Below are 57,671 nucleotides of genomic sequence, written 5' to 3'. Positions count from 1 at the left end.
TAATTGCAATGTTTGTCGCTAATAAAAAAGATAGTCAGATAGTTAACTAATCAAATAAACTTTTAAAAAGAAGCATGATTTGATCTTGTATTTCATCATTAATCTTTTCAGGATGCCATTGCAATGCAATAATATTATCTTTTTCAATTGCTTCAATAATACCATCTTTACTATAAGCAGAAATAGTGAATCCTGGTGCAACTTGATCGATAGCTTGATGGTGAAAGGAATTAGTCATAAAACTAGAGCCAAGATATTTATTTACTAAAGTATTTTCTTTAGTTCTTACTAAATGATGATAACCAGGAAATTGTTCTTGTAAATGATTATCATATTTTTTGGTTTCTAGTATATCTTGAATCAAAGTACCACCAAAAGCAACATTTATACTTTGAAGACCACGACAGATACCGATAATTGGTTTGCCTGATTTGGCAAACTTTTTTATTAATCGCATTTCTAACTGTTCTAATTCTAAAACTTCTTTCTTTGTTTTAGGGTTTAATGACTGATTATAGAATGTGGGATCAAGATCCTTGCCACCGCTTAATAACAGTCCATCACAACAAGAACACAAAAAATCTAGTGTTTCATCACTAATATTACCAATAGCGATAACATCAAAATTATGTTTTTTAAACATGTGTAAATACTCTTTGTAAATATAATATACTCGCTCATTACTATAAGAACGAAGCGGCGTTAATATTTTTTTATTCATTTTATCCTCCGTTTAATATATCTATATTTATAATATGACAAAATTATTAAATCTTGTAAAGAAAATTTAAAATCAGTTAAGATATTACTTAGACAACATATAGCAGTTATGGTATACTTTATTAGTAAGAATAAAAAAGAGGGATGTATAATGGACTTTTTAGATAATATAATTGAACAATTTGGGGCCCAAAATATTATTATTGTTGGGGTAAGTTTACTAGTGATTATTCTGGTTTTACTAGTTTATTGGATCGTTAAATTAAAGTCATATCGCAAAGAAATAGTTGATTTAGAAAATGATATGAATGCTATTAAAACTTTACCGATTCAATATCGTTTAGGGCGTATTAAATCAATTGGTAAAAATATGCCTGATGTAATGGAAAAGTATGAAGAATTTGAACTTGAATTTAATGAATTGCTTGAATTACAAGGCAATGAAATAGCACCGTTGATGAATGATATTGATGAACGGTTATTTTATCGTAAAATAAGAGGAATTCGTAAAGATATAAATAAATTAAAAGAGTTAATCGTTGACTATGAAAAACGTTCTCAAAATCTTTTGAAAGAAATTGAAGTGATTACGGAAATTGAAAACGTTCAAAGAGTGGCAATAATTAAAGTAAAAGAAAAATATCGTAAAACAACTGACGACTATGCTGCTGTTAGATTTAAAATTGAGGATTTTGTTCCAGCAGTACCAGCAATGATCGAAGATATCGATCAACGTTTTGTAGAATTAGAAACGTTAATGAATACACAACGTTTTGATGATGCTAAAGTATCAACAAATGAAATTGATAAAGATATTGATTTGTTAAATACGTATATTAGAGATTTGCCTACTTATATTTCAATAGTTCGTAAATATATTCCTAAACGTTTAGATGAATTAAATAAAACGATCAAAGAGATGCGAGAAAGAAATTTTTCAGTTGAAAAATTAGATACAACTGTACGTTATAATATAATTCATACCGATTTAGAAAAAACAATTCAAGCGATTAAACATTTGGATCTAGAAAATGTTGGTAGTGCTATTGAAACAATGACTGATGATATAAATAGTTTAGCAGCTGATTTTGAAAAAGAAGAAAATGCTTATAATTTATATGAAGAAGCTCGTAATAATTGCTATAAGCATATTGGTCATCTAGATGAAGGATTACAAAAGACTATTAATTCATTTGAAGAATTACAAGAAAATTACTTATTGACAGATTATCAAATTACTGTAAAAGAAGATTATGAGAATTTCAAAGAAATTTTAGATGATTTAGAAAAAATAACTACAGTTATTGAAAGTGATGATTTTTCATATAGTGCTATGATTGAAAGCTTTGAAAAACTAATTGAACGTTGTAAACCATTTGATGATGAATTAAATAAATATATTGAATTAGAAAATTCATTACGTCTAGAAGAAAAAAGAGCTTTAGATGAATTAGAAAATATTAATATTGTTTTATTGGAAATTAAATCAGAAATAAAAAATAATCATTTACCAATGATTAATGAATCATATAAAGATTATATTAATGACTCTTATCAAAAAGCTGATGAAATCTTAAAGTTCATTCGTCATCGTCCAATTGATTTAAATCGTCTATCTGTTCAAGTAGACGCGGCTAGAGATGTTATCTATAAATTATATGATAATGTTCATAATTTGATTGTTACAGCAGAGATGGTTGAAGATGCCATTATTTATGGTAATCGTTATCGAACATCATTTTTAGAAGTAAATACAGAATTAACTAAAGCAGAATTATTATATCGAAATGGTGAGTATACTAAAGCTTTGACTACAGCCGTAGATATAATTGAAAAAATTAAACCAGGTTCTTATGAGATGTTAATTAATAAAAACGACACAAAGTTATAGACAAAAGTCATGACTTTGTGTTTTAATTGCATATAATAAAATAGGGGGTAAAAATGATATATTTAGACTATGTGGCAACAACACCATTAAATCAAGATGTTTTAAATACTTATCATAATTTATTATCTAAATATTTTTATAATGCTGATTCTATGTATGATAAAGGAATCGAAGTAAATCGTTTAATGGAACATTCACGTAAATTAATTAGTGATTATTTAAATGTTAAAGAAGATGAAGTTATTTTTACTAGTTGTGGTAGTGAAGCTAATAACATGGCTATTAAAGGTGTGGCTTTTCAATATCAAAATCGAGGTAAACATATTATAACGACCGCAATCGAACATTCTTCAGTATACGAAACTTGTAAAGAGTTAGAAGAAGTTTTTGGCTTTGAAGTAACTTATTTGCCAGTTGATAATCGTGGTTGTATTTCTTTAGAACAGTTAGAAAATAGTATTCGTGATGATACTATTTTAGTATCGATCATGTATGTTAATAATGAAATTGGGGTCATAAATCCAATTGAAAAAATAAAGAAAATTGTAAAAAAACACGATCGGGTTAAACTACATTTTGATATGGTCCAAGCCTTAGGTAAACTGCCAATTGATTTGAATGATGTTGATTTAGCTTCTTTTTCAGCTCATAAGATTTATGGTTTAAAGGGCAGTGGATTATTGTTTAAACGTCGTTCAACAACAATTGTTCCTTTAATTAGTGGTGGACAACAAGAATTTGGATTACGAGGTGGAACTTCTAATGGATGTACAAATATTGTATTTGCAAAAACACTGCGATTAGCGTTAGAAAACTTTGATAAAAAAAGTGCACATATAAAAAAAATAAACCAATATTGTCGTCAATGTTTAAAAGAAATTGATGGTGTTGTAATAAATAGTGATGAAAAAGTATGTATTGATACTATAATTAATTTTTCTTGTCTTGGCTATAAGCCAGAAGTTATTTTACATGATTTAGAAACTAAAGAAATATATCTATCAACTCGAAGTGCATGTTCTTCTAAAACAAGTAATATTTCAAGAATAATGAAACAATTAAATTTAGATGAAGCCATTAGTTCAAGTGCGCTTAGAATTAGTTTTAGTGAACATACTAGTAAAGAAGATATTGATAAATTTTGTTATTATTTACAAGATAGTATGGCTAGATTGAAGAAACAGAGGTAATATATGGAAGCAAATTATATTTTAGTTCGTTTTGGAGAACTAACAACAAAAGGTAAAAATCGAAAATTATTTACTAATCGTCTTTTAAAAAATACTAAAGAAATTTTAGCGGAATTTAAACAATTAACATATGATTTACAACACGATCGAATGTATATTATTTTAAATGGCGCTAATCATGATGCTGTTTGTGCTAAACTTAAAACAGTTTTTGGTATTTATTCTTTTTCAGTTGCTTATAAAATGGAAAAAGAATTGGAATTAGCTAAAAAAGCTGTATTACAGATTATTGAAAATAATAGTGGTAAAACATTTAAAATTAATACCAAACGAGCTGATAAAAATTTTCCTGGTAAATCACAAGATATTAATCGTGAAATAGCTACTTATGTTTTCCATCATACAAGTAAAGAATTAAAGGTTGATGTTCATCATCCTGATATTTTAGTTACTGTTGAAATTCGTCATGATGCGATTTATGTAATGGATAATATTATAAAAGGAGCTGGAGGTTATCCTGTTGGCGTTGGTGGAAAAGCCCTTTTGATGATGTCAGGAGGAATTGATTCACCAGTAGCTGGTTATTTGACATTAAAACGAGGTGTTGATATTGAATGTGTTCACTTTGCAGCACCGCCATATACAAATGAACTAGCTAGAGAAAAGGTATTAGATTTAGTTGATAAGTTAAGACATTTTACCCATGGTAAAATTAAAGTTCATATTGTAAATTTTACAAAATTACAATTAGCCGTATATGATCATTGTGATGAAAGTTATGCAATGACTGTTATGCGTAGAATGATGTATCGAATTAGTGAAAAAATAGCTTTAAAAAATCATTGTTTAGCTTTAGTCAATGGTGAAAGTATTGGACAGGTAGCGTCACAAACTTTAAATAGTATGCAAGTAATCAATGAAGTTGTTAAATTACCAGTTTTAAGACCAGTTTTATGTTTGGATAAACTAGAAATTATTGATATTGCAACTAAAATTGATACTTATGAAATTTCAATTCGACCTCACGAAGATTGTTGTACGATCTTTACACCTAAAGCACCAGCTACTAAACCAAAATCTTATAAAGCAGAAGCTTTTGAAGCTGAATTTGATTTTGAAACATTAGTAAATGAATGTGTAGATACAGTTGAAGAAATTATAATTGATGATAATTATAAAAAGAATGATGATATTTTTTAAATAATAAAATAAAATTGAAAAAATCAGGTATGTTTTTTAACTTTTGACACAAGATATAGTTGTCAGGAGGTGAAATACATGTCACAAAATTATTCAAGTAAAAATAAATTAGTTGTTCCTGGAGCACAAAATGCAATTGATCAAATGAAATATGAAATTGCAAATGAATTTGGCGTTAATTTAGGTCCTGATACAACTGCTCGTGCTAATGGTTCTGTTGGTGGCGAAATCACTAAAAGATTAGTGGAAATGGGCCAAAAACAAATGAGTTCATCAAATGGATATAATCGTTCTAAATAAGTATATTAACCCTAGAGTGTTTCTAGGGTTTTTATTTTTATAATTATTATTAAATAAAAAAAGATATTTGTTGTATATTTAAAAAAAACTGACACAAAATATAAGTGTCAGGAGGTGAAAGGAATGTCACAAAGTTACTCTAGTAAAAACAAATTAGTTGTTCCTGGAGCACAAAATGCAATTGATCAAATGAAATATGAAATTGCAAATGAATTTGGCGTTAATTTAGGTCCTGATACAACTGCTCGTGCTAATGGTTCTGTTGGTGGCGAAATCACTAAAAGATTAGTAGAAATGGGCCAAAAGCAAATGAGTTCATCTAATTTTAATCAATCAAAATAATCCAAGTACTTATAGAAAGCCCTGGAAAATCTTCTAGGGTTTTCTACTTTTTTGTTTAGTTATATTATTATATAGAAATATTTATTACATTAATTTTTCTTGTATTTATCGCAAAAAAATGGAAGTGCTTTCAAAATATATTGAGTTTACATAAAAATTTATGTAAAATAATAGTGATATGTATATACGAGGAGGAAAAATTAATGGTAAAAGTAATGGCAGTAAACGCTGGGAGTTCATCATTAAAATTCCAGTTGATCAATATGCCTAGTGAAGAAGTAATTACTTCAGGAATAGTAGAAAGAATTGGACAAGAAAAAGGAAATTTTGAAATGAAATATAATGGGCAAGAATATCAAAAAGAATGCCCAATTAAAGATCATAGTGTTGCTGTGCAACTATTACTAGATGCTTTAGTAGATTGTAAAGTAGTTGAAAAATTAAGTGATATTGATGCTTGTGGTCACCGAATTGTTCATGGTGGCGAATATTTTAATGATTCAATAAAAGTTGATGAGGATGTTGTTGCTAAAGTAGAAGAATTATCTGAGCTAGCACCATTACATAATCCAGCTCACATCATTGGATATAATGCTTTTAAAAAAGCTTTACCAGATGTTGAACATGTTTTTGTTTTTGATACAGCTTTCCATCAAACTTTAGATCAAGAACGCTATTTATATCCATTACCATATGAATATTATACTGATTTAAAAGTGCGTAAATATGGTGCCCATGGAACTAGTCATAAATATGTATCACAAACAGTAATTGAAATGCTAGGAAATCCAAAACATTCAAGAATTATTGTTTGTCATTTAGGAAATGGTGCAAGTATTTCAGCTGTTGAAGATGGTGTATGTATTGATACATCAATGGGATTTACACCATTAGCAGGAGTAATGATGGGTACTCGTACAGGTGACGTAGATCCTTCAGTTATGCCATATTTGTGTAAAAAATTAAATAAAACTGCTGATGAAGTATTAGAGATATATAATAAAAAATCAGGTATGCTTGGTGTGTCAGGAATTTCATCAGATTCAAGAGATATTGAAAATGCTTTATTTAAAAAAGGTGATGATAGAGCTTTATTGACAAGTCTTTTATATGCAAGAATTGTTTCTAAGTATATTGGAAGCTATTTTGTTGAACTTGGTGGTGTTGATGTAATTGCCTTTACAGCAGGTGTTGGTGAAAATGCTGCATATTTAAGAAGATTGATCATTGATGATTGTTCTCGTGCTTTAGGTGTTCATCTAGATGAAGAAAGAAATAATCAAAGATCAAAAGAAAATAGAGTTATTTCTTCAAAATATTCTCAAGTTGAAGTTATGGTAATTCCAACTAACGAAGAAGTAATGATTGCTCGAGATACTGTTAGAATTTTAGGTTTATAGAACTCTGATTAATAATCAGAGTTTTTTTGTTTATAAAGTTAGTTAAATATGATATAGTCTTTTTATGAAAAGAGGAATAAAAAATGTATGATAAAATTGTTAAAAAAATAGAAGAATATGATGATATTGCAATCTATCGTCATATAAATCCGGATTTTGATGCTTTTGGAAGCCAGTTTGGAATGTATGATTTAATCAAGACAACATATCCTGATAAAAATGTCTATGTCTGTGGTGAGTTTAGTTCTGAATTAGTGGCAAAATATGATGTTTTAGTAGATTATCGAGATGTTAATTATAGTAAGGATGTCCTTGGTATTGTTTTAGATACTGCTAATCAAGAAAGAATAGATGATCAAAATTATAAATTGTGTAAAGAAATAATTAAAATAGATCATCATATAGTTGTAGATAGTTATGGACAAATTAACTTTGAAGATAGTACAGCTAGTTCTGCAAGTCAGCTAGTAGTGGATCTGTATCAAAATACAAAGTTACAGATTTCAAAAGCTGGAGCAGGAGCTTTATATTTAGGTATTATTGGTGATACAGCTCGCTTTTTATATCGAAGTACTGATAAAAGAACCTTCAAGGCAGCAAGTGCTTTAATTGAAACTGGTATTGATATTGTATCTTTGTATGATCGAATGTATTTAAAAAAGGCAAAAGATTTAAATGTTAATAAATTTATTTTAAATAATTATCATGTTGATGGTAATATTGCATATTATATTTTAACTAATGAAGATTTAAAAATGTTAGAAATTAGTCGTGAACGCGGTTCGGATTATGTAAATATGTTATCTGGAATTGAAGAATATTATATCTGGATGGCAATTACTGAAAATACTGCTGATCAAAATTGGCGTGTTAGTTTACGTTCGCGCAAATATCCAGTTAATAAAGTAGCTGAAAAATATAACGGTGGTGGTCATTTATTAGCAAGTGGGGCTAAATTACAAAATATTGAACAGTTAGATGATTTGTTAAGGGATTTAAAGGAGTTAATCAATGAATAAAATAAAAGATTTATTTTCAAGCTTTGTTGAAAATTTTCATTTTAGAAGTCAGGTTGTAAAACAACCTAAAAAATTTGCTTTGTTGAAAGCATTAATAATTACTTTAGTAATTGGTATTTTTTTAGAGTATTTGTTATTATTACCAATTAATTTACGTTCACCGCAGTTTGTTGGCTTTTTTTGCTTTTTGCTTTTTCTATTTGTTTTGCTTTATCGTTTATTTAAAGGTTATATTGATAAATTATCAAAAGTACTGATAGCAATTATTCCAATTTTAATTGTGTATTTAGGAGTTGGTACTTTAATCAGTTCACCTATTTTTAATGCTAAAAAATATCAACAACAATTAAAGTTAGATGAAAATGCTGATTTTTATGAAGATAATAAAACAATTTCTTATCAATCGATTCCAGTTGTTGATCGTGAAAGTGCTATTAAGCTTGGAGATCGAAAAATGGGTGAGATGGTTGATTATGTATCACAGTTTGAAGTTGATGAATCTTATGAACAAATAAATTATCAAGATACCCCATATCGGGTAACACCTTTAGAATACAGCAATATTATTAAATGGTTTACAAACCGTAGTGATGGGTTACCAGCATATATTAGAGTTAATATGGTAACTCAAGAATCTGAGGTAGTTAAACTAGATGAAGGGATGAAATATTCTAAGTCAGAACATTTTGGACGTAAAATTCAACGTCATTTAAGAGCTAATTATCCAACATTTATGTTTGATAGTTTAGCTTTTGAAATTAATGATAAAGGAATCCCATATTGGATAGCACCAGTCTATAATTATGATATCGGATTATTTGGTGGAAAAGATATTACTGGTGCAGTATTAGTGAATGCTATAAATGGTGATCATCAATATTATGATATAAAAGATGTTCCTGAATGGGTCGACCGTGTTTATCCTTCAGAATTAATAATTTCTCAATTAGAAAATTATGGAAAGTATACAAATGGATTTTTTAATACAATATTTTCACAAAAAGGCGTATTACAGCCAACATCTGGTTATAATTACGTAGCTTTAAATGATGATGTATATTTATATACTGGATTAACTTCTGTATCTAATGATGCATCAAATGTTGGGTTTGCAATGATTAACTTGCGAACAAAAGAAGGAAAATTTTATGATATCCCTGGTGCTGAAGAATATTCAGCTATGTCATCAGCAGAAGGGCAAGTACAAAATTTAAAATATAAAGCTACTTTCCCGATTTTGATAAATGCAGGAGGCCAGCCAACTTACTTCTTGTCTTTAAAAGATGATGCTAACCTGGTAAAAAAATATGCATTTGTAAGTGTTGAAAACTATCAAATTGTAGCAACTGGCGATAGTGTTGTTGAAGCTGAACAAGCTTATTATGCATTGTTAGAGGCTAATGGTAAAACAACTGATTCAAATGAATATCAATCAACTGAGTTGACGGGAACAATTAGTGCTATTAGTGAAGCAGTAGTTGATGGCAATAGTACGTATTATTTCACCTTAGATGGTAATGATACAATATTTATTAGTGATATTAGTCTTTCAAATCGTCTTCCATTAGCTAAAGCTGGTGATACGGTAACTATTGAATATGTAAATAGTAAAGATGAAAGCGAAGTTATTACTAAAATTGAATTTAAATAAACTGGTGATTGCACCAGTTTTTTGTTATATTTCCCACCTTTAACTTAATCTTAACAAAAATCAAGGTAAAAATTAATGAAATTTATAGTTAAAATTGATAAACTATGACTTGTAAAATTAATTTTTATAAGGATGGACATACATAGATGAAAAAATTTGGAATAGTAATTGTTGTATTAGCAGTTTGCTTTGCAATGATTGGATTATCAGCTTCTGCTGATGTCGAAACACAAAAAATCAGTTTAAATGGTTCAACTTCAATGGAAAAAATGGTAAATGCTATTAAAGATGGTGTTGTTTATGATTATCCAGAGTTAAGTTTAGAACCCCAGTTTACTGGTTCAAGTGCTGGTATTGAAGCTGTAATCAATGGGAAAAGTGATATTGGTAATTCATCTCGTGAATTAAAAGAAAGTGAATTAGAACAAGGTCTAGTTTCAAATGTTGTTGCTATTGATGCGATTGCAATTGTAACTGATACTGATAATAAGACAGATAATCTTACAAAAGAACAATTAATTGATATTTATACTGGTAAGATTAGAAACTGGAAAGAAGTTGGTGGTGATGATTTACCAATTGTTGTCATTGGTCGTGAAGCTGGTTCGGGAACACGCAGTGCTTTTGAAGAAATATTAGGACTTGAAGAAAAATGTGAGTATGCAAATGAAGTAAACGAGTCAGGACCAATTGTAGCTAAAGTTAGATCTATTCCTGGAGCAATTGGTTATGTTTCTTTAGATGTAGTAGATGATTCTATCAAGACTTTAGCAATCGATGGTGTTTATGCAACAGATGAAGCTATCATAGATGGAAGCTACTCATTACAAAGACCATTTGTAATGGCAACAAAAGGAACTATCGAAGAGCAAAGTGAACAAGTACAAAATTTATTTAAATATATTTATAGTGAAGATGGTCGCAAGATCATTGAGTCAGTTGGATTAATTCCAGTTGATCCTGCAAGCTAAATATAAAAGCAGTTTGATGAGTAGTCATTAAACTGCTTTTTAGCGATAATATAATTTTTTAAATTCAGGACAAAGTTTTAAAAACTGTTCACTAGTACTGATTTTTTCTTGATAACATTTTTTCATTAATTCGATCATTTGACACTCACCAATAGTTTTTGCTAGTTCATCAAATAAACAAGGACCCTTATAGTAATGAATTGCAAAACGGTCAGTTACATTAGATTGAATACTTGCTAGAGAAGCCATTGTAGCACTCTTAGCTTGGAATTGATCAATTATTTGTTGATAAACTGATGATCCAAATTTTTCTTTTACTAATAATAAGGCACTATATTGGGCAAATGTTTCATCAATCCAAAGACTATTAAACAATAAATCAGAATTTTGCCACCACAAATGAGAGATTTCATGGGCTAAATGCAAAAATGTTTGCTGATCCAATCCTTCAATTTGATCAACTAAGCAAACCAGATTATCACGAACGTAGGCGCCGTTATCAAAACGTGGGTTTAAAACGATATTGACATGATCAAAAGCACATGGTGAAAATAATTTGGTGTATTTGTTATAAATATCATTGGCAATTTTTGCCATTTGTTTGATTTTTTCGATCGGATGATAATTATGAGCAACGATGTTTATAGAGTCTAACGAGTATTGATAAGTTACATCTTTATGATAAATAATCAAAGCAATGTCAAAAGTCTTTGTCAAATATCGATAATAGTAATTTTCTTTTTTGATAAAGCCAACAGCTCTAAAATCATCTGGTAAAGATAAAAATATTTCATAATCATTTTTTGATAGATTAGTTAATAAAGGAATAATAGCTGATTCAATATTAGCTTCTAGATAATTTTTAGTTTTAGTTTGACTGGTTTTTAAAGGCACATTTAATATACCTTTAAAATATATTGTTAGATTTTGCTCGTGTTCAATTGAAACATATTTAATATTGTTATTTACTTCTTGAATTTTTATAATCTTACCATTTTCACACGTTAAATTATAACCAGTATTACAATAATACTGGTCAACTCCCTTAGTTAACTCTTTATAAATGATTTTACCATCGATATCAAAGTTTTCATAAACTTTCAAATATATTGTTGCTTTCACTTTAAAACTCCTTTGTATAACTAGTTATATTATAACAAACAAAAATGATAAATAATATGATTTTAGTTTGTTAATAAAACTAAAACGGTTGTTTTCATTTAAAAGTTTAATAACATAATTATTAATTTAAAGAAAGTTTACTAATGATTTTTATAAACAATTATAATTTATCGATACATTATTTGAAATTAGGGTTTAGAAATAACAAATAACTTTAAATGATTATTTGTTTAGGTAATAAAATATGATATAATCTTACAATGAATTGAGGTGTTAAGATTGAAAGCAAAAGTTTTAGTAGTAGACGATGAAAAAGACATTCGTGAATTAATTAAATTTTATTTAAATAAAGAAGGCTTTGAAGTTTTAGAAGCTGGAGATGGCGAAGAAGCATTGGAAATATTTGAAAATGAATATATTGATTTAGGGATCATTGATGTAATGATGCCTGTAATGGATGGTTTTGAATTGGTTGAAAACTTAAAAGAGTTTAAGGATATTCCAGTAATCATGTTAACAGCTAAAGGTGAAAGTAAAGATAAGCTGCGTGGTTTTTCAGTAGGGGCTGATGATTATGTTGTTAAACCATTCGATCCAACTGAATTAATGGCACGAGTTCGAGCTGTATTAAAACGTTATAGCGTAAATACTTCTAATATTGTTAAGTTAAATGATGTTGAATTTGATGGTGATAAGTATGAGATTCGTTATCATGATGAAACGATTCATTTACCATTAAAACAATTTGAATTAGTTTTTGAACTTGCTAAACATCCTGATCAGATATTTAGTAGGGAACAGTTAATTGAAAAAATCTGGGGAATGGATTATGATGGCTTTGATCGAACAGTCGATGTTCATATTAAAAGAATCCGTGAAAATTTGGGGCATTTACCAGGCTTTAAAGTAGTAACGGTACGAGGGTTAGGTTATAAGGTCGAAGTAGAATGATGAAATCAATTTATGGAAAACTAATCTGTGGTTTTTTAATTACGATTATTTTTAGTTTTTCGGTTTCAGGGATTATTGCTTTAAAAAGCAATTATGACCAGATTGATGATATGGCGCAAACTGAATTATCAGCAACCAGTGATTTTATTGCTAGTGTGATAAATAGCACAGATAGAACTAAATTAAATGATGTATTAAGTAAATATTCAAACAGCACGCAAGTTAATACCACTATTTTTTCACCAGAAATTGGTTATTTTACTTTTGGTAAGACAACTATGCATGCTCCTGATGAAAAGCAGATGCAGTCATACTATTTTGATGAAAATAAAAATGGTGTTTATGGTGAAGAAAACAATTATCAAACTTATGGCAGTTTAATTGAAATTGGTGATAGCAATGCTTATGTATATATCCAAAAAGATACCAGTTATGAAAAAAGAATTTTTGCTAATTCAGCAGTGTTAATTCTTGGTTGTGTATTTTTATCAGGAAACCTGGTGTTTTTAGCGATAGCTGATATCATTGTTAAGCCAATTACGCGACTAACAAAAGCAACTAAAGAATTATCAAAAGGTAATTATAGTGTTCGCGTTAATTACGTTGGTGATGATGAAATATCGCAATTAAATCAGGGGTTTAACCAGATGGCCCAACAGCTTGCTAAACAAGAAGAAATTCGTCAGAAATTTATTTCGGATATATCTCATGAGTTTCAAACACCATTAACGGCTATCCAGGGATTTGCTAATATATTAAAAGAAGAGGATTTACCAAAGGAACAACGACAAAAATATGCTGACATTATTTTGTTTCAATCAAAGCGTTTATCAACGTTATCTAAAAATATGTTGCAGTTAACTTTGTTAGAGCGTGAAGATGTTGAATTGGAGTTTACCACATATTCTATTGTCGAACAGTTAGATCGTGTTATTTCTACTCAAGAAAATCAAGCAATTTTAAAGGATATTGAGATTCAATTTGAGCAGCCTCGTAAGGATATCATGATTTATGGTGATGAACAGCGATTAGAACAAGTATGGATCAATTTAATTTCAAATGCTATCAAATATACTGATAATGGTGGTTTAGTTACTGTCAGTGTAAAAAAGACTGCTCGTGATGTTGAAGTATCGATTGAAGATACCGGTCATGGAATGTCTAAAGAAGTTATTTCACATATTTTTGAGCGGTTCTACCGTGAGGAAAAAGCACGCTCTGTTGAAGGAAATGGTTTGGGATTATCAATAGTTAAATCAATTATTGATTTACATCATGGTAATATTGATGTAATATCTCAAGTGGACGTTGGTTCTACATTTATTGTAAGATTACCAAGTGAACGAAAATTTATTGATTTAAAGGATAAGTTATCTTTAAATAGAAAGGACTAGTAATGGAATTATTAAAAGAAAGAATTTTAAAAGACGGAATTGTTATTATGCCAGATATTTTACGTGTAGACAGCTTTTTGAATCATCAGATTGACTGTACACTATATCGTCAAATAGCAAAAGAATTTAAAGTAAGATTTAAAGATGTTAAGATCAATAAGATTCTTACAATTGAAGCATCAGGAATTGGTATTGCTTTAGCAACAGCTTTTGAATTTGATGATGTACCTGTTGTGTTTGCTAAAAAGGGAACAGCTAAAACAACAAGTACTCATTTATATACATCTAAAGTACATTCATTTACAAAAGGAATTGATTATGATGCAATTGTAAGTAAAAAATATTTAGATAAAGATGATCATATTTTAATTATTGATGACTTTTTGGCTAATGGACAAGCAGTATTAGGTTTGATTGATATTATTAATCAAGCTGGTGCAAGTGTAGCTGGAGTTGGAATAGTAATTGAAAAAGGGTTCCAAGATGGACGTAAATTAATTGAAGAAAAAGGATATCAAGTAGAATCATTAGCAATTGTTGATGCTTTTGAAGATGGTAAGGTGATTTTAAGATAGTGAAAAGAGGGTATAAATGTATTTAAAAAGAATCGAAATACACGGTTTTAAATCATTTGCTGATAAAGTTGATATTGAATTTCAACCAGGGATAACTGGAATAGTTGGACCTAATGGTTGTGGGAAATCAAATATTTCTGATGCAGTACGCTGGGTTTTAGGAGAGCAATCGGTAAAATCATTGCGAGGTGCTAATATGAGCGATGTAATTTTTGCTGGAAGTGAAGATCGCCGGGCTCAAAATCTTGCCGAAGTAACATTAGTATTTGATAATAGTGATAGATTTATGAAATATGACTACAATGAAGTAGAAATTACACGACGACTTTATCGACAAAATAATGAAGCGGAATATTTAATCAACAAGCAACAGTGTCGTTTAAAAGATATTGTTGATTTGATTATGGATACAGGGTTAGGTAAGGATTCACTTTCAATTATTTCACAAGGGAATATTTCTTCTTTTGCGGATAATAAGCCAGAGGAAAGACGTGGAATTTTTGAAGATGCTGCTGGAGTTTCTAAATATAAAAAAAGAAAGCTTGAGTCAATTCGTAAATTAGAGCGGACTAAAGAAAATTTAGAGCGAATTGGAGATATTGTAGCTGAATTAGAAAAACAGGTTGGTCCTTTAAAAAGGCAAAAAGATAAGGCTGAAAAATATCTTGAGCTTAAAGAAAAACTAACAGCAGTTGAGGTAAATGTTCTAGTAAAAGAAATTACTGAAGCTAAAAAGAGCCTTGATGTTTTAAGTAAAGAAATCAAGGATTTAAATGAGCAGCAGGCTTCATTAGATGCTGACATTTTAATGAAAGAAAATAGTAATGATGATATAAAAAAGAAAATGTATCAATTAGATCAAGAAGTAAATTCATTACAAAGTAAGTTATTAGAAGCAGTATCTAATGTATCAAAATTAGAAACTGCTAAAGTAGAAATCGATCAAAAAAGAAAACATGCTTTACAATCAGCAAGCAAAGAAAATTTACAAGAAAATATTGCTAATATGAAAGCAATTTTAAGTGATATTGTAAATGAATACAACGATCGAGTTGAGCGTTTAAATAGCACGGAACAAGATTTAAAACAATTAACTCGTGATCAGGAAAATCGAAACAAAAGATTAACAGAGTTAAAAAATGAATTAAATCAATTATCAAGTCAAATCAACAAAAACAGATCAAGAAAAGAAATACTGTTAGATGCTATTGAAAATAAATCTAATTATCATCAAAGTATTAAAACAGTATTAAATTTAGCGAAAAGTAATCGTAATATTATCGGTGTTTTAGGTGAATTGATTACAACCCAAAAGGGTTATGAACTGGCTATTTCTTCAGCTTTAGGAGGGGCCATTGAATTTGTTGTAACTAGCGATGATCAAACTGCTCGTGAAACAATTAAGTTTTTAAGAAATAACAAAGCAGGGAGAGCAACATTTTTACCAGTATCAACAATGAAACCACGACAAATTCGTTTAGAACATTTAGAAGTATGTAACACAATGGCTGGTTTTTTAGGAGTAGCTAGTGATTTCATTACTTATGATGATAAAATTGGTAATGTTGTCTTAAATCAGCTTGGAAACATAATTGTCGCTAAAGATTTAGAGACAGCTAACGCAATTAGTAAAGCAGTTTTTGCTCGTTATCGAGTTGTTACTCTTGAAGGAGATATTGTAAATGTAGGTGGTTCTTTAACGGGTGGAAGTATTAATCAGCAACGTTCTTCGTTAGTACAAAAACGAGAATTAGAACAATTAGCTATTACCTTGGAACAACAAGAAACAGAATTTGTTAAAAAGCGAAAATTGCACAACGCTTTAGATAATGAAATTAAAGATGTTTCACATATCTTACTTCAAAAACAAATGGCTTATGCTAAACTTGAAGTAGTAGTTCAAAGTAAAAAAGAAGAGTTGATTAAAACTAAAACCGAATATGAATCATTGACAGAACAAAGTATTGAATTAGATGATTTTAAATCCGGTAAAACCGAAAACAAATTAATTGATCAGCTAAATGAAGCGATTAAATATCGCGATATGTTAACTGAAGAAATTAAAAGTAAACGTGAGATGCGTATGGCTTACGCTAATGAAAATGAAGCTTTAGATGTTGAGCTTAGAACAATTCGTAAAGATCAAAAAGATATTCAAAATGCAATTAACGAAAACACTATTAAAGCTACTAAATTAGAAACAATGCTTAATAACTATTTAACACGATTAAATGATGAATATCATATGACTTATGAATATGCTGTTGAACAATATCAAGAAGAAATTAATGTTGAACAAGCTAAAGAGGAAGTTTATGATTTAAGAACACAAATAAAACGATTAGGAAACGTTAATCTTGATGCAATCGAGGAATACAAAGTAATTAGTGAACGTTATGAAAATATGAATACTCAAAGAATTGATTTACTTGAAGCTCAAGATCGTATTTTAGCAGCAATCAAAGAAATGGATGAAATAATGGTTACTCGTTTTTCAGAAACATTTGAGAAAATTAACGTTGAATTTAATCATGTTTTTAGAAGTTTATTTGGTGGTGGTAAGGCTAAAATAAAATATAGCGATCCAACTAATATTTTAGAAACAGGGATTGATATTGATGTACAGCCACCGGGTAAAGCGGTTCAAAACATTTCTTTATTTTCTGGTGGTGAAAAAGCTTTAATAGCTATTTCTTGTTTATTTGCAATTTTACGAGTTAAACCAATTCCAATGTGTATTCTTGATGAGGTTGAAGCAGCTTTAGATATTGCCAATGTTGAGCGTTTTGCTAAATATTTAAGAGAGTTTTCATCAACAACACAGTTTATAGTTGTAACACACCGTGAAGGAACAATGGAAGAATGCGATTTACTTTATGGTGCAACAATGCAACAAAAAGGGGTCACTAAATTAGTAAGTGTAAAATTAGAAGAAGCAATTGATTTATCTGATCCAAGTTAAGGAGGGTAATATGGGTTTTTTTAGTCAAATAAAAGAAAAGTTTGTTGGTAAATCAGCCAAACAAAATGAAAAATATGTTGCTGGTTTAGATCGTTCTAATACAACTTTATCTGATCGTATTAATGAATTAGCAGCACGTTTTAGAGAAATAAATGATGAATATTTTGAAGAATTAGAAAATGTTTTGATTATGTCTGATGTTGGTGTTTCAATGGTTTTAAAAATCGTTTCTGAAATAAAAAACGAAGTCAGATTACAAAATATTACTGATCCAAAAGAAATTAATGAAATTATCATTGATAAAATGTTTGTTATTTATGCTAATGATAGTGTAATGACAACAAAAATCAATTATGCTAAAGAAGGTTTAACAGTTATTTTGATGGTTGGAGTAAATGGAGCTGGAAAAACAACAACTATTGGAAAACTAGCTCATCGAATCATGAAAGATGAAGGAAAGTCAGTTATGGTTGCCGCTGGTGATACATTTAGAGCTGGGGCAATTGATCAATTAGCAGTATGGGCTGACCGGGTTGGTGTTGATATTGTTAAAGGTAAAGAAGGTGGCGATCCTTCAGCTGTTGTTTATGATGCTTTAAAACAAGCTAAAGAAAAAAATGTTGATGTTTTAATTTGTGATACTGCCGGACGGTTACAAAATAAAGTTAATTTAATGAAAGAATTAGAAAAAATGAATCGTATTATTAAACGAGAAATTCCTGATGCACCACAAGAAACATTACTAGTAATTGATGCAACAACAGGACAAAACGGTGTTTCTCAAGCAATCGAGTTTTCTAAGATTACTGATGTTACCGGAATCGTTTTAACTAAAATGGATGGTACTGCTAAAGGTGGTATTGTACTTTCAATCAAAGATCAGTTAAATATACCAGTAAAATTCATTGGTTTAGGTGAAAGTGTTGATGATTTACAAGAATTTGATCTTGAACAATATATTTATGGATTGTGTAAAAATTTAGTAGAGGCTTAAAAATGGAATCTAGTTTAGAAAAAACACAACGTGTAAATCTATTGATTGATTGTTATGGTGAATTATTAACACAAAAACAACAGCTATATCTAGAATATTATTATCAAGATGATTATTCACTATCAGAAATAGCTGAAATTTTAAATGTTAGTCGCAATGCAGTCTATGATAATTTAAAAAAAGCAGTTCATAGTTTAGAAAAATATGAAGAAAAATTGCAATTGATGAAAAAACATCAAGAAAGACTTGACTTAATTCAAAGAATTGAAGATGATATAGCTAGTGAACATAAAGATGTAGAAGAATACTTAGAGATGCTAAGGAAGATATAGAAAGGGGTATTTATGGCATTTGATTCGTTATCAGAACGTCTGCAGGGAACGATAAAGAAGTTTTCTGGACAAGGGCGTTTAACTGAAAAAAATATGGAAGATATGCTAAGCGAAATTCGTTTAGCTTTATTAGAGGCTGATGTTAACTATCAAGTAGTTAAAGAATTCATTGCAGCTACTAAAGAAAAGGCCTTAGGACAAGATGTTTTAGGTTCTTTGAAACCAGGACAGGTTGTTGTAAAAATTGTTCATGATGAATTAGTTACTTTACTTGGAACAACTGTTTCAGAAATTAATTATGATCGTAAACCAACTATCATTATGATGGTAGGGTTACAGGGGTCTGGTAAAACAACAACTTCTGGTAAAATTGCTAATTTAATTGCTAAAAAGCATGGTAAACGACCATTATTAGTTGCTGCTGATATTTATCGTCCAGCTGCCGTTGATCAGTTAAAGACTTTAGGTGAACAGTTAAATGTTCCCGTTTATGAAAAGGGAACAAGTCAATCTGCTGAATCAATTGTAGAAGAAGCTTTAGGATATGCTCGTGAAAATAATAATGATGTAATCATTATCGATACTGCTGGGCGTTTACATATCGATGAGCCTTTGATGCATGAGTTAGCTAATATCAAAGAAATTGCTCATCCTCATGAAATATTATTAGTTGTTGATGCTTTGACAGGACAGGATATTGTTAATGTTGCTAGCTCATTTAATGAACAACTAGGAATTACTGGGGCAGTTTTAACTAAATTAGATGGTGACTCTCGTGGTGGGGGTGCTTTATCAATTCGTCATATTACACATGTACCAATTAAATTCATCGGTACTGGTGAAAAACTTGATGCAATTGATTTATTCTATCCTGATCGAATGGCTGATCGTATCTTAGGAATGGGAGACGTTGTATCTTTAGTTGAAAAAGTACAAGATGTCTATGATGAAAAAGATACGATGAAAGCATTTAGAAAGATGCAAACTGGACAATTTGGTTTAGATGATATGTTGGCACAAATGCATCAGATTCAAAAATTAGGTCCATTATCTGGAATTATGAAAATGATTCCTGGAATGCCTAAAATGCCAAAAATTGACGACGATGAATCACAACGTCGTTTAAAAGTTACTGAATCAATAATTTATTCAATGACTAAAGAGGAACGTCGTGATCCTAGTATTATTACATTGTCAAGAAAACAACGTATTGCTAAAGGGTGCGGAAAAGATATTGCTGAAGTCAACCGTTTATTAAAACAATTTGAGGAATCTAAGAAAATGATGAAAAAACTAGGTAATTTAGATCCAAGTACTGGTATGCCAATGCCTGGTCGTTCAAGAAAAAATCCTCATGTTGGTAATGCTAATCGTAAAAAAATTCGTCATAAAAAGAAAAAAAGATAAAAAATTAAAGGTGTTAAGTAAAAATGCTTGACACCTTATTTTTTATATGCTAAATTGATTAAGTCAAATTAAAAAAAGTAATAAATAGGAGGAAATATAAATGGCAGTAAAATTAAGATTATTAAGAATGGGAGCAAAAAAAGCACCTTTCTATAGAATTGTAGCAGCTGATTCAAGAGCACCAAGAGATGGGCGTTTTATTGAATTATTAGGAACTTATGATCCACGCACTAACCCTGCAAAAGTTACAATCAAAGAAGAAGAAGTATTAAAATGGTTAAATAACGGAGCACAACCATCTGATACTGTTAAAAACTTATTATCTAAAGAAGGAATTATCAAAAAATTCGCTGATTCAAAATCTGGTAAATAATCATGGATTATGCAAAGATTCTAAAAGATATCGCAATTGAATTGGTAAATGACAAAGAACATTTAGAAGTTCGTCAGATGCCTTCGTTAGATGAAGACGTTGTAGTATTATATGTTTATTCAGCAAAAAGTGATATTGCACGATTAATCGGACGAAAGGGAGTAATGGCTAATTCAATTAGACAGTTAATGTCAGTAGCTGGTCGAATGACTGACAAAAAATTAGATATTAAGTTTGAATCGTATGACTAAATAGATGTGCTTAGCACATCTTTTATTTTGGAGGTAATATGGACAAAATTAAAGTTGGAAAGATCGTGGGGACTCATGGTCTTAAAGGTGAAGTGAAAATCCGCTCAAATAGTGATTTTGCTGATGAACGTTTTAAAGTCGGAAATGATTTAATAATAAAATCACAAAATCAAGAGATTGTTTTAAAAATCGCTACTGTAAGAATGCATAAAGGTAATTATTTGGTTTCTTTTGAAAATCATCAAAATATTAACTTGATTGAAAAATATATTGGTTCATTTGTTTATGGTGAAAAAGATCAAAGTTTATTAGATGAAGACGAATATTTTTATAGTGATTTAGTAGGTATGAAAGCAGTTAGTACAGAAGGTAAAGAAATTGGTATTGTTACTTCAGTATATGACAATACTGCTCATGATATTTTAAATATTGATAATCACGGTAAAAAAATTGCAATTCCTTATGTAGATGCTTTTATTCATGAAGTTGATTTAGAAAATAAAGTAATAACGATTAAATTAATAAAAGGGTTTATTGATGAAGATTGATATTTTAACACTGTTTCCTGAAATGTTCACTGGTTTTTTAACAACTTCAATTATTAAACGTTCGCTAGAAAAGGGATTAGTAACTGTAAATCTTCATGATTTTAGAGAATTTTCCAAAGATAAACATAAACATGTAGATGATTATCCTTATGGTGGTGGTCAAGGAATGGTTTTAATGTGCGAACCAATTGTTGAATGTTTAAAATCGATTGCTAGTGATGAAAGCTTTATTATTTTGATGTCACCACAAGGAGTTACTTTAAATCATGGGGTTGCTGTTGATTTATCTAAAAAGAAACATTTAATAATTATTTGTGGCCACTATGAAGGTTTTGATGAACGAATTCGTGATTATGTTGATATGGAACTTTCAATTGGTGACTATGTTTTAACAGGTGGTGAACTAGGTAGTATGGTGGTTAGTGATGCAGTTATTAGACTGTTAGATGGTGCGATAAGGCAAGCTAGTCATCAGGATGATTCATTTAGTCAGGGACTTCTTGAATATCCTCAATATACCCGTCCTGCTAGTTATGATGGCAATGATGTTCCAGAAGTGTTGATGAGCGGTCATCATGAAAATATTCGTAAATGGCGAAAATATCAAGCTTTAAAAAAGACCTATTTGCGGCGGCCAGATTTATTAGAAGATTACAAATTCGACCAGGAAAGTATAGAAATGTTGAAAAAAATCAAAGAAAATGATTGCAATTTAAAATAGTATAGTATATAATGGACAAGTCGTATGACGCAGGTGTTCCGCTGGTTAATCGAATGAACACTGAAGACAAAATTTTGATAAGGAGAAATAGAGATGAATTTACAATTAGTTGAACAAATTACAAAAAAACAAATGAGAAATGACATCCCTGATTTTAAACCTGGTGATACTTTAAAAGTATTCGTTAAAATCAAGGAAGGTGACAAATTCAGAGTCCAATTATTTGAAGGGGTATGTATTGCAAGAAAAGGTAAAGGTATTTCTGAAACATTTACTGTTAGAAAAATTTCATACCAAGTAGGTGTAGAAAGAACTTTCCCAATTCATAGTCCAATTATTGATCATATCGAAGTTGCTAAAATTGGTAAAGTACGTCGTGCTAAACTTCATTACTTACGTGGTTTATCAGGTAAAGCTGCAAGAATTAAAGAAATTAGAAAATAGAAATGGGACTTACCCATTTCTTTTTTTCTGTTTTTTTGTATAATAGAACTAACATCAGGAGGTTCGTATATGAAAAAAAAGAAACAGCTTATAAAATTTCTAATCCAGATTATTGTAATTGTATTAGTGACCACAATAATCTTTACTAGAGTAATTATTCCTGTTAGAGTAGATGGTCAAAGTATGTATCCAACATTAAATGATGGTGATTTTGCAGTAGTCAATGCAATGTATTTAAGTAAAGAAGATATCCAACGTTTTGATGTTGTTGTTTTAGAATGTGATGTTCTAGATAAAGATATTGTAAAAAGAATAATTGGCTTGCCTGGTGAAACAGTAACATATAGGGAAGATCGTTTGTATATTAATGGTGTTTATTATGCGGAACCATTTTTAGATCAAAATTATATTGAAGAAGCTAAAAGTAATTATCAGACTGATCGTTTTACTAACGATTTTGAAATAACTTTAAAGGATGATGAAATTTTTGTTTTGGGAGATAATCGTCTTCATTCTACTGATTCTAGAGCGCTAGGTAATTTTAGTTATGATGATATTGTTGGTAAAAAAGGATTGGTAGTTTTTCCTTTTAATAATATGAAATTTATAGATTAAGAAGGTGAGAATATGTCTAAACAGATCCAATGGTTTCCTGGTCATATGGCCAAAGCTAGACGGGAAATATCTGAAAAAATAAAGTTAATTGACATTATTATTGAACTAGTTGATGCTAGAGCACCAAAGTCATCAAAAAATCCTATGTTTGATGATATTTGTCAAAATAAGCCACGTCTAATCGTTATGACCAAAAAAGATTTGGCTGATGAAAAGTTAACTCAAAAATGGTTACAATATTATCAGTCAAAAGGTATGTATGCGTTAAGTGTAAACTTGAAAAATTTTAATGAATATCAATTAGTTATTAATACATGTAAAGAAATATTAAAAGAAAAAATGGAAAAAGAAGCTAAACGAGGGTTAAAACCACGAGCAATGAGAGCGATGGTTTTAGGAATTCCTAATGTTGGTAAATCAACTTTCATAAATCGTTTAGCTAAACGTAAAGCCACAGTAACTGGAAATCGTCCAGGGGTTACAAAAGCCCAGCAGATTATTCGCGTTGATAAAGATTTTGAATTATTTGATACTCCGGGTGTATTGTGGCCTAAGTTTGATGATTTGGATACAGCACGCAATATTGCTTTAATCGGTTCAATTAAACAAGACATTTTACCATTAGATGAATTGTTTATTTATGCAGTCGAATATTTACAAAAAAATTACGATAATGTTATCAGTAAACGCTATAATGTTGAAATTGATTTTGATAGTGATTGGGTTGAAAAAGTATATGATGATATTGCTAAAAATCGTAAAATTAAACCAATCCGTGGTTATACTGATTATGATCGTGTTATGGAAATCTTTTTCAATGATATTTTTAATGGCGAATTAGGAAAAATAACTTGGGAGTTACCTGATGAAACGTTATGAGTATGAAGAAAAATATTATCAGGCTGGTTATGATTATATAATCGGTTTAGATGAAGCTGGTCGGGGACCGATGGCTGGTGAATTAGTTGTTGCTGGTGTTATTTTTCCTAAAGGGTATTATGATGAACGAATAAATGATTCTAAGCAGTTAAGTAGTAAAAAAAGAGATTTTTTATATAATTTGATTATTGAAAATGCACTATTTTATAATATTGAAATCATTAGTGTAGAAGATGTCGATAGATTAAATGTTTATCAAGCCAGCAAAAAAGGAATGGAAAAGTGTGTGGAAGTGTTAAAACAGGAAAATATGTTTGCGCTTAGTGATGCAATGCCAATAAATTATCAAGATCATCTAGCTATTATTAAAGGTGATGCTAAAAGCATTTCAATAGCTGCTGCTAGTATACTTGCCAAAGTTACTCGTGATCGTTTAATGGTTAGTCATGCTTTACAATATCCAGAATATGGCTTTGAAAAACATAAGGGTTACGTTACAAAAGCACATAAAGAAGCTTTAGAAAAATTTGGGCCATGTCCAATTCATCGAAAATCATTTGCTCCAGTAGCTAAAGTATTGTCGAAACAAATGTCATTTGATCTTTAATGACATTTTTTTAATTGATTAAAAAGTAATTTTTTATTTAGCGGGATATATAATATAGAGGTGAATTCTATGGAAGAAATTTTGTTATATTTTTCTTTAAAGTATCAAGGCGATTTTGATAAAATATTTAAAGCTCTTGAACAAAAAGAAAAAGTAGATTTGAATTTAAAAGAACAATTATTTAAAACATTAAAATCCCGCTATACAACTTTAATATCTGATGATTATCCTGAATCATTAAAACAAATTGACTGTCCACCATTTGTATTGTACTATCATGGAAACTTACAATTAGTAAACAAAAAGTGTATTGGTATTATTGGAATGCGAAGACCAAGCAGTTATGGAGTTAAAATGGCTAAAAAGTTTGCCAATGAATTAAGTGATGAAAATTATGTTGTTGTAAGTGGGATGGCTTTAGGGATAGACGCGATTGTTCATCAAAGTGCAATTGAAAACCAGGGCCAAACTATTGCGGTATTAGGAAGCGGAATTGACTATTGTTATCCTAAATCTAATTTAAAACTATATCAAACATTAAAAAAAAATTATTTAGTTGTTAGTGAATATCCGGGTGATTTAGTACCTAGAAAGGAAAATTTTCCACGTCGCAATCGCATAATTTCTGGATTAAGTGAATCGATATTAGTAGTTGAAGCAAATCGTAAAAGTGGTACGATGATTACAGTAGGACATGCTTTAGAGCAAGGCAAAGATATTTTTGCGATACCTAGTAGGATTGATGATGCACCTGGTTGTAATTCATTGATACAGCAAGGTGCTAAATTAGTTTTAAATGTTGCGGATATTATTGATGGCTAAGGTAATTGTAAAAATTTTTATTGACAAATGTTTAAAAAAAAATAATAATTGAGTTAATCACGTGGAGGTAATGAGATGAGTAAAAAATTAGTCATTGTCGAATCGCCGTCTAAATCAAAAACTATTGAAAAGTATTTAGGAAGTGATTATGTTGTTACTTCATCTAAAGGTCATGTACGCGATTTGGCTACTTCAGGTAAAGAGGGTTTAGGGGTAGATATTGAAAATGATTTCGAACCTAAATATGTTATAAATAAAGACAAAAAAGATGTCGTAAAAGAGTTAAAACAATTAGTAAAAGAATCGGATGATGTATATTTAGCTACCGACCCTGATCGTGAAGGGGAAGCTATTTCTTGGCATTTAGCACAAGTGTTAAATGTTGATATGGATAAAGAAAATCGTGTGGTTTTTAATGAGGTTACTAAAGATGCTGTTGTAGATGCCTTAAAACATCCTCGTAAAATTGATCAGAATTTAGTTAAATCTCAAGAAACACGACGGGTATTAGATAGAATTATTGGTTTTAAGTTATCAAAATTATTACAAAAGAAAATCAAGTCTAAAAGTGCCGGGCGAGTACAATCGGTTGCTCTTAGATTAATTGTTGAAAGAGAACGGGAAATTGAAGCTTTTGTTCCTGAAGAATATTGGAAAATTAAAGCTGAGTTTGAAAAAAATCAAATTGAATTTTCTGGTGAATTAACAAAATACAATAACAAAAAAATTGAAATTAAAAATGGTGATGAAGCTAATGCGATTTATGAATCATTAAATAAAGAATTCGAAGTTGCTAATGTTAAAAAGACAACTAAAAAAAGAGAATCAAAACCACCATTTATTACTTCAACTTTACAACAGGAAGCTTCTTCAAAATTAGGTTTTAAAGCAAGAAGAACTATGTCAATTGCTCAAAAATTATATGAAGGGGTTGCCCTAGAAGACGAAACAGTCGGGTTGATTACTTACATGAGAACTGATTCAACACGATTATCAGATGTGTTTGTAAGTTCGGCTCAAGAGTATATTAGTGAAAAGTACGGAAAAGAGTATGTTGGAAAAGTTAAAGTTAGTAAGAAAAAAGAAAATGTTCAAGATGCCCACGAAGGTATTAGACCTACAAGTGCTCTTAGAACACCAGAAAGTGTAAAAAAATATTTAAAACCAGAAGAATATAAATTATATGCACTTATTTATGCGCGAGCTATGGCATCATTAATGGCTCCAGCTAAATTTGATGCTACTTCGGTTACGTTATTAAATAATGGTTATGAATTCAAGACAAATGGTTCAGTAATCAAATTTGATGGATATCTTCGAGTATATGGAGATTATGAAAAACAAACAAATGAAATTTTGCCAGAACTAAATGAAAAAGAAATGCTGGAAAGTAAAAAAGTTGAAAAGACACAACATTTTACTAAACCACCTGCAAGATATAGTGAAGCAAGATTGATTAGAGAAATGGAAGAATTAGGAATTGGACGTCCTAGTACTTATGCTTTGATCATAGATACTATTCAAACTCGTGGATATGTTGAATTGGTTGATAAAGCATTTAAACCAACTGAAACAGGAATCTTAACAAGTGATCGTTTGACACAGTATTTTAATGATATTATCAATGTTGAATATACTGCTAAAATGGAACACGAGCTAGATGATATTGCAGAAGGAAATGATGAATACGCTCACGCCCTAAGAACTTTCTTAGATAAATTCCAGCCATTATTGGATGAAGCATATGATAAAATGGAAGTCATTGCTCCTAAGAAAACTGGTGAAAAATGTCCAGAGTGTGGTCATGATCTAGTAGAGCGTAAAGGACGTTATGGTACATTTGTGGCTTGTGAAAACTATCCGGAATGTAAATATATAAAGAAAGATCCAGTTAAATTAGAATATACTGGAGAAACATGTCCAAAATGTGGTGGTAAGATGGTTTTTAAAAATGGCCGTTTTGGTAGATTTGAAGCATGTTCAAATTATCCAGATTGTAAATATATCAAAAATTCCAAGAAGAAAGAACCGGTTATGACAGATGAAGTATGTCCTAACTGTGGTTCACCAGTTGTAATTAAACAAGGACGCTGGGGTGAATTTAAAGCATGTTCAAATTATCCTAAGTGTAAGACGATTATAAAGTAGAACTTCGGTTCTGCTTTTGTTTTCGTTTAAGAAATGATAGAATAAATAAAGGTGATAGAATGGAAAAAGTTGTAAATGTAATTGGAGCAGGTCTTGCAGGTGTAGAGGCTTGTCATCAGTTAGTAAAAAGAGGATATCAGGTTCGTTTGTATGAAATGCGACCTAATCAAATGACTCCTGCTCATCATAGCGGGAATTTTGCAGAATTAGTTTGCTCTAATTCGCTTCGCGCTGATGGATTAAATAATGCTGTTGGTGTTTTAAAAAAGGAAATGGAAATGCTTGATAGTATTGTTATTAAATATGCTAGAGAGCATCAGGTTCCAGCTGGTGGTGCGTTGGCGGTTGATCGTGAGAATTTTTCTAAAGCAATTACTGAATATATTTCAAATCATCCATTAATTGAGGTGATTCATGAGGAAGTTAAATCTATTCCTGAGGGTCCAACTATTATTGCTTCTGGTCCTTTGACAAGTGATGCTTTAGCTTTAGCGATAAAAGAAAAACTTGGTGAAGAATACTTTTATTTTTTTGATGCCGCAGCACCGATCATAACTAAAGAAAGTATTAATTTTGATATTGCTTATTATAAATCGCGATATGATAAAGGGGATAATGAATATATTAATTGTCCAATGAATGAGGAACAATTTAATGCTTTTTATGATAATTTAATCAATGCTCAGGTTGTTAAACCTAAAGAATTTGAAGAAAAATTTTTTGAAGGGTGTATGCCTTTTGAAGAAATGGCTCGTCGCGGTAAACAAACACTTTTATTTGGACCAATGAAACCAGTCGGATTAAATACCCCAGATGGAAAAAGACCTTATGCAGTTGTTCAACTTCGTCAAGATAATGTTCAAGCAAGTTTGTATAATATCGTTGGTTTCCAAACTCATTTAACTTGGCCAGAGCAAAAAAGAATTATTCAAATGATCCCTGGTTTAGAAAATGCCCAGTTTGTTCGCTATGGTGTAATGCATCGTAATAGTTATATTTGTTCACCACGACATTTATTAAATACATATCAATTAAAAGAATCAATGGAAGTTTTTATGGCTGGACAAATTACCGGAGTAGAGGGATATGTTGAATCGGCTCAAAGTGGAATGGTAGCTGGAATAAATATGGCTAGATTGTTAGAAGGTAAAAATCCTTTGAAATTTCCGCAAGAAACAGTTATGGGAGCGCTAGTAAATTATATTACTAATGCAAGCGAAGAAGATTTCCAGCCAATGAAAGCTAATTTTGGAATCTTACCAGAACTTGAAACAAAGGTTAAGAAAAAGCAAAGAAAAGAAGCCTATGCTAATAGGGCGATTGCAACGATGGAGAAGTTTATTGATGAAAACGGACTTGGATAGATATGCTAGCCAGTTTTTAGATTTTTTACAATATCAACGACATTATTCTGATAAGACAATCGAGTCATATCATCGAGAAATCGAGCATTTTAAAAACTATTTAAAATCAGAGTTAATAGATAGTTATCAAGAAGTTAGTTATCAACTTTTACGGGGTTATTTAACAAAATTATATGATAAAAATTTAGCTAAATCTTCTATAAATCATAAATTAAGTGCCCTAAGAAGTTTTTATAATTATTTACTAAAAGAAGAATTAGTTGATGATAATCCGTTTTTATTAATTGAATCACAAAAAACAGCTAAAAGAAATCCTGATTTTCTGTTTGTAGAAGAAATGATGGGATTTTTAGATAGTATCGATACTAAAAATGATTTAGGAATTAGGAATAAAGCAATGTTAGAGCTGATGTATGCTTCAGGATTAAGATGCTTTGAGGTTGTTAATTTACAATTATCTAATCTTGATTTAGGTCAAATGTTATTGTTGATCCATGGAAAAGGTGGCAAAGATCGCTATGTTCCTTTTAATGAGTATACGCGAGATTGGTTAATTAAGTATCTAAGTGAAGCAAGAGTGAACCTAATGGCTAAAAATGAGGGACATAATTTTGTATTTGTAAATAAATTTGGCAATCCCTTAACTAATCGTGGGGTAGAAAACATTGTTGATCGATTGATGAAACAATATGATCCCACAAAAAAAATTCATCCTCATACGATCCGTCATTCTTTTGCAACCCATTTATTAAATGCTGGGGCGGATATTAGAACGGTTCAAGAATTGTTAGGGCATGAAAATTTATCTACAACGCAAATTTATACGCATATATCAAAGGAACATCTAAAACAAGTATACCAAGAAACTCATCCTAGAAATATTGAATAAATGCGATAAATTTTAGTAAAAATATGCTTGTATCATCTAAATTTTTATGTTAAAATATCACACGTATGAAAAATACACACATTATGGATTCATTTATCTAGTGCCAAAAGGTGATAAATGTTCGAAATAATGGAGGAAAAAACAAAAAGGAGGACGAAGTTACATGTCAGTAATTTCAATGAAAAAATTATTAGAAGTAGGTGTTCATTTCGGACATCAAACAAAAAGATGGAATCCTAAAATGGCTCCATACATTTTTACATCAAGAAATGGAATTTATATTATCGATTTACAAAAAACATCTAAAAAAATCGATGAAGCTTACAAAGCAATGAACGAAATCGTTGCTAAAGGTGGAAAAGTTTTATTTGTTGGTACTAAAAAACAAGCTCAAGAAGCAGTTAAAGAAGAAGCAATCCGTTCTGGAAGCTACTATGTTAACGCTCGTTGGTTAGGTGGTACTTTAACAAACTTCAAAACTATCCAAAAAAGAATTAGAAGATTAGTTGAATTAGAAAAAATGGAAGCAGATGGTACTTTCGATTTATTACCTAAAAAAGAAGTAATCTTACTTAAAAAAGAAGCTGCTAAGTTAGAAAAGAACTTAGGTGGAATCAAAGAAATGAGAAGATTACCAAACGCTATCTTTGTTGTTGATCCAAAAGCTGAACACAACGCAGTAGCTGAAGCTAGAATTTTAGGTATTCCAGTATTTGGTATCGTTGATACAAACTGTGATCCTGATGAAGTAGATTATGTTATCCCAGCTAATGATGATGCAATCAGAGCAGTAAAATTAATTGTTGCTGCAATGGCTGATGCAATTTGTGAAGCTAAAAATGAACCTTTAACTGTTGCATATGTTAAAGATGAAGATGATAAAGAAGTATCTATGAATGATGCTATTACTTCTGTTGAAAATAATCAAAGAAGAACTCCTAGAAATAAAGGTGGAAAACCTAATCCTAAGAGAAATAACGCTCCAAAAACAACTAATAAAGAAGAAACAGCTGGAACTCAAGAATAATTAAAATATAGGGAAAGCTAGTCTTTCCCTTTTTTAAATAAAAAATACATAAAGAGGAGAAAAGAAATGAAAATTACTGCAAGTTTAGTAAAAGAATTACGTGAAAAAACTGGTGCTGGAATGATGGATTGTAAAAAAGCTCTTGAAGCTTGTGATGGTGACATCGAAAAATCATTTGACTGGCTAAGAGAAAAAGGTATTGCTAAAGCTGCTAAAAAAGCAGATCGTATTGCTGCTGAAGGATTAACTGCATTTGTTGTAGAAGGTGATGTAGCTGCTATCGTCGAAGTAAACTCTGAAACAGATTTCGTAGCTAAAAACGCTGAATTCCAAGCTTTAGTAAACACAATTGCAAAAGCTGTTGTTGATAATCAACCTGCTGATTTAGAAGCTGCATTAGCAGTTAATGTTGAAGGAAAAGATTTAGCTACTGTAATTGCAGAAGCTAGTGGAAAAATCGGAGAAAAAATTAGCTTAAGAAGATTCCAAGTATTAACTAAAAATGCTGATGAAGAATTCGGTGCATATTCACACATGGGTGGAAAAATGACTTCAGTTGTAAAAGTTGCTAATACAACAGCTGAAAAAGCTCGTGATGTAGCTATGCATGTCGCTGCTTCAAATCCAACATATATTGATAGAACAGCTATTCCTCAAGAAGTTTTAGATCATGAATTATCTGTATTAAAAGCACAAGCTTTAGCTGAAAATGAACAAGCTGCTAAACCTAAACCAGAAAATATCGTTGAAAAAATGGTACAAGGAAGATTAAACAAAAACTTAAAAGAAATGTGTTTAGTTGATCAAGAATTTATTAAAAATCCTGATGAAACTGTAGGTAAATACTTAGGAGAAGGTAAAGTTCTTGAAATGGTAAGATTCCAAGTTGGTGAAGGAATGCAAAAAAGAGAAGAAAACTTCGCTGAAGAAGTTGCTGCTCAAATGAAAGCTTAAAAAGTCTAAAACGCCATCATTAGATGGTGTTTTTTTATGACTTAAGCCTACCTTGACTATTATTAGAAAATGTGATAAATTTTTTTAAGAAAAGAATCATTATAAAATTATAATGAGATGTTCATTGGGCATGAATCTTTTTATAAATTTAAAACAAGGAGACTAATATGAAGTATAATCGGGTATTATTGAAATTAAGTGGAGAAGCTTTAGCAGGAGATGATAAAACAGGTATTAATGCACATACTGTAGCTGACATTGCTCGTCAAATTAAAGATGCTAAAGAACTAGGTGTTGAAATCGCAATTGTTTGTGGTGGTGGTAACCTATGGCGTGGTAAAACTGGTGCCGATATGGGAATGGACCGCTCTAGTGCAGATTATATGGGAATGCTTGCAACAGTAATGAATGGTTTAGCGGTTCAAAATGCATTAGAAACAATTGGAGTTCCAACAAGATTATTATCAGCAATTGAAATGCGTCAAGTTGCAGAACCTTATATTCGCCGCCGTGCTATCCGTCATTTGGAAAAAGGACGAATTGTAATTTTTGGTGCGGGAACTGGAAGCCCATTTTTTACAACAGATACAACTGCAGCTTTAAGAGCAGCCGAAATCAATGCTGATGTAATTTTAATGGCTAAAAATGGTGTTGATGGTGTATATTCAGCTGATCCTAAAGTTGATCCTAATGCAAAACGTTTTGATTCAATTTCTTATTTTGATGTATTACAAAAAGATTTAAAGATTATGGATCAAACAGCAATTACATTATGTAAAGATAATAATATTGATTTATGTGTATTTAATATGCAAGAAGAAGGTAATATCGCTAAAGCATGTAATGGCGAAGTTATTGGAACAACAATTTCAGGAGGAAAATAAAATGATAGATTTAATCTTAGAAGATGCAAGTGAAAGAATGAAAAAAGCAATTGAAGCTTTTCAACGTGATTTATCAACAATTAGAACTGGACGTGCTAACCCTAATATGTTAGATCGTGTTATGGTAGATTATTATGGTTCACCAACACCAGTTAATCAAATTGCTGGTATTTCTGTTGTTGAAGGTCGTCAATTAGTAATCAAACCTTATGATAGATCTAGTATTAAAGATATTGAACATGCTATTTATGAAGCTGGATTAGGATTAACACCACAAAATGATGGTGAATTAATTAGAATTATGGTGCCAGCATTAACAGAAGAAAGACGTCGTGAGTTTGCTAAAAATGTATGGAAATTTGCAGAACATGCAAAAGTATCTATTCGTAACATTCGTCGTGATGCTAATGATGAAATAAAAAAGACTGATGCTCGTGAAGATGAAGTAAAAGATGGTCAAGAAAGAGTTCAAAAATTAACTGATAAATTTGTTAAAGAAATTGATGAAATTGCTAAAAACAAAGAAAAAGATATTATGACTGTATAATAAATAAATTAGGACGCTTAGCGTCCTTTTTATTTTGTTTTTGGTATTGTTTGTATTTTAAATTTTTATAATAATATAGTTTAAAATCAATTATATAAGATTGTTTGGTTGTATTCATGATTTAGCTTAGACTTTTTTTTACCCGCATTTTGTGGTATAATCTCGACGAGTCATACAGGAGGATTAGTAGATGTTTTTTAAAAAGAAGAATAATGAAATAAATTATCAAGATCTTGATATGAATAATATTCCTGGACACATTGCTTTTATCATGGATGGAAATGGGCGCTGGGCTAAGCAAAGAAAGATGCCTCGTACTTATGGTCATCATGAGGGAACTAAAACAATTAGAGATATTGCATTAAGCTGCAATAAATTAGGAGTTAAAGCAATGACTGTCTATGCTTTTTCGACTGAAAATTTTGCTCGTCCTAATCAGGAAGTGCAATATATATTTAAATTACCAAAAGATTTTTTCGAGTCTTATATGAAAGAATTGATGGAAAACAATGTCAAAATTACTACTATCGGTCATTTAGAAATGGCCCCTCAAGAAACCCAAGATATTATTAATAAGGCGATTGAAAAAACAAGTCATAATACTGGCCTTATTTTGTGTTTTGCGTTTATTTATGGTGGTAGAGATGAAATTGTATGGGCAGCTAAAAAAATAGCACAGAAGGTAAAAAATGATGAATTATCAATTGATAATATTGATGAAAATATCTTTAATCATGAATTAATGACTAAGGATTTACCAGATGTTGATTTAATGGTCAGAACAAGTGGAGAGCAAAGATTGTCTAATTTTTTACTATGGCAATTAGCTTATGCTGAATTTGTATTTACTGATGTTTATTGGCCTGATTTTAATGAAGAAGAATTGAAAAAAGCAATCTGGTTATATCAAAATCGAGATCGCCGTTTTGGAGGTTTAAAATAATGAAGCAGAGAATTATTACTGCGATAGTTTTAATGATTATCGCAATTCCTTGTGTGGTTTTAGGAGGATATTATTTTAAAGCTTTAATAGGAGTTGTTTTAGCTTTATCAGTATATGAAATGTTACATATTTGTACTCGACCACGGATAAAAATATATTTATATGTAATTGTTTTATTGTTTTTCTTATATGGATTTATTTTTGATTTAAATGATTTATTTATTGCATCGTATGGAATTTTAGTGTTTATGGTTGCTTTATTTGCAGCTACTATATTTGATGAAACATTAACAATTGAAAGAACTGGTTATATTTTTACTATGGGAGTATTAATTGCAGCTGGCTTACATGCAATGTTAGTAATTCGTAATCAATATGGTTTTCAATATGTTATTTTATTAGCTCTTGCAACGTATGGTAGTGATACAGGAGCTTATTTCACGGGAGTGCTTTTTGGTAAACATAAATTAATACCACGACTTTCACCTAAAAAAACTATTGAAGGATCAATTGGTGGCATTGTTTTGGGTACCTTATTATCTGTAGGATATGCAAGTTATTTAGGTTATCTAGATAGTAATATGATTTTAATTCCAGCATTCTTTGTTTTAACGATTACAGGACAAATTGGTGACTTAGTTTTTAGTGCTGTTAAGCGTCATTTTGGAGTAAAAGATTATTCTAATTTATTACCAGGACATGGTGGAATTTTAGATCGTATTGATAGTATAGTATTTAATTGTGTGGTTTTTAGTTTCTTTTTAGTTATGGTGAGGTTATAAAATGAAAAATATTACAGTTTTAGGAGTTACGGGATCAATAGGAATGCAAACTGTTGATGTAGTAAAAAATCACTTAGATAAATTTAAAATTGTTGCTATGTCCGCAGGCTATAATATTAAACAGGTAGAAGAAATTCTTGAAATGATCGATGTTGAGTATGTTTGCGTTGTTCAAAAAAAGGATGCTCAATATTTACAAGAAAAATATCCTGATTTAAAAGTAACTTATGGTCAAGAAGGTCTGATAAAAATAGCAACTTTACCACAAATTGATATTGTTTTAAATGCAATTGTTGGTTTTGCTGGACTAGTGCCAACTATTGAAGCAATTAAAGCAAAAAAAGATATTGCTCTTGCAAATAAGGAAACATTAGTAGTTGCTGGGCATATAATTACTAAACTGGTTAAAGAAAACAATGTTCGTTTATTACCAGTAGATAGCGAACATTCAGCAATTTTTCAATCTTTAAATGGTGAAAAGCACCAACAGATAAAAAGAATAATTTTAACGGCTAGTGGTGGCAGTTTCCGTGATAAATCACGTGATGAATTAATTGGTGTTACTGTTGAAGAAGCATTAAACCATCCTAATTGGTCAATGGGAGCGAAAATTACAATTGATAGTGCTACGTTATTCAATAAAGGTTTAGAGGTTATTGAAGCTAAATGGTTATTTGATGTATCATATGATCAAATTGATGTTTTAATTCATCCTGAAAGTATTATTCATTCAATGGTAGAATTTGTTGATACTTCAGTAATTGGACAACTAGGTAATCCTGATATGCGTTTACCAATTCAATACGCTTTGACATACCCTGATCGTGATGTTTTGGTTAATGGGGAAAGTTTAGATTTAGCTAAAATAGCTTCATTGACTTTTAAAAAGCCAGACTTAGATCGTTTTAAAGCTTTAGCGCTAGCTTACAAGGCTGGAAGAACAGGCGGGAGCATGCCATGTGTTTTAAATGGTGCTAATGAAATGGCTAACGAATTATTTAGAAATAACAAAATTGAGTTTTTACAAATTGAAGAACTTGTTGAAAAAGCTTTAAAAGCACATCAGGTAATTAGTGATCCTACATTAGAACAGTTAGTTGAGGTTGATAGCTGGGCTAGAAATTTTGTTTTAAAAGAGATAGGAGAAGATTAATGCAGACATTAATAAATATAATTGTATTTATTTTAATTTTAGGAATTGTCGTTTTAATTCACGAGTTTGGACATTTTATAACTGCTAAATCTTTTGGAGTTTATTGCAGTGAATTTTCTATTGGAATGGGGCCTAAATTATTTTCTAAAAAAATAGGGGAAACTGAATATGAAATTCGAGCTTTACCTATTGGTGGTTTTGTTTCAATGGCTGGTGAAGCTGATAATGAAATAGAAGAATTTAAGGATGTCCCTTTTGAAAGAACAATTAATGGAATCAGCTGCTGGAAAAAAGTTGTTGTTTTTTTAGCAGGAGTTTTTATGAATTTTATCTTATCAATTGTAATACTAATTGGGGTATATTCATTCATTGAAGTTCAAGACAATACACCTGTAATTGGTTCGGTTAGTGATAATGGTCCTGCGATGATGGCTGGAATTGAAGCGGGAGACCGTATTACTAAAATTGCTTATGATGGTGAAGAATATATTATTGGTTCTTATGACGATATTCGTGAGGTAATGGGAAAAATTGAATCTGATGATAAAACTGTAACTGTCGAGGTTGAATTAGTTCGTGATTCAAAAACATTAACAAAACAGGTTAATGCCCAATATAGTGAAGAAAGTGGAATGTTTATATTAGGAGTCATTTCAGGAACAAGACAACTTAGCTTTTTTGAAGCGGTAAATTATGCTTTTGATCAGTTTAAGACATTATCACTATTGATTTTTACTACTTTAGGACAATTATTTACTGATACAGCTAATACGATTGGACAATTATCGGGGCCAGCTGGTATTTATTCAACTACTGCTCAAATAACGGCGACCGGTTCGATAAGTCAGTTATTGATCTTTTTAGCATTGATTTCAACTAACGTTGGTATTTTTAACTTATTACCGATTCCAGGTCTTGATGGCTGCCAGGTGATTTTTGCTTTGGTTGAAAAAATGATAGGTCGTGAATTACCGCTAAAATTGCGCTATGCTTTACAGTTAGCTGGTTTAGCGTTAGTTTTTGCTTTATTAATATATGTAACAATTAATGATGTTTCGCGAATATTAGGATAATGGGAATTAATTTTCCCATTTTATTATGTTATAATGATTGCTATGAAAGAAAATAAGGGTGATTAAATGGAAGATAGATTTTTAATACTGTTAAAAAATTTAAAAATTGAACAAAGTACCGATGAATTAAAGAATGGGAAAATTGATAAAGTTGTCGTCGCTAAAGATAATAGTTATATTTTTTATTTATCATTTGAACATATGTTACCTTTTAGTGAATTTCAACTATTAATTACAAATAGAGAGCATTTTCCATATCCAGTTAGTTATCATCTTACTTATCAAGATGATAACTATGATCAAGAACAATTATCATTATACATTGGTTATGTTTTAGAACAATTAAAACAAGAATATCCTGTTTGTGCCACTTTAACAATCGATAGTATTAAAGTAGAAAATAAAATTAAAATTGAAACTTGTAATGAAATCCAATTAGAACAATTAAAACAATTAAATAGTCAAATAACAAAAATGTTTTCTAGAATTGGTATTAATAAAAACTGTGAATATTTTATTGATGAAAATAATAATACTTTTAAAAATATTCAGGCTGAAATGGAAAATCCAGAATTACCAGTAATTGAAAAACCTAAAGAGGTTAAAACAAAACCAGTTAGCCAGGATAATAATTATTATCGAAACAATTCAAGACAAAAAAATAATGCAATTTCTTTACGTATTGAAGAAATTACTAACCAGACAATGGAAAATAATATTGTTATTACTGGTTATGTTTTTAAAACTGATTTAATTAAAATTAAATCAGGAAAACATATACAAAGTTTATGGGTCACTGATTATACTGATTCAATTATTGTTAAAAGATTTGAAAATAACTCTAAAAATACTTTAGAAGAATTAAAATTAGTTGGTAAAGGCGGTATATGGGTTAAAGTTCGCGGTGAAGTTCGTTTTGATAGTTATTCTAAAGAAACTGTAATGATGGCTAGAGACTTAGAAATAATTAAAGGGCCTGCTTCTAGACAAGATAAAGCTGAAGTAAAAAGGGTAGAGTTACATACTCATTCTAAAATGTCAACTATGGATGGTATAAGCACTATTAGTCAGTATGTTCAAACTGCTGCTAAATGGGGACATCAAGCAATTGCTATTACTGATCACGAAAATGTTCAATCTTTTCCTGAAGCGCAAATCGCAGCAGGGAAAGCAGGTATAAAAATGATATATGGAATTGAATTTAATATGATCGATCCAGTATTAAATATTGTCTATAATCCTATTGATACTTCTATTGAACATGCTACTTATGTTTCTTTTGACTTAGAAACAACAGGACTTTCAGTTATCCATGATGGAATAACTGAATTTGGTGCAGTTAAAATAAAAAACGGTGAAGTAATTGATCGGATGCAAACATTTATCAATCCAGAAAAAACTATTTCTTCAAGAATCAGCAATTTAACTAATATTACAAATGATATGGTTAAAAATGAAAGAACAATTACTGAAGTATTACCAGAAATAATCGATTTTTTTGATGACTGTATTTTAGTTGCTCATAATGCAAGTTTTGATATTGGTTTTTTAAATGAAAATTTGCGTCGTAATAATATGCCTGAAATAAAAAATCCTGTAATTGATTCCTTAGCTTTAGCAAGAGCAATTTTAAAGCCATTAAAATCATATCGTTTAGGAAATGTATGTCGTTTATATCGTGTTAATTATGATGATGAAGTTGCTCACCGTGCTGATTATGATGCGCAGGTATTAGCTGATGTATTTACAATGATGTTACATCAGATAATGCAAGGTGGTAAATATAATTTATTAGACTTATGTGAACTAACAGGTGATGATATTTATAAAATAGTTTATCCATATCATATGACAGCATTGGCTCTAAATAAAAAAGGGTTAAAAAATATGTTTAAACTAGTTAGTGAATCAAATACGGTATATTTCCATGGAAGTTCTAGAATTCCTAAAGAACGTTTAGAGTTTTACCGTGAAGGTTTATTGTTTGGTACTAGCTGTTATAATAGCGATGTATTTGAAGCGGCTTTAAATCTATCTGATGATAAATTACAAAAAGCAATGGAATTTTATGACTATGTCGAAATTCAACCGCTTGATGATTATAACCATTTAATTGATCGAGGTAAATTACAAAGTAAAGATGAATTAATTAAATCGCTTTGTCGAATAGTTGATTGTGCTAAAAAGTTAAATAAAATAATTGTTGCAACTGGAGACGTGCATTTCTTGGATCCTAAAGACAAGATATTTAGAGATGTATTTATTTCTAATCCAACGATTGGAATCGGACATCGAGCTCATCCATTATGTAACCGTCATGATCCAAAAGCGCCTAATCCTTGTCAATATTTTAGAACAACAGATGAAATGATGGAATGTTATCCATATCTACCTCAAGATGAGGTTTATGAATATGTTGTTACTAATACTAATAAAATTGCAGATATGGTTGAAGAAATTAAACCGGTTCATGATAAACTGTTTACACCAAAAATTCCGGGTGCTGATGATAATTTAAAGAAAATCTGTTATGATACAGCCCATCAAATGTATGGTAATCCTTTACCATCAATAGTTGAAAAAAGGTTGGAAAAAGAATTAAGTAATATTATTAAACATGGATTCGGGGTTATTTATTATATTTCTCACTTACTAGTAAAAAAATCTAATGATGATGGCTATCTAGTAGGATCGAGGGGGTCTGTAGGTTCTTCGTTTGTAGCTACGATGGCTGGAATTACTGAGGTTAATCCCTTACCACCTCATTATATTTGTCCTAATTGCTGTCATAGTGAGTTTTTAGAAGAAGGTGTTGTCAGCGATGGTTACGACTTAGAGGATAAAGCCTGTCCAAAATGTGGAGCAATCATGAAAGGTGAAGGTCATAATATTCCTTTTGAAACTTTCTTAGGATTTAATGCTGATAAAGTACCGGATATTGATTTGAACTTCTCAGGTGAATATCAAGCTAAAGCTCATGCATTTACTAAAGAAATTTTTGGTGAAGATCATGTCTTTAGAGCTGGAACTATTTCTACGGTCGCTGAAAAAACGGCTTATGGTTATGCTAAGGGATATGCAGAGTTGATGGGTAAAGAAAATTCAATTCGATCAGCTGAATTAGAACGAATAGCAGCTGGCTGCGGTGGTGTTAAAAGAACAACGGGGCAACATCCCGGTGGGATAATTGTAATTCCAGGTGATATGGATGTTTTTGATTTTACACCTTATCAATATCCAGCTGATGATTTAACAGCAGCTTGGCGAACAACCCACTTTGACTTCCATGCTATTCATGATAATGTCTTAAAATTTGATATTTTAGGTCATGTTGATCCAACTGTAATTAGAATGCTTCAGGATTTAACTAGAGTTGATCCTAAATCAATTCCTACTAATGATAAAAAGGTCATGAGTTTATTTACAAGCAGTGAAGCATTAGGATGTAATTTGGATTTTATTGGTTGTAAAAATGGGGCCTTAGGCTTACCGGAATTTGGTACTACTTTTGTTCGTGGGATGCTTGATCAAACTAAACCAAAAACATTTAATGACTTGGTAATTATTTCAGGTCTATCTCATGGAACTGATGTTTACTTAGGAAATGCAGAAACTCTTATTAAATCAGGAACATGTACTCTTTCAGAAGTAATTGGATGTCGTGATGATATCATGGTATATTTAATTGAAAAAGGATTACCAAATAAAGATGCTTTTGATATCATGGAATGTGTTCGTAAAGGTAAGTCACCAGCTGTTTTCCCAGAAAAACAATATGAAGAGTTAATGAAAAAACATAATGTTCCTCAATGGTATATTGATTCTTGTAAAAAAATTAAATACATGTTCCCTAAAGCCCACGCTGTTGCTTATGTATTATCGGCAATTCGTGTTGCCTGGTGGAAAGTGTATTATCCGCGAGAATATTATGCTGTTTATTTTTCAACTCGTTGTGATTTCTTTGAAATTGAGACTTTAATTAAAGGTAAAGATGCGATCATGGCTCGTCGTAATGAAATTATGCAATTACGCCAGGAACACAGTGCTTCAAATAAAGATGAAGGTCTATGGGATGTTTTTGAAATTGCATTAGAAATGATCGAACGTGGCTATCATTTTAGTCCAATTAGTTTAGAGTATTCACAGGCTAACAAATTTATTCTTGATCCAAATGATGAAAAAGGATTGATTCCACCGTTTAGTGCTATTGATGCTTTAGGTGATGCTGTTGCTTCAACTGTTGTTGAAGCTAGAAAAAATGGTCCGTTTTTATCTAAAGAAGATGTGGTAAAAAGAACTAAATTAAACAACTCGCATATTAAAACATTATCAAAAATGGGTGTTTTTGATGGTATGCAGGAAAGAAACCAGCTTTCACTTTTTTAAATATTGCATTGATAAAAAAAGTGTGTTATTATAATTGTAGTTTCATAACGGAGCGGAGTGGGGCAACCCACTCTTTATTATTGAATAGAGGTGAGATGATGGAACTTTTACAAGAGATTAAAACAATAATTGAACCGATTTTACAAGAACATGATGTTTATTTAGATGATATGGAATATGTTCAAGAAAATGGTGAATGGTATTTACGTATTTTTGTCGAAAAAAACTTAGGATCATTAGACATGGATACTTGTGTTGCTGTTAGTGAGGCAATTAGTGAAAAATTAGATGAAACAGATCCAATTAAAGGTGAATATTATTTAGAAGTTTCTTCACCTGGAATTGAAAAACCATTAAAAACATTTGAACAAGTAACAGGAGCTATAGGTAAATATGTCTATGCAAAATTCTACAATCCAACGGCAGGAATGGATGAAGTAGAAGGTTACATTAAAGGAATTGAAGATAAAACGATTGAATTTGAATATTTAGTTAAGAATATTAAAAAGAGTATTAAAATTGACTATGGCAATATTAAATTTATAAGACTGGCTGTTAAATTTTAGGAGGAAATAAAAAGTGGCAGGAAAAAAATTCATGGATGCATTAAATTTATTAATTGAAGAAAAAGGAATTGAAAAAGAAGTCTTTTTAGATATGCTTAAAGAATCAATTGCAAAAGCATATAAAAAGAATTATTTAAGTTCTGATGCAAATGTCCGTGTAGAAATTAATGAAAAAACAGGTAAATTTAGATTGTTTGAATTAAGAACTGTTGTTGATGATTTAGAAGATGAAGATATTGAATTATCATTAGAAGAAGCACAAGCTATTAATCCTAAATATCAAATTGGAGATGTAGTAGAAACTGAAGCTGATGTTGAACATATTGGTCGTTTAGCAGCAATTCAAACAAAACAATTATTTAGACAAAGAATTCGTGAAACAGAAAAAGAAACATTATATAATGAATTTGCAGATAAAAAAGACGATATCATCACAGGAATTGTTGATCGTGTCGAACCAAATTTCGCAATTATTAATATTGGAAAAACTGGTGCTTTTTTAGCTGGAAATAAACAAATTCCTGGTGAAAAATTAGTAGAAGGACAACATTTAAAAGTATATGTAAGTGATGTTGACCGTGGAACTAAAGGTACTCAAATAGTTGTAAGTCGTACTGAACCAAACTTTGTTAAAAGACTATTTGAACTTGAAGTTCCTGAAGTTTATGATGGAACTGTAGAAATTAAAGCTGTTTCTAGGGAACCTGGTGAAAGAAGTAAAATGGCTGTATATACAAGCAATGAAAACATTGATCCAATTGGTTCATGTGTAGGTCCTAAAGGAAGTCGTGTTAAAAATGTTGTCGATGAATTAAATGGTGAAATGATCGATATTATTTTATGGAATAGCGATCCTGTTGTTTTTATCTCTAATGCACTAAGTCCTTCTGAAGTTAAACATGTGTCTATCGATGAAGAAAAACATAGTGCTTTAGTAATTGTACCTGATGATCAGCTTTCATTGGCAATTGGTAAACGTGGTCAAAATGCTCGCTTAGCAGTTAGACTAACAGGATGGAAAATTGATATTAAGTCACTTAGCGAAGCGAAAGAATTAGGTTTAATTGATCTTCCTGAAACAGTAGCTGAACCTGAAACTTTAGTAGATGATGATTTCGAAAAAGAATTTGCTCAAGAAATGATGGAAGAATCACATGAAGAAGAAATCGTTGAGCCTCAAGAAACTACAAATGAAGTCGTAACTGATTCATATGATGATGATTATGATGATTTTGATGACTACGATGATGAATACAGCAAGTATGATGAAGAAATTGATTATGATGAATACGATAAGTACTATGATGATAAATAAGGAGTGGTAGAATGCGTAAAATCCCATTAAGAAAATGTTTAGCGACAGGTGAACAATTACCAAAACAACAATTAATTAGAGTTGTTCGTAATAAAGAAGGGGAAGTATTTGTAGATCCAACTGGAAAAATGAATGGTCGTGGTGCTTATTTAAAACGTAGTCATGCTGCTTTTGAAAAAGCCAAACAAAAAAAACTACTTGCTCGAGCTTTGCAAGTAGAAATACCTGAAGAAATTTTTAGTGAATTGGAAAAATATGCCGATGAATAATGCTTTAAATATTTTAGGTTTGGCTTCAAGAGCTCGTAAAATTGTTACCGGTGAAATGCTGATAACGATGGTTAGAAATAATCGTGTTCATTTAGTAATTATTGCAACAGATGCTAGTGCTAATACTAAAAAGAAGCTAGTTGATAAATGTACTAGTTATAATGTGGAATATATTATTACTAGTAATATTCAAGAATTATCTAGAGTCATTGGTAAGTACAATCGTGTTGCTGTTGGGATTCAGGATGCTGGATTTGCAAAATTATTTAAAGAAAAGATAGGAGGGTGAATGTATGGCAAAACATAATAAACACAATAAAAATAAAAAGGGTGCGCCAAAAAAGAAACAATTACAATCAAATTTTCCAACTAAAAAAGATGAAAAAGAAGTAAAAGATGGTGTTATCGTTTATGAAGAAGGTATCACAGTTGGTGAATTAGCAGAAAAAATTGGACAAACCCCTGCAAATGTAATTAAAGTTTTATTTTTACTTGGAATGATGGTTACTATTAACTCTTCTTTAACAGATGAACAAGTCGAATTGATTTGTTTAGAATATGGCTTTGATACTGAAAAACATGTTGAAGTAAGTGAAGTAAATTTTGAAGAATTAGAAGTTCAAGATGATGAAAAAGATTTAGTGCCAAGATGTCCTGTAGTAACTATTATGGGACATGTTGACCATGGGAAAACAACTTTACTAGATACAATTAGAAAATCTGCAATTGTTGAAGGTGAATTTGGTGGTATTACCCAACATATTGGGGCTTATCAAGTTGATGTAAATGGTAAAAAAGTTACCTTCTTAGATACACCAGGGCACGAAGCGTTTACAGCAATGCGTGCTCGTGGAGCTCAAGTTACTGATATTGTAATTATTGTTGTAGCTGCTGATGATGGTGTTATGCCACAAACTAAAGAAGCAATTGACCATGCTAAGGCAGCAAATGTACCGATTGTTGTTGCAATCAACAAAATTGATAAAGAAGGTGCTGATCCAGAAAGAATTAAAGGAGAAATGGCTGAACAAGGTCTTTTACCTGAAGAATGGGGTGGAGATACAGTTTATTGCGAAATTTCTGCTAAAAAAGGAATCGGTATTGATGAGTTATTAGAAACATTAACAGTTGTAGCTGAATTAGCTGATTTAAAAGCTAATCCAAATCGTTATGCATATGGTAGTGTTGTTGAGGGAAAACTAGATAAAGGCCGTGGACCGGTTGCAACATTATTGGTTTCTAATGGTACTTTACGGGCTGGAGATCCAATTGTTGTTGGAACTTGTTATGGACGTGTTCGTCAAATGTTAGATGATCGTGGTAAAATCATTAAAGAAGCTTTACCAGCTACTCCAGTAGAAATTACTGGATTAAATGATGTTCCTGTTGCTGGTGATAAATTCATGGTTTTTGAAAGTGAAAAACAAGCTCGTAGTGTTGGTGAAGCGCGTTTACGTGCTAAACAGGATAAAGAACGTAGTACTGGAGCAGCTTTATCACTTGATGATTTATTCTCACAAATTAAAGAAGGAGAAATTATCGATTTAAATATTATTGTTAAAGCTGACGTTCAAGGTACTGCTGAAGCGGTTAAAGCTTCACTAGAAAAAATTGATGTTGAAGGGGTTAGAGTAAACGTTATCCGTTCAACTGCTGGTGGAATTTCAGAATCTGATGTTTTATTAGCGTCAGCATCTAATGCTATTATTTATGGTTTCAATGTTCGTCCTAATGCAAAAGTTCGACAAAAAGCCGAAGAAGAAGGTATTGAAATTAGACTTCATAACATTATTTATAAAATGGTTGAAGAAATTGAAACCGCAATGAAAGGTATGCTTGCCCCTGAAGTACAAGAAGTTATTACTGGACAAGCTGAAATTAGACAGGTAATTAGAATTTCTAAAATTGGTAATATCGCTGGATGTTATGTAACAGATGGTTATATTCGTCGTAATTGTGGTGTTCGTTTAATTCGTGATGGTGTTGTTGTTTATGAAGGTAAATTAGCATCATTAAAACGTTTCCAAGACGATGTTAAAGAAGTTCAATCAGGTTTTGAATGTGGATTAAGCATTGAAAACTACAATGATATCAAAGAAGGAGATATCGTTGAAGGATATATTATGGAAGAAGTAGAAAATAAGTAGGTGATATTTAATGGTCTTAAAAAAAGATAAGATGAATGGGATAATTCAACGTGAGTTATCACAGATCCTTCAGTTCGAAGTAAAAAATTCAAAAATTGGATTTTGTACTATTACAGCTGTTGAAACTACTAAAGATTTGTCTATTGCAAAAGTTTATGTTACTTTTTTAGGAAAAGATGATACTAATTATGATAAGAAAATGGAAGCTTTAGAACGTTCTAAGGGATTTATTCGTTCTTTGCTTGCAAAAAGACTAACAATTAGAAAAGTACCAGAATTAAAATTTGTTCTAGATACATCTTTAGAATATGGAAATAGAATTGAAAAAATTATTAATGATTTAAATCACCAGGATAAATCGGAATAGCATTTTTGCTATTCCTTTTTTCTTTATTATCATAGTTGTTTCATCTTGATGTTTTTGTGGTATAATATTTTATATGTAGGAGGATTATAATAATGAAATATTGTATTTTAAACGGGAAAGTTATTTTAAAAGATCAAGTAATTGATGCAAATGTTTTTGTTAGTGGAAGTAAAATAACAGAAATTTCTAAACGTCAGCCTGAAGATGAAACAGTAATTGATGCTAAAGGACGTTATGTTTCACCAGGATTTATTGATGTTCATAGTCATGGTCGTGGTGGTAGTGATACTATGTATCCTACTTTTGATGATATTAATACAATTACGACAGCTTCTATTAAAACAGGAGTTACTAGTATTTTGCCAACAACAATGACAATGTCGGTTGAAGATACTTATGCTGCAATTAAAAATGTTGCTGAAAATATTGATAAAGTAGATGGTAGCAAAATTTTAGGAGTACATATGGAAGGGCCTTTTTTCAATAAAAAATATAAAGGAGCTCAACCAGAAGAATTTATGATTGAACCTACTGTTGAAAATTATCATGCTTTAACTGGTGAATATGACTGGGCAGTAAAAAAATTAAGTTTAGCTCCTGAAAGAGAAGGGTGCATACCTCTAATTGAATATTTAGTTAAAGAAGGAGTAACTGTTAGTATTGGTCATACTGATGCAACTTACGACCAAGCAGTAGCTGGTATTAATGCTGGCGCTACTTCTGGTACACATACTTATAATGCAATGACACCATTAACACATCGTAATCCAGGTGTAGTTGGAGCAATAATGAGTCATGATCAAGTATATGCTGAATTGATCTTAGATGGAATTCATGTTAGTTTCCCAGCTGCAAAAGTATTATTAAAAGCAAAAGGTTTAGACAAAGTAATGTTGATTACCGATTCAATTGAAGCTTCTGGATTACCTGATGGTCAATATAAATTAGGAAATCAGCCTGTATATGTTAAAGATAATGCAGCTAGATTAAAAGATGGGACATTAGCAGGTAGTATTTTAGCTTTAAATGATGCAGTTAAAAATGCTTATAAAAATTTAGATTTAACTATTTATGAAGCTGTTAATCTAGCTAGTTATAATCCAGCAAAAAACTTAAATTTAATTGATTTAGGTGAAATTGCTGTTAATAAAACTGCCGATATCATTATGTTTGATGATGATATTCGAGTTGATTTTGCTATGGTTGATGGCAAAATAAAAATAGGAGGTTAGTATGGTTGTTTTAAAAAATAATTATTTAGAAGTTACACTAGCAAATAAAGGTGCGGAAATTATTAAAATTGTCGGTCAAGAAGATCATATTAACTATATGTGGCGTCGTGACCCTATTCAATGGGCAAATAGTGCTCCGATTTTATTTCCAATAGTAGGTGCTTTAAAAAATAATGAATGCCGTATTGATGGTAAAGTATATTCAATGACGCAACATGGTTTTTCACGTCATAATGAATATGTTGCTAATCAAATTAGTGATGAAGAAGTTGTATTTACATTAACTTCAAATGAAGAAATTGCTAAACAATATCCTTATTTATTTAAATTAGATGTTACTTATAAATTGGAAAAAAATGTATTAGTATGCAATTGTAAAGTTACTAATATTGATGATAAAATAATTTATTTCCAAATTGGAGGACATCCAGCATTTGCTTGTCCATTTATGGATGATGAATCAAGTAATGATTATTATTTAGAATTTAGTGAAAACGAAACTTTATCACAAAAAGTAATTGATGTTGCTAGAAAAGGAATGTCACGTACAACTATTCCATTTTTTGAAAATGAAAGAAGATTTTTTGTCCGTCAACAATTATTTAGTAATGATGCTATTGTTTTTAAAGATTTTAAATCAGAGTCAGTATCATTAAAATCTTTGAATCATAATAAATCAATAGTATTTCATATGCAAGGATTTAATCATTTAGGATTATGGGCTGCTAAACATGTTGGTGGTTTAATTGCAATTGAACCATGGGTTGGTCATAGTGATTATGTTGATTTTGATGGTGAATTTAAAGATAAAGAAGGCATTGTATCATTAGAACCAAATCATGAATTTGAATGTACTTTTAAAGTTGAAATCAACCAATAATGACATTTATTTTAAATGTTATGTAATATTATTTTTACATGAAGGTAAAAATAATTGAAAAGACACATGAATTAGATTTAGAAGATGAGATCAATGATTTTCTAAACGAAAAAAAACCAATTATATTATCAATGCATTATCAAGTGGCAATGACATTTTCAAATGAGTTAGAATATAGTTTTAGCTGTTTGATTGTATATGAGGATAGTTAGTTTTTAAGGCTATTTAAAGATAGCCTTTTTTGTTTAATAATTTGTATAGTTTTAAAATAAAACGGTAAAACTATCTATGGAGGTGATTTCATGGCACGAGGTGTAAGTTGTCAGGTTGATAGTTGTGTTTATAATGATAATTGTAGTTGTAATGCTAAAGAAATCGTTGTATGCAATTGTCATTGTAATGAAGCAAGAGAGGTACAAGAAACTGCTTGTAAAACATTTAAATGTAGATAGGAACGTCAAGTTCCTATTTTTTTATAAAACTTTAAAAGATTTACTATTGATACAAAATTCATGATATAATGATAACGGTGATTGCATGAAAAAAATATTATTAGTTATTATGAGTTTATTGATTTTAACAGGCTGCAGCAATGAAAATAAGGAAGTTGAAATAGATAATAAATATTATAAACAATATCAAAAATATGAAGAAAAGTTAAATGAAGCTAAAGATTTTGAAACTGAAATTACTGATTTTTCAATTAGATTAGTTGTTAACGAAACTGATCAAAATGAATATCGTTATGATGTTATTATTGACAGTCCTAATGTAAATATGTATTATTTACAAGCAATAGCAAAAGTTGAAAATGATGAAAATAGTAGTTTACCAACCCTTGGGGTATTAGAGGAAAATAATTTTTCTTTAGTACCTAATGTAATTGATAAGGAAAAAGGAATTTATAAAGGAGTAAATTTATCGGGAATTACTAATAAATCAGAATTTAACGTATATGTTTATTTAACATATTATTTAAGTGAAAATGATACTAAAAAAGTAGAAAGGTATATAATGTTATATGGAAATGCGGCTTGATAAATTATTAGCAAGTTATGGAATTGGTTCTCGAAAAGAGGTCAAAAATTATATTCGTAAAGGTTTTGTTACTGTAAATGGTAAAATTATAAAAAATGATGATTATAAAGTAGATTACCAGCAAGATGAAATTATTTTTGATGGTGAAGTAATCGAATATCGTCCTTATGTATATTTGATGCTGAATAAACCACAAGGTTATGTTTGTGCGACTAAAGATAATTTGCATCCAACTGTTTTAGATTTAATTTTTGGTTATGAAAACTATGATTTGTTTCCAGTTGGACGTTTAGATTTAGATACTGAGGGGCTTTTGTTAATAACAAATGATGGTGATTTTGCCCATCGATTATTAGCACCTAGCAGACATCATTCTAAGGTATATTTTGCTTCAATTGAAGGTAAAATGAACCAGGAGGATGTTGCAGCATTTAAACAGGGAATTGTTTTAGATACTGGATATCGCTGTAAAGAAGCTAATTTAGAAATTTTAGAAGAAACTGAAACAGGATGTAATGTAAAAATAGAAATATTTGAAGGTAAATTTCATCAAATAAAAAAGATGGTGGCTGCATGTAATAAAAAGGTCATCTATTTAAAAAGACTTTCAATAAAAAATTTACAATTGGATCGAACATTGGAATTGGGGGATTTTAGAGAATTATCTCCTATGGAATTAGTCGACTTGATGAATGATTTATGATAGAATTACTTTATATGTAAAGGGGAGTTGTAATGCGTTTAAGAAATAATCCAAAAGCTTATGATATTATGAAAGAAAATGATTCTTTTGTAATCATAGAACCAGAAAAATGTAAAAATAAATGGCACGAGGTATTTGGTAATGATAATCCGATCTATATCGAAATTGGGATGGGAAAAGGAGATTTTATTTATCAAAATGCTTGTCGTTATCCTGATATTAATTTTATAGGTATTGAAAAGTTCCCTAGTGTTCTTGCTGCTGCAATCAACAAGGTGAATAAACAGGAAACTAAAGTAAGTAATATGAAATTAATTCATTATGATGCAATTGAATTAAAAAATATTTTTGCTAATGGTGAAGTTGATCATATATTTTTAAATTTCAGTGATCCTTGGCCTAAAAATAGACATGCTAAAAGAAGATTAACATCGAAACAATTTCTTTCAGTGTATCAGGATATATTAGTTTCAAAAGGAGAAATTGAGTTTAAAACTGATAATCGTGGTCTTTTTGAATATTCATTAGTTTCTTTAAATCAATATCCAATGGATTTATTATATGTAAGCTTAGATTTACATAATAGTCCTGAAAATGAAACTAATATTATGACTGAATATGAAAAAAAATTTTGTGAGAAAGGACCAATTTATAAATTGGTAGCTAGGTATCGAGAAGATGGATAAATTAATAGAAATAAAAACTATTGAAGAGTTTGATAAAGTACGGGTTGGTAAAACAATTTTTATGTTTACGGCTGATTGGTGCCCTGATTGTATGTTTATAAAACCATATATGGGTGAAATTGTTGATAATAATCCAGAATTTAAGTTTTATGTAGTTAATCGTGATAATTTGATTGACTTGTGTAAAGATTTAGATATTTTAGGGATTCCATCATTTATTGGATATAATGATCAACAAGAAATTGGTCGTTTTGTAAGTAAATTACGTAAAACAAAAGAAGAAATACAAGCATTTATTGATAGTTTAAAATAAGAGGTGTAGAAATGTTATTTCATGGATTTTATAATTTAGAACATGTAGGCGATATTTTATTAGCTAGATTAGGTGAGGGAAAGACTTTTTCGTATGATAAACATGATGATCTTGTAGTTTTAAAAGATCAAAAAAATAATATTATTGGTTACAATTTATTAAATGCAAGTAGCCATTTAGGAAAAATAAACGATGGTTTAGTAGAGTTTAGTGATGATCAAATTGAAAAATTTAATCAGATTTTAAGCAAATACGATCTACAAACAGTTACTATTGATCGTAATCCGAAATTTATCGTTGGAAAAGTAGTTGAAATTGAAGATCATCCTGATTCTGACCATTTACATATTTGCCAGGTTGATTTGAAAAATGAAACTAAACAAATTGTTTGTGGTGCACCAAATGTAGCACTAAATCAATTAGTTGTTGTGGCAACAATTGGTGCTATTATGCCAAGTGGTATGATCATTAAACCTTCAAAGCTAAGAAAGGTAGATTCATATGGAATGCTTTGTTCAGCTCGTGAATTGAATTTACCAAATGCCCCACAAGTTCGTGGTATTTTAGTTCTTGATGAAGATAAATATCAAGTAGGAGATTCGTTTTTTTAATTGAAAGGAGGAATTCTTAATGTTTAGAGGTTTGTTTAAAAAACATGAAGAAGATGACGATATTTTCGAAGTTGATCCTGTTGTTGAACAAAGACGTAAAGAAAAATTCAGTTCTCCATTAATTTATGATGAGGAATTTCAAAGAGATGAAAATCAAGAGGATGAAGTAATTCCTAAAGCTAAACCAAAAGAAAAAGCAAAACCAGTAGAAAAGAAAGCAACTGTTGAAGAAAAGCCTAAAATGGTTTATCAAATGAGTGAAGTAATTTCACCAATGAATGGTTTGACTAAAAAAGATATTGAAAAAAAACCATCTAAAACAGTAACTGCTAAACCATCGAAAAGAAAAAAGACTGATCAGTTAGTTCCAGTTATTAGTCCTTTCTTTGGTGATTATGAAGAGAAAAAACCAATCGAATCACAAGCAACATTGACTTCAATTAATGAAACTAAAGATGAAGAAGTTATTGAAGAAAAAGTGGAACAAATTGAAAAACTACCTACTGTTGAAGATAACTTAAGAAATATTGCTAAAATTATTGAAGAAGAACAAGATCAGTTAAAAATAATTGAAGAACGTACTGGTGAATTTAAATTAAATTTTGAATCTAATGATAGTAATGATAAAGATTCATTAATTGATGAAATTGACGATAATATGTCATTGGATGAATTGATGAGTCTATATGAAAAGAAATTTAAGGATTAAACATGGTTATTGGAATTGGCTGTGATATCGTAAATTTAAAACGATTGAATATTAATGATGAAAAACTAGTAAGTAGAATTTTAACTAAAAACGAATTAGCTGTTTTTCTAAATAAAAAAAATGATAAACATAAATGTGAGTACTTAGCAGGGCGTTTTGCCGGTAAAGAAGCTTTTTTTAAAGCTTATGGTATCGAACATCAGATGGTATCATTTCATGATATTGAGATTTTAAATGATGAAGCTGGAAAACCCTTTATTAATTTTCCTAATACATTTATCTCAATTTCCCATGATCAAGATTATGCTATTGCTTATGTTGTTGTTGAAGATGAAAAAAAATCACCGTTATGGTGATTTTTTTTAAATATTTTTAGCCAAATTTATAAAGACCAAATAGGACTATTATGACATTTCTGGTCGTTATTTTGACATATTCGGTTTCAAATGTTTCAAATATGCTACATTTTTATAATATGTGATAATGTGGTGATTTTAGGGGTGTTGAAATACTATTTTCCCTCGCTTATAATCGTGTGATGAAGGAGGTATGTTTAGATGTTGAATACAGTTGCTTTAGTGGGAAAATTAGTAGATATTCCAGTAATGCAGACGACTTTAGGAGGTGTAAAAGTTGCTAATGCGACAATCCAAATTGAAAAGGGATATAAAAATGGATTAGGTATCTTTGAAAGTGACTATATCGTTGTTTCTTTATGGCGTGGTATTGCAGAAATGATTATTGATTGTGCTAAACCAGGTAGTATGATAGCTATTAAAGGACGGCTTCACTCTCGAAATTTGGAATGTGGTGATTCAAAGCAAATTACAACGATTGAAGTAGTGGCTGAAAGAGTTTCTTTACTTGATAAATATTTTAAATACTAGTAAGAAATACTGATTGTCTTTGGTATATATTTTTGCTATAATTACTAAACGAAAGTGGGTGATTAAATGGCTATTGACCAAAGTAAAATTAGAAATTTCTCAATCATTGCCCATATTGATCATGGTAAGAGTACTTTAGCTGATCGAATTTTACAAATCACAGGTGCTGTGGCTGATCGTGAAATGAAAGCACAATTACTTGATAGTATGGATTTAGAACGTGAAAGAGGAATTACAATTAAGTTAAATGCAGTACAGTTAAATTATACTGCAAAAGACGGCCAAACATATTTGTTACATTTGATCGACACTCCCGGTCACGTAGATTTTACTTATGAGGTATCAAGATCGCTTGCTGCCTGTGAAGGTGCTGTTTTAGTTGTCGATGCTGTTCAAGGTGTTGAAGCGCAGACATTGGCAAATGTTTATTTGGCTTTAGATAGTAATCTGGAAATTTTACCAGTAATAAATAAAATTGATTTACCTAGTGCAAATCCTGAACGGGCAATAAAAGAAATTGAGGATGTTATCGGTTTACCAGCTGATCATGCCCCTTTGATTTCTGCTAAAAGTGGTTTGAATGTTGAAGAAGTTTTAGAAAAAATCGTTCATGAGTTCCCGGCTCCAGGAGGTAGTATCGATAATCCAACACAAGCTTTAATTTTTGATTCTTATTATGATAGTTATCGCGGAGTAATTGTTTTTGTAAGAATTAAAGAAGGAAAAATAAAAGTAGGCGATACGGTTAGATTCATGGCTACTGGTGCTACTTATGAAGTAACAGAATTAGGGGTACGGACACCTCGTGAAGTTAAGAAAGATGAATTGGTTACTGGTGAAGTAGGCTGGTTTGCTGCATCGATTAAGTCAATTCAGGATATTCATGTGGGTGATACAGTAACTACTTTAGAAAATGAATCATTTACCCAATTACCTGGTTATCGTCAATTAAATCCAATGGTTTATTGTGGATTATATCCAATTGATAATGCAAAGTATAAAGATTTAAGAGAAGCTTTAGAAAAGATGAAATTAAGTGATTCATCATTAATGTTTGAACCAGAAACATCACAAGCGTTAGGTTTTGGTTTTAGATGCGGTTTTTTAGGATTATTACATATGGATGTTATTCAAGAAAGATTAGAACGTGAGTTTAATCTTGATTTAATAGCAACTGCTCCTTCAGTAATTTATCATTGTTATTTAACAGATAAAACTGAGGTTATCGTTGATAATCCAGCAAAAATGCCAGAACCACAAGTAATAGATCATATTGAAGAGCCATATGTAAAAGCTTCGATTATGACACCTAATGAGTTTGTTGGAGCAATTATGGAGTTATGCCAGGCTAAACGTGGGGAATATCAAAATATTGAATATATTGATGATACTCGCCAAAATATTATTTATGAAATTCCTTTATCAGAAATCGTTTATGACTTTTTTGATAAATTAAAATCTAGTACTAAAGGTTATGCTTCTTTAGATTATGAAATAATCGGTTATCGTACAAGTAAGCTTCAAAAAATGGATATTTTATTAAATGGTGAAGTTGTCGATGCTCTTTCAACTATTGTTCATAAAGATTTTGCTTATAGTAGAGGAAAAATAATTTGTGAAAAATTAAAAGAATTGATTCCACGCCAGATGTTTGAAGTTCCTGTTCAAGCAGCTTTACAAGGGAAAATCATTGCTCGAACAACAATAAAGGCGATGCGTAAAAATGTTTTAGCAAAATGTTATGGTGGCGATGTTTCACGAAAGAAAAAATTATTAGAAAAACAAAAAGAAGGTAAAAAACGAATGAAAGCAGTTGGTTCAGTAGAAATACCACAAGAAGCTTTTATGGCGATTCTTTCTGTTGATGATGAATAAAAATAAATATTAAAATTTTAAAATATTAACCGTATGAAAAAATTCGTACGGTTTTATTATAAAATTATAAACAATTATGGGTGGATTCTAAATTTTATGGTAATTATCGGTTTTAATTTACTTAATATCTAAATTAGTCTATAATAAGTTCGTAATATGGAGGTATCTAGATGAGATTAAATTTTAAAAAGAAAATACCTAAAGTACGTTTTTATGGCGCTTTGGAACAAGAGCGTGATCAAAAAAATAAACAAGATAATATCGTAAGTCGTCGTTTGATAGGATTACTTTGTGTAGTGCTTGCATTTACATCTATCATGGCTTTTCGATTAGGATATATCCAATTTGTTCAAGCAGATGAATTAGAAGTCAAATTAGAACAATATGGAACAACTACTTATTCTACTGATGCTCCTCGAGGTGAAATTGTTGATCGAAATTACACTAAATTAGTAGATAATGTCAATGTAATAAGTGCTACATATTATGCACCTAAAAAAATATCTGATGATGTTTTAAAAGAGTCAGCAAATTTTTTGGCTAAAACTATTAATTTAGATGTTAATAATGATGATATAATTAGTGAACGTGCAAAAAAAGATTATTTTATTATGTTTCATGAAGATGTGGCAGATTCATTAATTACTGATGAAGAAAGAAAACAGGCTCAGGGTCAAGATAACTCTAGTAAAGTAATCTATAATTTACAGATTGAACGAATTACACCAGAGTTAATTAATCAATATATGGATGCAAATGATATTAAATATGCTCATTTTTATTATCTAATGAATAACTGTACTAGTGGTTCTACAGTTTTAGCTGAAGGATTAACAGATGAAGAAGCTAGTATAATTGGTGAAAATTCAGGAATTTTGCCGGGTATTACAATTACTACTGACTGGTCAAGACAAAAATTATATGGCTCTTCATTTTCTCAAGTTTTAGGAAGTGTAACAACTAAAAAACAAGGGTTACCAGCTGAGCTAAGAAATGAACTATTAGCACTTGGATATCAAAATGATGCTCGTGTTGGTGTTTCTGGATTAGAACAACAATATGAAGATATTTTAAGAGGTAATGATAGTAGTTATACTTTAGATTATGATAGTGACGGTAATCCCGTTATTACTAACGTTACTTCTGGAACGGCAGGAGCTAATATTCGTCTTTCAATCGATTGGGAATTGCAACAATTTGCTGACCAGGTAATTGAAAATGAATTAAAGGCTTGTAATGCCAATAATAAACATTTTAATAAGATGTTTTTAACACTAATGGATCCTCAAACTGGTGAAATTATTGTTATGTCTGGTAAAACTATAAATAAAGAAACCGGTGAAGTATCAGACTACGCCGCTGGAAATTATTTAGATGCCAATTTGATAGGATCTACTATCAAGGGCGGTTCTTTATATGTTGGTTTTAAAAATAATTTAATTACTCCAAATACGTATTTTATGGATGAACCGATTAAGATAAAAAATACTGCAGAAAAAAAATCATGGAAATCATTTGGAAATATTAATGAAGTTGATGCAATTGCTTATTCATCAAACGTTTATATGTTTAGAATTGCTATGTTATTAGGTGGTGCTGAATATATTTACGATGGACCATTAAAAATTAATCAAGAAGCCTTTGATACGTTACGTCGTGATTTAGGTGAATTAGGTTTAGGGGTAAAAACAGGTCTTGATGTTCCTAATGAAGCTCTTGGATACCGCGGTCATAATCGTGCTAGTGGTCTATTATTAGATGCGATGATTGGTCAATATGATGCTTATACTAATATCCAATTGGCACAATATGCTTGTACTTTAGCCAATGGTGGTAAACGTGTGCAACCAAAATTATTTTTAGATTCTTATACTACTGATGATGAAGGTAATGTTGAAACCAATTATTCATCTGATACTACTGTTTTAGATGATGTAAGCAATCAAGCTACAGCATTTGGTCGAATTAAAGAAGGAATGCGTGCTTGTGTAACTCGTGATCAAGGAACATGTCATTCTTATTGGAGTACAAAATCATATACAACTTGGGCTAAAACTGGTACAGCTGAAATATATGATTACCCTGATACTGAAAACGATTATCCAAACCATTTACAAATTGGTTATATTGCAGCTGATGAATCATCAGAACCAGTATTAGTTTTTGCTTGCTTAGCATTTCGTCAAACTTATGCTTCAAATGGTGGAAGTAGCTCGGCACCACTAGTTTCAAGCCAGGTTGT

Annotated in this window: 60 protein-coding genes (2 of these 60 cut by a window edge); 58 read left to right on the top strand and 2 right to left on the bottom strand. The window is 30.4% G+C overall.

The window, feature by feature from the left end:
- Window positions 1-50: the end of a DMT family transporter gene (locus tag B5F09_RS00615; protein ID WP_087370545.1), read on the top strand. Its footprint begins 805 nt before the window's first position; the window shows 50 of its 855 coding nt (coding positions 806-855); the start codon falls outside the window, past its left edge; the stop codon is at window positions 48-50.
- Here B5F09_RS00615 and B5F09_RS00610 read toward each other — a convergent pair.
- Window positions 47-721: a gamma-glutamyl-gamma-aminobutyrate hydrolase family protein gene (locus tag B5F09_RS00610; RefSeq protein ID WP_087370542.1), complete on the bottom strand. Its 675-nt coding sequence runs from the start codon at window positions 719-721 to the stop codon at window positions 47-49. The two genes, B5F09_RS00615 and B5F09_RS00610, sit on opposite strands and share 4 nt — an antisense overlap.
- A 150-nt stretch (window positions 722-871) precedes the next feature.
- Here B5F09_RS00610 and B5F09_RS00605 point away from each other — a divergent pair, with 150 nt between their 5' ends.
- The 9 genes from B5F09_RS00605 to B5F09_RS00565 all read left to right on the top strand — a co-directional run bounded on the left by B5F09_RS00605 (window position 872) and on the right by B5F09_RS00565 (window position 10,684).
- Window positions 872-2,611 carry a septation ring formation regulator EzrA gene (locus B5F09_RS00605; protein WP_087370539.1) on the top strand — a complete coding sequence of 580 codons (1,740 nt, stop codon included), beginning with the start codon at window positions 872-874 and terminating at the stop codon, window positions 2,609-2,611.
- A gap of 53 nt (window positions 2,612-2,664) precedes the next feature.
- Window positions 2,665-3,801, top strand: coding sequence for a cysteine desulfurase family protein (locus tag B5F09_RS00600; protein ID WP_087370535.1), 1,137 nt, complete (start codon window positions 2,665-2,667; stop codon window positions 3,799-3,801).
- 3 nt (window positions 3,802-3,804) lie between these two features.
- Window positions 3,805-5,001, top strand: coding sequence for a tRNA uracil 4-sulfurtransferase ThiI (gene thiI, locus B5F09_RS00595; RefSeq protein WP_087298436.1), 1,197 nt, complete (start codon window positions 3,805-3,807; stop codon window positions 4,999-5,001).
- A 78-nt stretch (window positions 5,002-5,079) separates the two neighbouring features.
- Window positions 5,080-5,301, top strand: coding sequence for an alpha/beta-type small acid-soluble spore protein (locus B5F09_RS00590; RefSeq protein WP_087298437.1), 222 nt, complete (start codon window positions 5,080-5,082; stop codon window positions 5,299-5,301).
- A 123-nt stretch (window positions 5,302-5,424) separates the two neighbouring features.
- Entirely contained in the window at window positions 5,425-5,643 is a 219-nt protein-coding gene (locus tag B5F09_RS00585; RefSeq protein ID WP_087298438.1) for an alpha/beta-type small acid-soluble spore protein, read from the top strand.
- A gap of 203 nt (window positions 5,644-5,846) precedes the next feature.
- Window positions 5,847-7,043 (top strand): acetate/propionate family kinase, encoded by a 1,197-nt coding sequence (locus B5F09_RS00580; RefSeq protein ID WP_087370533.1) that lies wholly within the window; start codon window positions 5,847-5,849, stop codon window positions 7,041-7,043.
- Between the two features lie 83 nt (window positions 7,044-7,126).
- A complete protein-coding gene (locus tag B5F09_RS00575; protein WP_087298440.1) occupies window positions 7,127-8,062 on the top strand; it encodes a bifunctional oligoribonuclease/PAP phosphatase NrnA in 936 nt (311 codons plus the stop codon).
- Entirely contained in the window at window positions 8,055-9,713 is a 1,659-nt protein-coding gene (locus B5F09_RS00570; protein ID WP_087370530.1) for a hypothetical protein, read from the top strand. Before B5F09_RS00575 ends, B5F09_RS00570 begins: the two co-directional genes overlap by 8 nt.
- A gap of 146 nt (window positions 9,714-9,859) precedes the next feature.
- Window positions 9,860-10,684, top strand: a complete 825-nt coding sequence (locus B5F09_RS00565) for a phosphate ABC transporter substrate-binding protein (RefSeq protein ID WP_087370527.1) — start codon at window positions 9,860-9,862, stop codon at window positions 10,682-10,684.
- Between the two features lie 39 nt (window positions 10,685-10,723).
- Here B5F09_RS00565 and B5F09_RS00560 read toward each other — a convergent pair whose 3' ends face one another.
- Window positions 10,724-11,806 (bottom strand): M1 family aminopeptidase, encoded by a 1,083-nt coding sequence (locus tag B5F09_RS00560; protein ID WP_087370525.1) that lies wholly within the window; start codon window positions 11,804-11,806, stop codon window positions 10,724-10,726.
- A gap of 279 nt (window positions 11,807-12,085) precedes the next feature.
- Here B5F09_RS00560 and B5F09_RS00555 point away from each other — a divergent pair, with 279 nt between their 5' ends.
- From B5F09_RS00555 to B5F09_RS00320, 48 genes are all read left to right on the top strand, one after another.
- The gene (locus B5F09_RS00555; RefSeq protein WP_087298444.1) at window positions 12,086-12,757 is read left to right on the top strand and encodes a response regulator transcription factor; all 672 of its coding nucleotides are present in this window, start codon (window positions 12,086-12,088) and stop codon (window positions 12,755-12,757) included.
- On the top strand, window positions 12,754-14,151 hold the full coding sequence (locus B5F09_RS00550) for a HAMP domain-containing sensor histidine kinase (protein ID WP_087370522.1): 1,398 nt from the start codon (window positions 12,754-12,756) through the stop codon (window positions 14,149-14,151). The genes B5F09_RS00555 and B5F09_RS00550 overlap by 4 nt, the downstream gene beginning before the upstream one ends.
- Before the next feature lie 2 nt (window positions 14,152-14,153).
- Window positions 14,154-14,726: a xanthine phosphoribosyltransferase gene (locus tag B5F09_RS00545; RefSeq protein WP_087370519.1), complete on the top strand. Its 573-nt coding sequence runs from the start codon at window positions 14,154-14,156 to the stop codon at window positions 14,724-14,726.
- A gap of 16 nt (window positions 14,727-14,742) precedes the next feature.
- Entirely contained in the window at window positions 14,743-17,688 is a 2,946-nt protein-coding gene (locus B5F09_RS00540) for a chromosome segregation protein SMC (RefSeq protein WP_087370516.1), read from the top strand.
- A gap of 10 nt (window positions 17,689-17,698) precedes the next feature.
- Window positions 17,699-18,682: a signal recognition particle-docking protein FtsY gene (ftsY, locus tag B5F09_RS00535; protein ID WP_087298448.1), complete on the top strand. Its 984-nt coding sequence runs from the start codon at window positions 17,699-17,701 to the stop codon at window positions 18,680-18,682.
- A 2-nt stretch (window positions 18,683-18,684) separates the two neighbouring features.
- A complete protein-coding gene (gene ylxM / locus B5F09_RS00530) occupies window positions 18,685-19,014 on the top strand; it encodes a YlxM family DNA-binding protein (RefSeq protein WP_087298449.1) in 330 nt (109 codons plus the stop codon).
- A gap of 12 nt (window positions 19,015-19,026) precedes the next feature.
- On the top strand, window positions 19,027-20,421 hold the full coding sequence (ffh, locus tag B5F09_RS00525) for a signal recognition particle protein (protein WP_087370513.1): 1,395 nt from the start codon (window positions 19,027-19,029) through the stop codon (window positions 20,419-20,421).
- A gap of 100 nt (window positions 20,422-20,521) precedes the next feature.
- On the top strand, window positions 20,522-20,794 hold the full coding sequence (gene rpsP, locus B5F09_RS00520; protein WP_003538218.1) for a 30S ribosomal protein S16: 273 nt from the start codon (window positions 20,522-20,524) through the stop codon (window positions 20,792-20,794).
- A 2-nt stretch (window positions 20,795-20,796) separates the two neighbouring features.
- Window positions 20,797-21,045, top strand: coding sequence for a KH domain-containing protein (locus B5F09_RS00515; RefSeq protein ID WP_087298451.1), 249 nt, complete (start codon window positions 20,797-20,799; stop codon window positions 21,043-21,045).
- Window positions 21,046-21,083: 38 nt separating this feature from the next.
- Window positions 21,084-21,593 (top strand): ribosome maturation factor RimM, encoded by a 510-nt coding sequence (gene rimM, locus B5F09_RS00510; protein WP_087370509.1) that lies wholly within the window; start codon window positions 21,084-21,086, stop codon window positions 21,591-21,593.
- Window positions 21,583-22,314, top strand: a complete 732-nt coding sequence (gene trmD, locus B5F09_RS00505; protein ID WP_087370507.1) for a tRNA (guanosine(37)-N1)-methyltransferase TrmD — start codon at window positions 21,583-21,585, stop codon at window positions 22,312-22,314. Before rimM ends, trmD begins: the two co-directional genes overlap by 11 nt.
- Before the next feature lie 93 nt (window positions 22,315-22,407).
- Window positions 22,408-22,758 carry a 50S ribosomal protein L19 gene (gene rplS, locus B5F09_RS00500; RefSeq protein WP_087298454.1) on the top strand — a complete coding sequence of 117 codons (351 nt, stop codon included), beginning with the start codon at window positions 22,408-22,410 and terminating at the stop codon, window positions 22,756-22,758.
- 69 nt (window positions 22,759-22,827) lie between these two features.
- Complete coding sequence (gene lepB, locus B5F09_RS00495; protein WP_087370504.1) at window positions 22,828-23,373, top strand: signal peptidase I; 546 nt, start codon at window positions 22,828-22,830, stop codon at window positions 23,371-23,373.
- Between the two features lie 12 nt (window positions 23,374-23,385).
- Entirely contained in the window at window positions 23,386-24,252 is an 867-nt protein-coding gene (gene ylqF / locus B5F09_RS00490) for a ribosome biogenesis GTPase YlqF (protein ID WP_087298456.1), read from the top strand.
- Window positions 24,239-24,859: a ribonuclease HII gene (locus B5F09_RS00485; RefSeq protein ID WP_087298457.1), complete on the top strand. Its 621-nt coding sequence runs from the start codon at window positions 24,239-24,241 to the stop codon at window positions 24,857-24,859. The genes ylqF and B5F09_RS00485 overlap by 14 nt, the downstream gene beginning before the upstream one ends.
- 69 nt (window positions 24,860-24,928) lie before the next feature.
- Entirely contained in the window at window positions 24,929-25,681 is a 753-nt protein-coding gene (gene dprA, locus B5F09_RS00480) for a DNA-processing protein DprA (RefSeq protein WP_087370501.1), read from the top strand.
- A gap of 75 nt (window positions 25,682-25,756) precedes the next feature.
- Window positions 25,757-27,829 (top strand): type I DNA topoisomerase, encoded by a 2,073-nt coding sequence (gene topA, locus B5F09_RS00475; RefSeq protein WP_087370498.1) that lies wholly within the window; start codon window positions 25,757-25,759, stop codon window positions 27,827-27,829.
- 59 nt (window positions 27,830-27,888) lie between these two features.
- A complete protein-coding gene (trmFO, locus tag B5F09_RS00470) occupies window positions 27,889-29,193 on the top strand; it encodes a methylenetetrahydrofolate--tRNA-(uracil(54)-C(5))-methyltransferase (FADH(2)-oxidizing) TrmFO (protein WP_087370495.1) in 1,305 nt (434 codons plus the stop codon).
- Window positions 29,174-30,082: a tyrosine recombinase XerC gene (xerC, locus tag B5F09_RS00465; protein ID WP_087370492.1), complete on the top strand. Its 909-nt coding sequence runs from the start codon at window positions 29,174-29,176 to the stop codon at window positions 30,080-30,082. The genes trmFO and xerC overlap by 20 nt, the downstream gene beginning before the upstream one ends.
- A 163-nt stretch (window positions 30,083-30,245) precedes the next feature.
- Complete coding sequence (gene rpsB, locus B5F09_RS00460; protein WP_087298462.1) at window positions 30,246-31,109, top strand: 30S ribosomal protein S2; 864 nt, start codon at window positions 30,246-30,248, stop codon at window positions 31,107-31,109.
- 66 nt (window positions 31,110-31,175) lie between these two features.
- Entirely contained in the window at window positions 31,176-32,063 is an 888-nt protein-coding gene (gene tsf, locus B5F09_RS00455) for a translation elongation factor Ts (protein ID WP_087298463.1), read from the top strand.
- A gap of 167 nt (window positions 32,064-32,230) precedes the next feature.
- Entirely contained in the window at window positions 32,231-32,947 is a 717-nt protein-coding gene (pyrH, locus tag B5F09_RS00450) for a UMP kinase (RefSeq protein ID WP_087298464.1), read from the top strand.
- 1 nt (window position 32,948) lies between these two features.
- The gene (gene frr, locus B5F09_RS00445; protein ID WP_087298465.1) at window positions 32,949-33,494 is read left to right on the top strand and encodes a ribosome recycling factor; all 546 of its coding nucleotides are present in this window, start codon (window positions 32,949-32,951) and stop codon (window positions 33,492-33,494) included.
- A gap of 190 nt (window positions 33,495-33,684) precedes the next feature.
- A complete protein-coding gene (locus B5F09_RS00440) occupies window positions 33,685-34,437 on the top strand; it encodes an isoprenyl transferase (RefSeq protein WP_087298466.1) in 753 nt (250 codons plus the stop codon).
- Window positions 34,437-35,219: a phosphatidate cytidylyltransferase gene (locus tag B5F09_RS00435; RefSeq protein WP_087298467.1), complete on the top strand. Its 783-nt coding sequence runs from the start codon at window positions 34,437-34,439 to the stop codon at window positions 35,217-35,219. Before B5F09_RS00440 ends, B5F09_RS00435 begins: the two co-directional genes overlap by 1 nt.
- Before the next feature lies 1 nt (window position 35,220).
- Window positions 35,221-36,372: a 1-deoxy-D-xylulose-5-phosphate reductoisomerase gene (locus B5F09_RS00430; RefSeq protein ID WP_087298468.1), complete on the top strand. Its 1,152-nt coding sequence runs from the start codon at window positions 35,221-35,223 to the stop codon at window positions 36,370-36,372.
- Window positions 36,372-37,445 carry an RIP metalloprotease gene (locus B5F09_RS00425; protein ID WP_087298469.1) on the top strand — a complete coding sequence of 358 codons (1,074 nt, stop codon included), beginning with the start codon at window positions 36,372-36,374 and terminating at the stop codon, window positions 37,443-37,445. Before B5F09_RS00430 ends, B5F09_RS00425 begins: the two co-directional genes overlap by 1 nt.
- 66 nt (window positions 37,446-37,511) lie before the next feature.
- On the top strand, window positions 37,512-41,831 hold the full coding sequence (locus B5F09_RS00420) for a PolC-type DNA polymerase III (protein WP_087370488.1): 4,320 nt from the start codon (window positions 37,512-37,514) through the stop codon (window positions 41,829-41,831).
- A 98-nt stretch (window positions 41,832-41,929) separates the two neighbouring features.
- On the top strand, window positions 41,930-42,397 hold the full coding sequence (gene rimP / locus B5F09_RS00415; RefSeq protein WP_087370485.1) for a ribosome maturation factor RimP: 468 nt from the start codon (window positions 41,930-41,932) through the stop codon (window positions 42,395-42,397).
- Window positions 42,398-42,410: 13 nt separating this feature from the next.
- Window positions 42,411-43,712: a transcription termination factor NusA gene (nusA, locus tag B5F09_RS00410; RefSeq protein ID WP_087298472.1), complete on the top strand. Its 1,302-nt coding sequence runs from the start codon at window positions 42,411-42,413 to the stop codon at window positions 43,710-43,712.
- Between the two features lie 11 nt (window positions 43,713-43,723).
- A complete protein-coding gene (rnpM, locus tag B5F09_RS00405) occupies window positions 43,724-43,981 on the top strand; it encodes an RNase P modulator RnpM (RefSeq protein ID WP_087298473.1) in 258 nt (85 codons plus the stop codon).
- Window positions 43,953-44,270, top strand: coding sequence for a ribosomal L7Ae/L30e/S12e/Gadd45 family protein (locus tag B5F09_RS00400; protein WP_239404197.1), 318 nt, complete (start codon window positions 43,953-43,955; stop codon window positions 44,268-44,270). Before rnpM ends, B5F09_RS00400 begins: the two co-directional genes overlap by 29 nt.
- A gap of 4 nt (window positions 44,271-44,274) precedes the next feature.
- Window positions 44,275-46,128, top strand: coding sequence for a translation initiation factor IF-2 (gene infB, locus B5F09_RS00395; RefSeq protein WP_087298475.1), 1,854 nt, complete (start codon window positions 44,275-44,277; stop codon window positions 46,126-46,128).
- A gap of 10 nt (window positions 46,129-46,138) precedes the next feature.
- Entirely contained in the window at window positions 46,139-46,495 is a 357-nt protein-coding gene (gene rbfA / locus B5F09_RS00390; protein WP_087298476.1) for a 30S ribosome-binding factor RbfA, read from the top strand.
- 92 nt (window positions 46,496-46,587) lie between these two features.
- Complete coding sequence (gene nagA / locus B5F09_RS00385; RefSeq protein WP_087370480.1) at window positions 46,588-47,727, top strand: N-acetylglucosamine-6-phosphate deacetylase; 1,140 nt, start codon at window positions 46,588-46,590, stop codon at window positions 47,725-47,727.
- A gap of 1 nt (window position 47,728) precedes the next feature.
- Complete coding sequence (locus B5F09_RS00380) at window positions 47,729-48,607, top strand: aldose 1-epimerase family protein (protein ID WP_087298478.1); 879 nt, start codon at window positions 47,729-47,731, stop codon at window positions 48,605-48,607.
- 38 nt (window positions 48,608-48,645) lie between these two features.
- Window positions 48,646-48,819: a sporulation protein Cse60 gene (locus B5F09_RS00375; protein WP_087298479.1), complete on the top strand. Its 174-nt coding sequence runs from the start codon at window positions 48,646-48,648 to the stop codon at window positions 48,817-48,819.
- A gap of 90 nt (window positions 48,820-48,909) precedes the next feature.
- Window positions 48,910-49,059 (top strand): DUF1540 domain-containing protein, encoded by a 150-nt coding sequence (locus B5F09_RS00370; RefSeq protein WP_087298480.1) that lies wholly within the window; start codon window positions 48,910-48,912, stop codon window positions 49,057-49,059.
- Between the two features lie 85 nt (window positions 49,060-49,144).
- The gene (locus B5F09_RS00365; protein ID WP_087298481.1) at window positions 49,145-49,645 is read left to right on the top strand and encodes a membrane lipoprotein lipid attachment site-containing protein; all 501 of its coding nucleotides are present in this window, start codon (window positions 49,145-49,147) and stop codon (window positions 49,643-49,645) included.
- On the top strand, window positions 49,629-50,348 hold the full coding sequence (locus B5F09_RS00360) for a pseudouridine synthase (protein ID WP_087370477.1): 720 nt from the start codon (window positions 49,629-49,631) through the stop codon (window positions 50,346-50,348). Before B5F09_RS00365 ends, B5F09_RS00360 begins: the two co-directional genes overlap by 17 nt.
- Window positions 50,349-50,380: 32 nt before the next feature.
- Complete coding sequence (trmB, locus tag B5F09_RS00355) at window positions 50,381-51,034, top strand: tRNA (guanosine(46)-N7)-methyltransferase TrmB (RefSeq protein ID WP_087370475.1); 654 nt, start codon at window positions 50,381-50,383, stop codon at window positions 51,032-51,034.
- The gene (locus B5F09_RS00350; protein ID WP_087298484.1) at window positions 51,027-51,347 is read left to right on the top strand and encodes a thioredoxin family protein; all 321 of its coding nucleotides are present in this window, start codon (window positions 51,027-51,029) and stop codon (window positions 51,345-51,347) included. The genes trmB and B5F09_RS00350 overlap by 8 nt, the downstream gene beginning before the upstream one ends.
- 11 nt (window positions 51,348-51,358) lie before the next feature.
- Complete coding sequence (gene ytpR / locus B5F09_RS00345) at window positions 51,359-51,958, top strand: YtpR family tRNA-binding protein (protein WP_087298485.1); 600 nt, start codon at window positions 51,359-51,361, stop codon at window positions 51,956-51,958.
- A gap of 19 nt (window positions 51,959-51,977) precedes the next feature.
- Window positions 51,978-52,667, top strand: coding sequence for a hypothetical protein (locus tag B5F09_RS00340; RefSeq protein WP_087370472.1), 690 nt, complete (start codon window positions 51,978-51,980; stop codon window positions 52,665-52,667).
- A gap of 2 nt (window positions 52,668-52,669) precedes the next feature.
- Complete coding sequence (gene acpS / locus B5F09_RS00335) at window positions 52,670-53,023, top strand: holo-ACP synthase (RefSeq protein WP_087370470.1); 354 nt, start codon at window positions 52,670-52,672, stop codon at window positions 53,021-53,023.
- 201 nt (window positions 53,024-53,224) lie between these two features.
- The gene (locus tag B5F09_RS00330) at window positions 53,225-53,554 is read left to right on the top strand and encodes a single-stranded DNA-binding protein (protein ID WP_087298488.1); all 330 of its coding nucleotides are present in this window, start codon (window positions 53,225-53,227) and stop codon (window positions 53,552-53,554) included.
- 66 nt (window positions 53,555-53,620) lie between these two features.
- Window positions 53,621-55,429 (top strand): translation elongation factor 4, encoded by a 1,809-nt coding sequence (gene lepA / locus B5F09_RS00325; protein ID WP_087298489.1) that lies wholly within the window; start codon window positions 53,621-53,623, stop codon window positions 55,427-55,429.
- Window positions 55,430-55,599: 170 nt separating this feature from the next.
- A protein-coding gene (locus B5F09_RS00320; RefSeq protein ID WP_087370468.1) for a penicillin-binding protein 2 crosses the window boundary here: on the top strand, window positions 55,600-57,671 show its 5' portion. Its footprint extends 34 nt past the window's final position; only the first 2,072 of its 2,106 coding nucleotides appear in the window; the start codon lies at window positions 55,600-55,602; its stop codon lies off the right edge, out of view.

The sequence above is a fragment of the Erysipelatoclostridium sp. An173 genome, assembly GCF_002160495.1.
Taxonomy (GTDB): Bacteria; Bacillota_I; Bacilli_A; order Erysipelotrichales; family Coprobacillaceae; genus Thomasclavelia; species Thomasclavelia merdavium.
This window is presented reverse-complemented; position numbering and strand designations above follow the sequence as displayed.

Coding starts and splice junctions, on each gene's coding strand:
- B5F09_RS00610 (WP_087370542.1), bottom strand. CDS start 721: ATGAATAAAAAAATATTAACGCCGCTTCGTTCTTATAGTAATGAGCGA.
- B5F09_RS00605 (WP_087370539.1), top strand. CDS start 872: ATGGACTTTTTAGATAATATAATTGAACAATTTGGGGCCCAAAATATT.
- B5F09_RS00600 (WP_087370535.1), top strand. CDS start 2,665: ATGATATATTTAGACTATGTGGCAACAACACCATTAAATCAAGATGTT.
- thiI (WP_087298436.1), top strand. CDS start 3,805: ATGGAAGCAAATTATATTTTAGTTCGTTTTGGAGAACTAACAACAAAA.
- B5F09_RS00590 (WP_087298437.1), top strand. CDS start 5,080: ATGTCACAAAATTATTCAAGTAAAAATAAATTAGTTGTTCCTGGAGCA.
- B5F09_RS00585 (WP_087298438.1), top strand. CDS start 5,425: ATGTCACAAAGTTACTCTAGTAAAAACAAATTAGTTGTTCCTGGAGCA.
- B5F09_RS00580 (WP_087370533.1), top strand. CDS start 5,847: ATGGTAAAAGTAATGGCAGTAAACGCTGGGAGTTCATCATTAAAATTC.
- B5F09_RS00575 (WP_087298440.1), top strand. CDS start 7,127: ATGTATGATAAAATTGTTAAAAAAATAGAAGAATATGATGATATTGCA.
- B5F09_RS00570 (WP_087370530.1), top strand. CDS start 8,055: ATGAATAAAATAAAAGATTTATTTTCAAGCTTTGTTGAAAATTTTCAT.
- B5F09_RS00565 (WP_087370527.1), top strand. CDS start 9,860: ATGAAAAAATTTGGAATAGTAATTGTTGTATTAGCAGTTTGCTTTGCA.
- B5F09_RS00550 (WP_087370522.1), top strand. CDS start 12,754: ATGATGAAATCAATTTATGGAAAACTAATCTGTGGTTTTTTAATTACG.
- B5F09_RS00545 (WP_087370519.1), top strand. CDS start 14,154: ATGGAATTATTAAAAGAAAGAATTTTAAAAGACGGAATTGTTATTATG.
- B5F09_RS00540 (WP_087370516.1), top strand. CDS start 14,743: ATGTATTTAAAAAGAATCGAAATACACGGTTTTAAATCATTTGCTGAT.
- ftsY (WP_087298448.1), top strand. CDS start 17,699: ATGGGTTTTTTTAGTCAAATAAAAGAAAAGTTTGTTGGTAAATCAGCC.
- ylxM (WP_087298449.1), top strand. CDS start 18,685: ATGGAATCTAGTTTAGAAAAAACACAACGTGTAAATCTATTGATTGAT.
- ffh (WP_087370513.1), top strand. CDS start 19,027: ATGGCATTTGATTCGTTATCAGAACGTCTGCAGGGAACGATAAAGAAG.
- rpsP (WP_003538218.1), top strand. CDS start 20,522: ATGGCAGTAAAATTAAGATTATTAAGAATGGGAGCAAAAAAAGCACCT.
- B5F09_RS00515 (WP_087298451.1), top strand. CDS start 20,797: ATGGATTATGCAAAGATTCTAAAAGATATCGCAATTGAATTGGTAAAT.
- rimM (WP_087370509.1), top strand. CDS start 21,084: ATGGACAAAATTAAAGTTGGAAAGATCGTGGGGACTCATGGTCTTAAA.
- trmD (WP_087370507.1), top strand. CDS start 21,583: ATGAAGATTGATATTTTAACACTGTTTCCTGAAATGTTCACTGGTTTT.
- rplS (WP_087298454.1), top strand. CDS start 22,408: ATGAATTTACAATTAGTTGAACAAATTACAAAAAAACAAATGAGAAAT.
- lepB (WP_087370504.1), top strand. CDS start 22,828: ATGAAAAAAAAGAAACAGCTTATAAAATTTCTAATCCAGATTATTGTA.
- ylqF (WP_087298456.1), top strand. CDS start 23,386: ATGTCTAAACAGATCCAATGGTTTCCTGGTCATATGGCCAAAGCTAGA.
- B5F09_RS00485 (WP_087298457.1), top strand. CDS start 24,239: ATGAAACGTTATGAGTATGAAGAAAAATATTATCAGGCTGGTTATGAT.
- dprA (WP_087370501.1), top strand. CDS start 24,929: ATGGAAGAAATTTTGTTATATTTTTCTTTAAAGTATCAAGGCGATTTT.
- topA (WP_087370498.1), top strand. CDS start 25,757: ATGAGTAAAAAATTAGTCATTGTCGAATCGCCGTCTAAATCAAAAACT.
- trmFO (WP_087370495.1), top strand. CDS start 27,889: ATGGAAAAAGTTGTAAATGTAATTGGAGCAGGTCTTGCAGGTGTAGAG.
- xerC (WP_087370492.1), top strand. CDS start 29,174: ATGAAAACGGACTTGGATAGATATGCTAGCCAGTTTTTAGATTTTTTA.
- rpsB (WP_087298462.1), top strand. CDS start 30,246: ATGTCAGTAATTTCAATGAAAAAATTATTAGAAGTAGGTGTTCATTTC.
- tsf (WP_087298463.1), top strand. CDS start 31,176: ATGAAAATTACTGCAAGTTTAGTAAAAGAATTACGTGAAAAAACTGGT.
- pyrH (WP_087298464.1), top strand. CDS start 32,231: ATGAAGTATAATCGGGTATTATTGAAATTAAGTGGAGAAGCTTTAGCA.
- frr (WP_087298465.1), top strand. CDS start 32,949: ATGATAGATTTAATCTTAGAAGATGCAAGTGAAAGAATGAAAAAAGCA.
- B5F09_RS00440 (WP_087298466.1), top strand. CDS start 33,685: ATGTTTTTTAAAAAGAAGAATAATGAAATAAATTATCAAGATCTTGAT.
- B5F09_RS00435 (WP_087298467.1), top strand. CDS start 34,437: ATGAAGCAGAGAATTATTACTGCGATAGTTTTAATGATTATCGCAATT.
- B5F09_RS00430 (WP_087298468.1), top strand. CDS start 35,221: ATGAAAAATATTACAGTTTTAGGAGTTACGGGATCAATAGGAATGCAA.
- B5F09_RS00425 (WP_087298469.1), top strand. CDS start 36,372: ATGCAGACATTAATAAATATAATTGTATTTATTTTAATTTTAGGAATT.
- B5F09_RS00420 (WP_087370488.1), top strand. CDS start 37,512: ATGGAAGATAGATTTTTAATACTGTTAAAAAATTTAAAAATTGAACAA.
- rimP (WP_087370485.1), top strand. CDS start 41,930: ATGGAACTTTTACAAGAGATTAAAACAATAATTGAACCGATTTTACAA.
- rnpM (WP_087298473.1), top strand. CDS start 43,724: ATGCGTAAAATCCCATTAAGAAAATGTTTAGCGACAGGTGAACAATTA.
- infB (WP_087298475.1), top strand. CDS start 44,275: ATGGCAAAACATAATAAACACAATAAAAATAAAAAGGGTGCGCCAAAA.
- rbfA (WP_087298476.1), top strand. CDS start 46,139: ATGGTCTTAAAAAAAGATAAGATGAATGGGATAATTCAACGTGAGTTA.
- nagA (WP_087370480.1), top strand. CDS start 46,588: ATGAAATATTGTATTTTAAACGGGAAAGTTATTTTAAAAGATCAAGTA.
- B5F09_RS00380 (WP_087298478.1), top strand. CDS start 47,729: ATGGTTGTTTTAAAAAATAATTATTTAGAAGTTACACTAGCAAATAAA.
- B5F09_RS00375 (WP_087298479.1), top strand. CDS start 48,646: ATGAAGGTAAAAATAATTGAAAAGACACATGAATTAGATTTAGAAGAT.
- B5F09_RS00370 (WP_087298480.1), top strand. CDS start 48,910: ATGGCACGAGGTGTAAGTTGTCAGGTTGATAGTTGTGTTTATAATGAT.
- B5F09_RS00365 (WP_087298481.1), top strand. CDS start 49,145: ATGAAAAAAATATTATTAGTTATTATGAGTTTATTGATTTTAACAGGC.
- B5F09_RS00360 (WP_087370477.1), top strand. CDS start 49,629: ATGGAAATGCGGCTTGATAAATTATTAGCAAGTTATGGAATTGGTTCT.
- trmB (WP_087370475.1), top strand. CDS start 50,381: ATGCGTTTAAGAAATAATCCAAAAGCTTATGATATTATGAAAGAAAAT.
- B5F09_RS00350 (WP_087298484.1), top strand. CDS start 51,027: ATGGATAAATTAATAGAAATAAAAACTATTGAAGAGTTTGATAAAGTA.
- ytpR (WP_087298485.1), top strand. CDS start 51,359: ATGTTATTTCATGGATTTTATAATTTAGAACATGTAGGCGATATTTTA.
- B5F09_RS00340 (WP_087370472.1), top strand. CDS start 51,978: ATGTTTAGAGGTTTGTTTAAAAAACATGAAGAAGATGACGATATTTTC.
- acpS (WP_087370470.1), top strand. CDS start 52,670: ATGGTTATTGGAATTGGCTGTGATATCGTAAATTTAAAACGATTGAAT.
- B5F09_RS00330 (WP_087298488.1), top strand. CDS start 53,225: ATGTTGAATACAGTTGCTTTAGTGGGAAAATTAGTAGATATTCCAGTA.
- lepA (WP_087298489.1), top strand. CDS start 53,621: ATGGCTATTGACCAAAGTAAAATTAGAAATTTCTCAATCATTGCCCAT.